General features: G+C 35.9%; 43 protein-coding genes and 1 rRNA gene (1 of these 44 running past the window's edge). 6 read left to right on the top strand and 38 right to left on the bottom strand.

Annotated features, from left to right (window positions below; all coding sequences use genetic code 11):
* From G551_RS0109940 to mnmE, 23 genes are all read right to left on the bottom strand, one after another.
* Window positions 1-228, bottom strand: the 5' portion of a protein-coding gene (locus G551_RS0109940) for a cytochrome P450 family protein (RefSeq protein ID WP_027885443.1). Its footprint begins 204 nt before the window's first position; the window shows 228 of its 432 coding nt (coding positions 1-228); it begins with the start codon at window positions 226-228; its stop codon lies beyond the left edge, outside the window.
* Between the two features lie 128 nt (window positions 229-356).
* Window positions 357-1,760, bottom strand: a complete 1,404-nt coding sequence (lpdA, locus tag G551_RS0109945; protein ID WP_027885444.1) for a dihydrolipoyl dehydrogenase — start codon at window positions 1,758-1,760, stop codon at window positions 357-359.
* A 90-nt stretch (window positions 1,761-1,850) separates the two neighbouring features.
* Complete coding sequence (locus G551_RS0109950) at window positions 1,851-2,285, bottom strand: Fur family transcriptional regulator (RefSeq protein ID WP_027885445.1); 435 nt, start codon at window positions 2,283-2,285, stop codon at window positions 1,851-1,853.
* A gap of 15 nt (window positions 2,286-2,300) precedes the next feature.
* On the bottom strand, window positions 2,301-4,730 hold the full coding sequence (locus G551_RS0109955) for a multicopper oxidase domain-containing protein (protein ID WP_027885446.1): 2,430 nt from the start codon (window positions 4,728-4,730) through the stop codon (window positions 2,301-2,303).
* Between the two features lie 97 nt (window positions 4,731-4,827).
* A complete protein-coding gene (locus G551_RS0109960) occupies window positions 4,828-5,391 on the bottom strand; it encodes a DUF305 domain-containing protein (protein WP_027885447.1) in 564 nt (187 codons plus the stop codon).
* 210 nt (window positions 5,392-5,601) lie between these two features.
* Window positions 5,602-8,130 carry a heavy metal translocating P-type ATPase gene (locus tag G551_RS0109965; protein ID WP_027885448.1) on the bottom strand — a complete coding sequence of 843 codons (2,529 nt, stop codon included), beginning with the start codon at window positions 8,128-8,130 and terminating at the stop codon, window positions 5,602-5,604.
* Window positions 8,131-8,134: 4 nt separating this feature from the next.
* On the bottom strand, window positions 8,135-8,494 hold the full coding sequence (locus tag G551_RS0109970) for a SpoIIAA family protein (RefSeq protein WP_027885449.1): 360 nt from the start codon (window positions 8,492-8,494) through the stop codon (window positions 8,135-8,137).
* Window positions 8,491-8,955, bottom strand: coding sequence for a Fur family transcriptional regulator (locus G551_RS15660; RefSeq protein ID WP_051191359.1), 465 nt, complete (start codon window positions 8,953-8,955; stop codon window positions 8,491-8,493). Before G551_RS15660 ends, G551_RS0109970 begins: the two co-directional genes overlap by 4 nt.
* Window positions 8,956-8,964: 9 nt before the next feature.
* On the bottom strand, window positions 8,965-9,381 hold the full coding sequence (locus G551_RS0109980; protein WP_027885450.1) for a Fur family transcriptional regulator: 417 nt from the start codon (window positions 9,379-9,381) through the stop codon (window positions 8,965-8,967).
* Between the two features lie 15 nt (window positions 9,382-9,396).
* Complete coding sequence (locus tag G551_RS0109985) at window positions 9,397-9,735, bottom strand: P-II family nitrogen regulator (protein ID WP_027885451.1); 339 nt, start codon at window positions 9,733-9,735, stop codon at window positions 9,397-9,399.
* A 94-nt stretch (window positions 9,736-9,829) separates the two neighbouring features.
* A complete protein-coding gene (locus G551_RS0109990) occupies window positions 9,830-11,104 on the bottom strand; it encodes an efflux RND transporter periplasmic adaptor subunit (RefSeq protein WP_027885452.1) in 1,275 nt (424 codons plus the stop codon).
* Between the two features lie 22 nt (window positions 11,105-11,126).
* The gene (locus G551_RS0109995) at window positions 11,127-15,560 is read right to left on the bottom strand and encodes a CusA/CzcA family heavy metal efflux RND transporter (RefSeq protein ID WP_027885453.1); all 4,434 of its coding nucleotides are present in this window, start codon (window positions 15,558-15,560) and stop codon (window positions 11,127-11,129) included.
* 138 nt (window positions 15,561-15,698) lie between these two features.
* Window positions 15,699-16,010, bottom strand: a complete 312-nt coding sequence (locus tag G551_RS0110000) for a DUF6660 family protein (RefSeq protein WP_027885454.1) — start codon at window positions 16,008-16,010, stop codon at window positions 15,699-15,701.
* Between the two features lie 58 nt (window positions 16,011-16,068).
* Window positions 16,069-18,132: a Piwi domain-containing protein gene (locus G551_RS0110005; protein WP_027885455.1), complete on the bottom strand. Its 2,064-nt coding sequence runs from the start codon at window positions 18,130-18,132 to the stop codon at window positions 16,069-16,071.
* Window positions 18,133-18,152: 20 nt separating this feature from the next.
* Window positions 18,153-18,446, bottom strand: coding sequence for a helix-turn-helix domain-containing protein (locus G551_RS0110010; RefSeq protein ID WP_027885456.1), 294 nt, complete (start codon window positions 18,444-18,446; stop codon window positions 18,153-18,155).
* Window positions 18,447-18,609: 163 nt separating this feature from the next.
* Window positions 18,610-20,349 (bottom strand): DUF3987 domain-containing protein, encoded by a 1,740-nt coding sequence (locus tag G551_RS0110015; protein ID WP_027885457.1) that lies wholly within the window; start codon window positions 20,347-20,349, stop codon window positions 18,610-18,612.
* Window positions 20,346-21,254 (bottom strand): BT4734/BF3469 family protein, encoded by a 909-nt coding sequence (locus tag G551_RS0110020; RefSeq protein WP_027885458.1) that lies wholly within the window; start codon window positions 21,252-21,254, stop codon window positions 20,346-20,348. The genes G551_RS0110015 and G551_RS0110020 overlap by 4 nt, the downstream gene beginning before the upstream one ends.
* Window positions 21,241-21,537 (bottom strand): helix-turn-helix domain-containing protein, encoded by a 297-nt coding sequence (locus tag G551_RS0110025; protein WP_027885459.1) that lies wholly within the window; start codon window positions 21,535-21,537, stop codon window positions 21,241-21,243. The genes G551_RS0110020 and G551_RS0110025 overlap by 14 nt, the downstream gene beginning before the upstream one ends.
* The gene (locus G551_RS0110030; protein ID WP_027885460.1) at window positions 21,534-21,836 is read right to left on the bottom strand and encodes a helix-turn-helix domain-containing protein; all 303 of its coding nucleotides are present in this window, start codon (window positions 21,834-21,836) and stop codon (window positions 21,534-21,536) included. Before G551_RS0110030 ends, G551_RS0110025 begins: the two co-directional genes overlap by 4 nt.
* 210 nt (window positions 21,837-22,046) lie before the next feature.
* Window positions 22,047-23,051 carry a DUF6617 family protein gene (locus G551_RS0110035; RefSeq protein WP_027885461.1) on the bottom strand — a complete coding sequence of 335 codons (1,005 nt, stop codon included), beginning with the start codon at window positions 23,049-23,051 and terminating at the stop codon, window positions 22,047-22,049.
* The gene (locus G551_RS0110040; protein WP_027885462.1) at window positions 23,051-24,145 is read right to left on the bottom strand and encodes a site-specific integrase; all 1,095 of its coding nucleotides are present in this window, start codon (window positions 24,143-24,145) and stop codon (window positions 23,051-23,053) included. The genes G551_RS0110035 and G551_RS0110040 overlap by 1 nt, the downstream gene beginning before the upstream one ends.
* Before the next feature lie 6 nt (window positions 24,146-24,151).
* The gene (locus tag G551_RS0110045) at window positions 24,152-24,571 is read right to left on the bottom strand and encodes a helix-turn-helix domain-containing protein (protein ID WP_229797336.1); all 420 of its coding nucleotides are present in this window, start codon (window positions 24,569-24,571) and stop codon (window positions 24,152-24,154) included.
* Between the two features lie 153 nt (window positions 24,572-24,724).
* The gene (gene mnmE / locus G551_RS0110050) at window positions 24,725-26,122 is read right to left on the bottom strand and encodes a tRNA uridine-5-carboxymethylaminomethyl(34) synthesis GTPase MnmE (RefSeq protein ID WP_027885464.1); all 1,398 of its coding nucleotides are present in this window, start codon (window positions 26,120-26,122) and stop codon (window positions 24,725-24,727) included.
* A 93-nt stretch (window positions 26,123-26,215) separates the two neighbouring features.
* Between mnmE and G551_RS0110055 the strand changes: the two genes are divergently transcribed.
* Window positions 26,216-26,569 (top strand): DUF4870 domain-containing protein, encoded by a 354-nt coding sequence (locus G551_RS0110055; RefSeq protein WP_027885465.1) that lies wholly within the window; start codon window positions 26,216-26,218, stop codon window positions 26,567-26,569.
* Here the strand turns inward: G551_RS0110055 and msrA are convergent, their stop codons facing one another.
* From msrA to G551_RS0110075, 4 genes are all read right to left on the bottom strand, one after another.
* Complete coding sequence (gene msrA / locus G551_RS0110060; RefSeq protein ID WP_027885466.1) at window positions 26,570-27,235, bottom strand: peptide-methionine (S)-S-oxide reductase MsrA; 666 nt, start codon at window positions 27,233-27,235, stop codon at window positions 26,570-26,572. It lies immediately after the preceding gene.
* A gap of 1 nt (window position 27,236) precedes the next feature.
* Window positions 27,237-27,818 (bottom strand): hypothetical protein, encoded by a 582-nt coding sequence (locus G551_RS0110065; RefSeq protein ID WP_027885467.1) that lies wholly within the window; start codon window positions 27,816-27,818, stop codon window positions 27,237-27,239.
* A gap of 136 nt (window positions 27,819-27,954) precedes the next feature.
* Complete coding sequence (locus tag G551_RS0110070; RefSeq protein WP_027885468.1) at window positions 27,955-28,734, bottom strand: zinc ribbon domain-containing protein; 780 nt, start codon at window positions 28,732-28,734, stop codon at window positions 27,955-27,957.
* 2 nt (window positions 28,735-28,736) lie between these two features.
* Window positions 28,737-29,831, bottom strand: a complete 1,095-nt coding sequence (locus G551_RS0110075; protein WP_027885469.1) for a Nif3-like dinuclear metal center hexameric protein — start codon at window positions 29,829-29,831, stop codon at window positions 28,737-28,739.
* A 62-nt stretch (window positions 29,832-29,893) separates the two neighbouring features.
* Between G551_RS0110075 and lpxK the strand changes: the two genes are divergently transcribed.
* Complete coding sequence (gene lpxK, locus G551_RS0110080) at window positions 29,894-30,892, top strand: tetraacyldisaccharide 4'-kinase (RefSeq protein WP_027885470.1); 999 nt, start codon at window positions 29,894-29,896, stop codon at window positions 30,890-30,892.
* Here the strand turns inward: lpxK and G551_RS0110085 are convergent.
* The 6 genes from G551_RS0110085 to G551_RS0110110 form a co-directional block, all read right to left on the bottom strand.
* Window positions 30,876-33,155, bottom strand: coding sequence for a tetratricopeptide repeat-containing hybrid sensor histidine kinase/response regulator (locus G551_RS0110085; protein WP_027885471.1), 2,280 nt, complete (start codon window positions 33,153-33,155; stop codon window positions 30,876-30,878). The two genes, lpxK and G551_RS0110085, sit on opposite strands and share 17 nt — an antisense overlap.
* 23 nt (window positions 33,156-33,178) lie before the next feature.
* Window positions 33,179-34,183, bottom strand: a complete 1,005-nt coding sequence (gap, locus tag G551_RS0110090; protein ID WP_027885472.1) for a type I glyceraldehyde-3-phosphate dehydrogenase — start codon at window positions 34,181-34,183, stop codon at window positions 33,179-33,181.
* A gap of 2 nt (window positions 34,184-34,185) precedes the next feature.
* Window positions 34,186-35,058, bottom strand: coding sequence for a lipoyl synthase (gene lipA, locus G551_RS0110095; protein ID WP_027885473.1), 873 nt, complete (start codon window positions 35,056-35,058; stop codon window positions 34,186-34,188).
* A gap of 79 nt (window positions 35,059-35,137) precedes the next feature.
* On the bottom strand, window positions 35,138-35,692 hold the full coding sequence (locus tag G551_RS0110100; RefSeq protein WP_156876779.1) for an RNA polymerase sigma factor: 555 nt from the start codon (window positions 35,690-35,692) through the stop codon (window positions 35,138-35,140).
* A complete protein-coding gene (locus G551_RS0110105; protein WP_027885475.1) occupies window positions 35,689-36,792 on the bottom strand; it encodes a glycosyltransferase in 1,104 nt (367 codons plus the stop codon). The genes G551_RS0110100 and G551_RS0110105 overlap by 4 nt, the downstream gene beginning before the upstream one ends.
* A 9-nt stretch (window positions 36,793-36,801) precedes the next feature.
* The gene (locus tag G551_RS0110110; RefSeq protein WP_027885476.1) at window positions 36,802-37,005 is read right to left on the bottom strand and encodes a hypothetical protein; all 204 of its coding nucleotides are present in this window, start codon (window positions 37,003-37,005) and stop codon (window positions 36,802-36,804) included.
* A 148-nt stretch (window positions 37,006-37,153) separates the two neighbouring features.
* Here G551_RS0110110 and G551_RS15665 point away from each other — a divergent pair, with 148 nt between their 5' ends.
* Entirely contained in the window at window positions 37,154-37,792 is a 639-nt protein-coding gene (locus G551_RS15665; protein WP_051191361.1) for a fasciclin domain-containing protein, read from the top strand.
* Window positions 37,793-37,864: 72 nt separating this feature from the next.
* Here G551_RS15665 and murB read toward each other — a convergent pair whose 3' ends face one another.
* The 3 genes from murB to G551_RS0110130 all read right to left on the bottom strand — a co-directional run bounded on the left by murB (window position 37,865) and on the right by G551_RS0110130 (window position 40,592).
* A complete protein-coding gene (murB, locus tag G551_RS0110120) occupies window positions 37,865-38,881 on the bottom strand; it encodes a UDP-N-acetylmuramate dehydrogenase (protein WP_027885477.1) in 1,017 nt (338 codons plus the stop codon).
* On the bottom strand, window positions 38,878-40,074 hold the full coding sequence (locus tag G551_RS0110125) for a pyridoxal phosphate-dependent aminotransferase (RefSeq protein WP_027885478.1): 1,197 nt from the start codon (window positions 40,072-40,074) through the stop codon (window positions 38,878-38,880). The genes murB and G551_RS0110125 overlap by 4 nt, the downstream gene beginning before the upstream one ends.
* Window positions 40,075-40,199: 125 nt before the next feature.
* On the bottom strand, window positions 40,200-40,592 hold the full coding sequence (locus G551_RS0110130) for a DUF1573 domain-containing protein (RefSeq protein ID WP_027885479.1): 393 nt from the start codon (window positions 40,590-40,592) through the stop codon (window positions 40,200-40,202).
* Window positions 40,593-40,725: 133 nt separating this feature from the next.
* Between G551_RS0110130 and G551_RS0110135 the strand changes: the two genes are divergently transcribed.
* Window positions 40,726-43,359 carry a valine--tRNA ligase gene (locus G551_RS0110135; protein ID WP_027885480.1) on the top strand — a complete coding sequence of 878 codons (2,634 nt, stop codon included), beginning with the start codon at window positions 40,726-40,728 and terminating at the stop codon, window positions 43,357-43,359.
* Window positions 43,360-43,363: 4 nt separating this feature from the next.
* On the opposite strand, the gene G551_RS0110140 is transcribed toward G551_RS0110135, so the two are convergent.
* Window positions 43,364-44,266 (bottom strand): AraC family transcriptional regulator, encoded by a 903-nt coding sequence (locus G551_RS0110140; protein ID WP_036243665.1) that lies wholly within the window; start codon window positions 44,264-44,266, stop codon window positions 43,364-43,366.
* 185 nt (window positions 44,267-44,451) lie between these two features.
* Here G551_RS0110140 and exaC point away from each other — a divergent pair, with 185 nt between their 5' ends.
* Together exaC and G551_RS0110150 are read left to right on the top strand one after the other, a co-directional pair.
* The gene (gene exaC / locus G551_RS0110145; RefSeq protein WP_027885482.1) at window positions 44,452-45,975 is read left to right on the top strand and encodes an acetaldehyde dehydrogenase ExaC; all 1,524 of its coding nucleotides are present in this window, start codon (window positions 44,452-44,454) and stop codon (window positions 45,973-45,975) included.
* The gene (locus G551_RS0110150) at window positions 45,975-46,337 is read left to right on the top strand and encodes a DUF779 domain-containing protein (RefSeq protein ID WP_027885483.1); all 363 of its coding nucleotides are present in this window, start codon (window positions 45,975-45,977) and stop codon (window positions 46,335-46,337) included. The genes exaC and G551_RS0110150 overlap by 1 nt, the downstream gene beginning before the upstream one ends.
* Before the next feature lie 253 nt (window positions 46,338-46,590).
* Here the strand turns inward: G551_RS0110150 and rrf are convergent.
* Window positions 46,591-46,699 (bottom strand): 5S ribosomal RNA (gene rrf, locus G551_RS0110160).
* Window positions 46,700-46,882 lie beyond the last annotated feature (183 nt).

Genomic DNA, 46,882 nt, shown 5'->3' on the forward strand with positions numbered 1-46,882 from the left:
TGTTTTTTGCACTCTTTTAGGAGCAGCGTCTTTTCGCTGAAACTTTTCAGTGTCATAGAAAACCTCCGCGGCTTCTTTTCCACTCATGCAGATCGTTTCCTTTAACATCAAACGGGTTCTAAAAATATCGGACCAAAGCTTTTGACGCTTTTTCTGAATAAATTCATAGCCGTCACGAAGTAGCGTCAAACTACTATCGATGTTTTTGTCTTTCGGAATAGTTCTCATGCTCTTTACATTTTTAAAATATTTATTTTATTTTTTAGACCATAAACTTAAACTTAATACAAACTGATTTAAGTCTTATGAAATGATTAAAAACTGCCTAATCCGATTTTACAATTAAATTAAGGCCGTTAAATATGCAACGCTCTGTCTTCGGTGGCTGCCAGACAGGCCTCTTTAAAGGTTTCTGAAAAAGTTGGGTGCCCGTGGGACATCCTTGCAACATCTTCGGCAGATGCCCTGAATTCCATCGCTACCACCGCTTCGGTATAGCTGTCTGCAATGCGTGGCCCTATCATATGCACTCCCAATATCTCATCAGTTTCTTTATCTGCGATTACTTTTATGAAGCCGTCGGTGTCCATACTTATTTTCGCCCTTGCGTTGGCCTTAAAAGGAAAAGAGCCTGTTTTAATACTTCTTCCTGCTTCTTTCAATTCTTCTTCGGTTAAGCCTACCCCGGCCACTTCGGGCTGGGTATAAACAATATTAGGAATAAGCGAATAATTGATATGTGGCTTTTGATCTGCTATCCTTTCGGCTACAAAAACGCCCTCTTCACTGGCTTTATGGGCAAGCATTGCCCCTCGGATTACATCCCCAATGGCATATACACCCTTGACATTGGTTTCAAGGTTCTCATTTACCGTTACCTGTCCTTTCTCATTGGTTTCCACGCCAATGTTTTCAAGGCCTAAATTGGCGGTGTACGGTTTCCGGCCAATGGCCATAAGGCAATAGTCGCCTTCTAAATTCATTTCTTTTTTATCGGACAGGTTTTCCGCTTTCAATTCAACTTTGTTGTCCGTTGCTGTTGCATTGGTCACTTTATGTTCCAAATAAAACTCAATTCCCTGTTTTCTTAGGGAACGATGCAATTGATGTCCCAGTGCGCCATCCATAGTGGCGATGAGGCTATCAAAATATTCCACAATAGACACCTTAGAGCCCAGGCGGGCGAAAACAGAACCTATCTCAACCCCGATAACGCCTCCACCAACGACCAATAAATGGTCGGGAATTTCCTGTAGGGCAAGGGCTTGGGTGGAAGAGATTATCCTTTTTTTATCGATTTTAATATTGGGCAAGGAAGCGGGTTTGGACCCTGTGGCAATGATAATTTTATCGGTTTCTATAGTTTCCGTTTTAGCTTCGGCCTTAATCTCAATCGTGTTTTTGTCCTTGATGGTGCCGTGGCCTTCATAAACGGTAACCTTGTTCTTTTTCATCAGATAATCAACACCATTGATGATTTCCTGTACCACATCCTGAACCCTTTGGTTCATTTTCAGGATATCGACATTGGCTTCTTTAACATCAATCCCAAATTTTTCGAATTGATGCTTGAGTTTGTAATAATGCTCAGAGGCTTCCAACCAGGCTTTTGACGGGATACAGCCCACGTTAAGGCAGGTGCCGCCAAGCGTGTTGTACCTTTCAATAATGGCTACTTTTAATCCTAATTGGGCGCAACGGATCGCACTTACATACCCGCCCGGGCCAGATCCTATTATAGTTACATCAAATTTTTCCATATTCATATTTTTTTTAAGTTCGTTACGGTGGAAAAAACCTTAAGCTTGACCATTGGGGGCTGGGATTCAGGCTTAAGGCACTCCCACCTATTATTTTTTACTACAATTTTTACATATCCCTTTTAATACCAGGTTCACATCGTTCACCTCATACTGGTCTGGCAAACTCTCTTCCGATATTTTATTTGGTAAACAGATTGTTTTCTTACAATCGGTACAATGAAAGTGCATATGTAAACCTGTACTGAGTTTAACATTGGTGTTTTCATCAGAAAGCGCATATTTTGCCACTCCTGTCCCATCGTTGATCTGATGAATCAACCCTTTATCCTCAAAAGTCTTGAGATTGCGATAAAAGGTAGTCCTGTTTGCTGTTTTATTGGTTTCGCTCTTTTGAACAAAGGCCTTTTTCAAATCGGAAAAGGACACGGCACTTTGCTTCCTTTTCAGAAACTTGTATATCTTCGACCGCATTTGAGTAGGTCGAATACCGTGATTTGATAATATTTTTTCCGTTTTGGTCATCGAAATTTTACAGTATCAAAACCTTAGAGAGAGTCCTCCACCGGCACCAAAGCGGTTATCATAACTTCCCATCAGGGAAAAATTCTTGGATAAAAAATATTCAATACCTGTGCTCCAAGTAATCTCTTTTTTGAAATTATCTCCTTGAGGCAGTTCATCTACCCACCCAAAATCTGCCTGGTACTCGTACATTCCGAACAATATTGTTCGTGGAAAAATACTGATCGCACGGCTCAGGCTAATCTGCGGGCGTAGCTTACTATCCATCCTCACATCCAATGTAAATAAGTAGGGCGTAAGATATCGTACCCCTGCTATTGCCGTTGTTGTTATCTCATCGAGGCTATCCTCCATTTCGTTCTCGACATTTACACCGCCAAAAACCGTCAAATAATCATAAAGGTACCTATCATAAGCAGCTTCCACTTCCATATTTTTGTTCCATCCATATTCCCCCCGGAAACTAAACTGATTTCGGATATTAGACGATATGAGGTTCAATGTGGTCATATGCGATGCCGCATCTATCATTCCATAGGAATAATACTGATCGGTCTCATCCAGAAGCTTGGAGACCGGATATTCTTCTAGCCTTGGATCCCTAGGGGTGTCATAGCTTACAATGCGTGCCATACCACTTACTAAATGGTAAAGGATATGGCAATGGAAAAACCAATCGCCGTATTCATTGCCATAGAATTCAATGGTCAACTTTTGCATTGGCGGCACATTGACCGTGTGTTTTAGAGGGGAATATTCCCCGTTTTCATTGATGACCCTAAAGAAGTGGCCGTGAAGGTGCATCGGGTGGTGCATCATAGTCAAATTGTTGAAGGTAATCCTGGTTACCTCGTCTCCCTTGATCTTTATTTTATCTGCTTCAGATAGAGGAACACCGTTCATACTCCAGATATAGCGTTGCATATTCCCGGTAAGGTTCAATAGGATTTCGGATACGGGCACATCGGGATCATAGCTGGTCTTCTCTGGCGACTTCAGGTAGTCATAGTTGTATTGCGAAAACATAGCCATTCCCTGCATGCCATCTGCTTCGTCCATTACTTCCCGTCCGGCAGTCGGGTTCGTCTTGTTCATATCCTCCATTTGAGAGGCCTCTTTCATTTTGGTATCCATCCCGGCCATTTTGGAACGGTCCATCTGCATCGAATCCTTTTTCATATCCATTTGCATTCCGTCCATTTCATCTTTCTTCATTTCCATATCCTTACCATTGGACTTGTCCCCATTCATCATATCCATATTCATTTCCTTCATTCCTTCCATCTGCATATTATCGTCCATTTGCATGCCCCATTTCTCCTTCATCTGATATCGCTCGTCTTTGCCCGGGCGGAATTTTAAAGCGGGTGCACCCATTTTCATTTTCATTTTGGCCATTTGCTGCATCATCCCGATTTTATCCGGTCTGGATACATCGGGTGCAGCAACGATAGGGCCTTGGCCCAAGTAAGCAGTTGCGGTTCCGGAGCCATCCTGGGCCATAATTTTAAATTCCAGTTTGCCGTTCTCCGGTATGGTCACGATAAAATCGTAGGTTTCCGCAACGGCAATAAAGGTTTTGTTTCTTTTAACAGGAACAACATCTTTACCATCTGCCGAGACAAGCAAAGGGTCTGGGCCGCCAAAGGCCATCCAAAATGAAGTTGATGCAGAGCCGTCAATAATGCGCAGGCGTACTTTCTCCCCAGGTTTGAATTCGGGATATTCCACATTTTCTTCTCCATTTATTAAGAACGCCGGGTAATATATGTCCGCTATATCCGCGCTTTCCATACGCTGTCTCCAAAAATCGACCTGTGCGCCCAGTGCCCCCCTGGCAATAACCTGGTTGAGCGGTGTGGCCGTCCCTTTTCTTATATTGTACCATTCTGTGCCCCGTTTTAAAAACCGCATTACATCCCGGGGCTTTTCATTGGTCCAGTCAGACAATACCAAAACCTGCTCTTTATCATACTCCAATGTTTTGTCTTTCGGTTGTATGACGATGGAGCCAAAAACACCACTCTGTTCCTGCAACATCGTATGGGAATGGTACCAATAGGTACCATTTTGCTTTATTGCAAATTCATATTTCAAGGTTTTGCCGGGTTCTATAGGTGGGGTAGAAAGGTAGGGTACACCATCATAAAAATTGGGCAGCAACATACCGTGCCAGTGAATGGAAGACTCTACGCTCATTTCATTCTTCACATAAATTATGGCATATTCCCCTTCATTAAAATCTAATGTGGGCCCGGGGATCTGACCGTTTACGGTCATACCCATAACCGGCTTGCCAGCCTTGTTGACCTGTTCTTCCCGCAAGGTCAACGTGTATTCCCGCACAGGTAAATTGTCAACGTTTCCTTCTACGGATTTTTCGGTTTGGGCTTGTAATACCAAGGCAAGCAGCAAGGCAAAAAAAGTCAATTGAGATGTTTTCATATATAGTATTATTTTGACATTAAAAGTTAGCAACAAAAGCACAAGACACATCCCAATGTTTTTTAGCGAACTCAGAAATTAGTATTAATTGATTCAATTATTCATTCAGATTTCGTGTTTCTTCTTCAAGCAAGCCTTCAAACTCAGGCAAGGGCCTGTTTTTCTTTTCCTCTTCTGTTTCCACCGTACCATTTTCCCTGATATCGTTGATCAACCATTGCATTTCCATAATTTCCCTACGTTGCGCCTTGATAATTTCATCAGCGAGTTTCCTTACCCGTATATCCTTAATTTGAGCACGATCACTCGTTAAAATAGCTATTGAATGGTGTGGGATCATCCCTTCCATGTAGTCAACACCCGTGACAGTAACCTGACTTCTCACCAAACCAATACCACCGGCAATCAATACGATACCCGACACGATGACCGCTATGTTTGCCCCTCGTTTTTTATACATATTCAGCATAAACAGGAGCATTATAATGATCATGGAACCGGCCATGATCAGCGTCATAAAAAGCCTTGTTTCACTAAACCAGAAGTGATCAATAATTTGATAAGAATTAGTGTACATTAAAAAGAACATTGCCACCATGGCGGTTGCAATCATTGCGAAAAATTTAGCATAGTTGTTGCCGTTTTTTTGATTGTTTTTCATTTTTTTGGTTTTATAAATTAATTGTTATATTCTTAAATAGTTTAAAATCAAAATCCTATAAAAGTCCTACTCATCCAAACGACCTGAATATTTATGGATACTAAGGCCTGTAAGAATGATATAATACGATTTTTCATAATGACCAGTTTTTTATGTCTATAAAAGCTGTTATTTCATTTACTCAAAGTTAATAAAACTGTTATAACTTTTTCATGCCTTTTTATAAGCCAAAAGGCGTAGCGCATTGGCCACGACCACCAAGGTAGACCCCTCGTGAAACGCAACGGCAACCCCTATGTTTGCCCAGCTCAAAATGGTGGCCGGTATCAGAAGTGCCACAACCCCAAGGCTTACCCAAAGGTTCTGCTTGATAATGGCCTTTGCCTTTCTGCTCAGGCCAATGGCAAAGGGCAGGGTTTCTAACTTATCTGCCATTAGGGCAACATCCGCCGTTTCCAGGGCCACATCGCTTCCGGCCGCTCCCATTGCTATGCCCACGGTACTGTTTGCCATTGCGGGCGCATCGTTTACGCCATCGCCCACCATTGCGACTTTGGATTCCTGTTCTTTCAATTTTTTGATGGCATCTACCTTTTCTTCCGGTAACAGGCTGCCCCAGGCATCGGTCAACCCAATTTCTTTCGCCACGGCATCGGCAACCTTTTGATTATCCCCGGTTAGCATTATCATCCGCTTGATACCGATTTCCTTTAATTTTTTCAGTGTTTCCCTGGCTGCTTCCCGTGGGGTGTCCATCAGGGCGATAATGCCGATATATTCTTTGTTCCTTCTTATAAGCATTGTTGTATTTCCACCCCCTTCGAGTTCACGGACTTTCGTAATTATCTCTTCGGAAGGGGTGCTCTCATCAAGCCCTTCGTACAGGTCGAGGTTACCGACATAGATTTTATCATTGCCCAATGACGCTTTGATACCTTTGCCCAGAACGGCCTCCAAATTAGAGGCATTTGGGATTTCCTCGCCTTCCAGACGCTCTTTTCCATCACGAACTACAGCTTTGGCCAGGGGGTGATCACTAAGACCTTCCACGGCTACTGCTATTTTGAGAAGTTCGTTTTCAGATATATTTCCAAGTGGCACCACTTGGGTAAGTTTTGGCTTTCCTTCCGTTAGAGTTCCGGTTTTATCGAAGGCGAGGGCAGTCAATTCTCCCAGATCCTCTAGTGGTCGGCCTCCTTTAATTAATACCCCGCCACGGGCGGCCCTGGCCACTCCACTCAATACAGCACTTGGGGTCGAGATTGCCAACGCACAGGGACTTGCAGCTACCAGTACCGCCATAGCCCGGTAAAAGCTGGCGCTAAAGGGTTCGTCTATTACAAGAAAAGCGAATAAAAGAATACCAACCAAAATAAGGACGGATGGCACAAAATATTTTTCGAATTTATCGGTGAGCAACTGGGTAGGCGATTTTTGAGTCTGAGCTTCGTTAACCAGTTTCACCAATCGGGAAAGCGTTGAATCTTTGGCTGCTTTGATCACTTTAATTTCCAAAGTATTGTTCCCATTGATCGTTCCGGCAAAAACGCGGTTTTCATCCTTGATATCATCTTGCGCCGAATAATCCTTGTCAACATCTTCTACGGGAACTTTATCTACCGGTACACTTTCCCCGGTAATCGGAGCTTGGTTGACACTGCTTTTTCCGTTGACCACAACGCCATCGGCAGATATTTTACTGTTCGGCTTGACCACGATAATATCGCCTATACCCAATTTTTCGATACCCACCTCTTCGGTTTTGCCATCTTTTTTGAGCAAAGCTGTTTTTGGTGCGAGATCGGCAAGGGCCGCTATGGACTTTCGGGCCTTGTTCATTGCATAGTGTTCCAGGGCGTGGCCAAGGCTGAACAGGAACAGCAAGAGTGCACCTTCGGCCCATTCTCCCAGAACAGCGGCACCTATGGCGGCCACCAACATTAAAAAATCGATTTCAAAACCACCTTTGGCAACGGTCTGTATGGCCTCTTTTGCCGTAAAGTAACCCCCAAAAAAGTAAGCACCTATGTATAAAGTAAGACTGACCCAATCTGGGATGGATGCAACATAGGAAAGTCCGAAACCTATCCCGAGAAGGGCGCCGCAGATAATAGAAAAAATAAGCTCCGTATTTTTACCGAAAATCCCACCGTGGGCGTGCCCTTCTCCTTCCTCGTGGGTCTCGCCCTCTTTGTGCTCGTGCCCCTCTGTGGAAGTTTGTTCTTTAGTATCTTCCTTCTTTGAACGCTCCTGTTTTTTGGATGCTTTGGTGTAATCATTTTCGTTTGAAGAACTCCGCTGAATCTGAAGGTATTCTTTTTCAATTTGTTTACTTATTTCATCAAAATTCGTTTGCTTTTTATCAAATTCAAGTCGTACCATTCCAGAGCCTGAAACGGAAACTTCCAAAACTCCATTGATTGCCAAAAGGCTTTTCTCGATGGAACGAGCGTGCCTTGTATGTCTAATCCCCTCAACCTCTAAAAGAAGATGACCATATTTTTCTGTAATTTCTGCCCCGGTTCTTTCTGCCAATGATTGAATGCTGTCAATAGAAATTATATCCGGATCATAATGAAAGCACAGTTGCGGCACCGTATCTTCCTGATCATCTACTATATGTACTTTTTCAAGACCCTCTTTGGCCTCTAATTCAGCAATGAGCCTTTGCACACAAGTGTCTTTTTCATTTGGCACCTGAGGTAGCAATACCGGAATTTTTAGTTGTAGCTTTTTCATATCCCTATTGGTTTAATATCCATCTTTTAGCTTCTTCCTTTTCGGTAAAGTCGAAATATTTAACTTCCGAGCTTGTAAAAAAATCAGTGGCTTTAGCAGCCCATTCCTGCCATTCTTTTTCACCCACAAAGGCCATCTTTCCATAATCTGAAATATGGGCGGTATCAACTTTTAAATCTTCCCATAAGCCTTTGAGATCGTAGCCCTTAAAGTTAACTAGTTCAAAAAAGAAATTCACCTTATTTCCATTTTTGACAATATTATGTATCAAAGGATGGATTTTCTCTATATCCTCTTTAGTAATCTTACCGCTTATTGAAGCGGATATCAAATTGCTTTTTTCGACATTTTTGATTCGTATCATTGTTTTAAGTTTTTATGAGCAGATTGGTCTATGTTATATTTTAGCTTCTTTGCTTTTTGGCATTTTACACATGCCCCCTTCAAAACTAAATTTACTTCGGTTATTTCGTATTTGTCAGGTAAATTTTCCTGTGGAACTTTATTGGGCAAACAGAAGGTTTTGCTGCAATTCATACAGTGAAGGTGTAAGTGTAGATCCAGCGAATTCTTATCAGAATATGCATATTTTGCGGTAGCCGTACCGTCATCAATTTGATGTATAATCCCTTTCTTTTGAAATAATTTTATACTCCGATAAATTGTTGTTCTATCTCGTGTATGTTTACTTTTTTTAACGAAAGCCGTTTCTATTTCCCTTAATGTTACAGCATAAAACTTTCTTTTGAGATATTTATAAATAAATAATCTCATTTTGGTAGGTCTAATCCCGTTGTTTCTAAGTGTTTCTTCGGCTTTGGTCATCTCATAAAATTAAACGCCACTACATTTCTCACATATTCCCTTTACTACCAGATTGATATCCTCTGCCACATAGCCTTCGGGCAGGTTTATCTGAGGGATTTTGTGCTCTGTAAGGCACACGGTTTCCCCGCAACTATTGCAATGAAAATGTAAGTGAAGGTCGTTTCCCACCTCACATTCACAATTGTCTTCGCACAGGGCATATTTAATGATGCCGGTGCCATCCTCAATTTGATGCACGATTCCTTTTTCTTCAAATGTCTTCATAGTACGGAAAAGCGTACTCCTTTCCGAGCTTTCGAAATCCTTTCCAAGGTCGCCTAAGCTAACGGCCACATTCAGTTGTGCCAGCCGTCTATAGGTCATCAAGCGCATTGCCGTAGGGCGGATGCCTTTGCTTTCCAACTTTTTTACTATTTTTTCCATTTGCTATAAAAGTATTTAGGGGTCGTAACGCTTTATGGATTCCCCGGTTTTTATCTGGAAGGCATCTTCAATATCGGAAAGATAAATTATTCCGTCACCGGGTTCAGTTGTTTTTGCATTCTCAAGGATAATATCTATTGCTGATTGTGCTTCTTCGTTTTGACATACCAGTTCTAACTTTACAACCGGACTGTCTGTTACACGGAAATCTAAAGAAGGTGATGCACCTTTTGCTTTAAAAGCCCCCGTTCCTTCTCCCTGGGAAAGGGTCATACTCTTAAAACCACTATTACTAAGTGCTTCGATTACTTTTTGAACTCGTTTCGGTTTTATAAATGCTTTTATTTCTTTCATTGCTGTTACTGTATTTCGTTATTAAAGATAGACTCTCTGGATTTTAAATTAAGACAAACATTTTACAGAGAGCCCATCTATCTAAATTTTTAATTTAATGACTATGGGAAGTTTGGCTTTTTTGCATTTCGGAAATCAAATAATAAGATCCGTTGTAAGCCACCTGGGTACCTTCCGGCAGGGGTTCCAAAAGTTTAATTACCACCCAACCACCTTCAGTCTTCCCTGTCCTGATTTCTATAGGCTTGAATTCCCATTCGGTTTCACCATCTTCCTGGTGTTTTTGCGCGGTAAAAATGTAAGGATTTCCTTCTTCTTCAATTATTGCTTCTTCCGGTAAGGCAGGAACAGCTTCTTCACCGGTCCTGATTTTTCCGTTTATATACATCCCCGGAATTAGAAAATCTTCTTTATTATCGATTTCTGCATGCACATGTACCGCCTTGGGATTTTGCTCAAATTGTTTACCAACTGAATATATCGTTCCCGTTAAATTACTACCAGGAACCGATTCCAGCGTAAAAGAAATTTTTTGACCTTCTTTTACTTTATAGATATCTTTTTCGAAAACCATTAGATCGGCGTGAACATGCTCATTGTCAACCACCATAAACATTCCGGTCTGTGGTTCTACATATTGTCCTATTTGCACCAAAACTTTTTCTATATAACCTCCAATAGGGCTTACTACTGGGATATATTCGTAAAGGTTACCACTTCTAACCTGGGAAGCATTTAGGTTTAACTGACGCAATTGGGATTCATAACTTTTCACTTCACCTTTTACAGACTGATAGTTTGATTGGGTTTGTTGAAATGTTTTTCCTGAACCCACTTCCGCTTCATACAGTCGTTTCTGTCTATCAAATTCTTTCTCCAAAAATTGCATTCTACTATACGCATTAATATAATCAGACTGCATCCTGGTCAAATTTGGGTGGGAAAGATAGGCTAGTACCTGACCTTTATTTACCTTATCCCCCTCAATAACTTTTATAGAAGTTATATTACCGCCTAAAATTGCCGTAACGGTAGCTTCATATTGAGGCGGCACTTCCAGTTGTCCATTGGCTTTCACTACGCCAGAAAGAGCTTTGGTAGGCAGGGAATCCACTTTAATCCCTAAACTATTGAATTTCATCTCTGAAAGATGTACCGCGCGCATCCCACCTTCTTCTTCACCGTGATTTTCCCCTCCTTCTTCACTGTGGCCTTCTTCTGCGTCGTCATTGTGGCCGTCATCGCCTTCGGCATGAGCAGCTTCTGTTTCTTGGGAAGTGTCTTCTCCCGCATCAGGATTTTCTTTACATCCAAAGAACAGGCTGAGCGTTAAGGCAAGCATTAGAATATTTATTGATCTTGTATTCATATCGATTTTCTTATTTTAATTTTTAATTTGAATTCTTAAGGTAATATTCCAGTTGGTAACGGCTGTCGAGATAATCGTTAAAAGCACTCCAGGCATTTACCTCGATTCTAATGGCATCTCTTATATTTTGGAGAAATGTCACATAATCGATAGCGCCTTCCTTAAAGGCCAGCACTGATCCATCTTGTTGCTCTTTGGCCAGCGGAAGTGCTTCATCCCTATAATAATTCCATGAGTTTCTCCATTTGATGTAGTCTTCACGCATATTTTTATAGGCGGTTTCCAGTTCGATTTTATCCTGATAAAAGTTTTGCTCTGCAATCTGTCTATTTACTTGTGCTTCCTGTGTACGGCCTAATTCCGGCCCAAAAAACAGCGGAATTTGAATTCCTATTTGATATTGGAAGAAACCCGATTGCCCGGCTATTTCCTGCCTACCGTACTGACCCTGAAATTTGGGCAAAAATTCAGATTTTCGTTCTCTGGTAACCGCTTTGGCAACATCTATCCTTTGTTCCGAAACCTGTAGCAACGGATGATTTTCAAGCGACTCTACCAGAAAGTTTAAAGGTTTGTCTAAAGTTTCAACAGGCAAATCTGGTACATCATAAATCGTATCACTAACAAACCATAGGTTTAAACGCTGTATTGATTTCAGGTAATTTCGGTATGACTGTTCCAGCTGTATTTTAACCTCGTTCGCCTGGTTGGAGGTAGCAAGATATTCCAGTTTAGAGGTAGCTTCTGTCTCATACCGGATTCTTGCAGCCCTTTCAATATCTTCAAAAATTGAATCCATTTTTCTATATACCTGATACGCCTTTTTAGTTGTATAAACAGATGTCCAGGCCCTGCTTACTTCACGTTCAATTTCAATAGTAGATAGCTCTAAGGCATTTTCAGCAAGGGCAACCCTTTCTTTCTGCAATTTTAACCGGGGGGCAATTCCAAAAATATCAATGCCTTGCTGTTGGACGCCAATTTGAGTATAGACCCCATCAGAGCCATTTCCTACTTCTTCTTTTCCTGTAAAGATTTGGGTATTTCCAAAATCATAGGCGGTTTTACGCAATACTTCCTCACTTTCAATTTCAAGTTGAGCAGCTTTTAATTGCGGAAAGTTTTGGATTGCCATTTCTTTAGCCTCTTGCAAACTAATAGTTTGTAAAGAATCCTGTTGTGAATATTCAGATGACATTGCATCAGATTGTGCATTTACAGAAAAGGTTCCGCCTAAAACAAAGCCAATTATCAAAATCGTAGCTAAAGATCGTGAATTGGAAGAACCAAGCTTGTTCTGTTCCTTTTTCTCCCGTCTCTTCTCTACAAATGTATAAAGGACAGGAAGAACCACCAGCGTAAGCAAGGTAGCCGTAAGCATACCACCTATAACAACTGTAGCAAGTGGTTGTTGAACTTCTGCACCGGCAGATGTGGAAAATGCCATTGGTAAAAAACCGAAAATATCTGTTGTTGCTGTTAACATAATAGGTCGTATTCGTTCTTTGGTTCCTGTAAAAATTCTATCTCTTAGACTGGTTACTCCTTCTTCTTTTAAAGAATTGAATCTATTTATTAGTACCAGTCCGTTTAAAACTGCAACACCAAACAGAACAATGAAGCCTACACCTGCGGAAATGCTAAATGGCATACCTCTTAACCAAAGGGCAAAAACACCTCCGATAGCAGCCAATGGTATCGCCATATAGATCATGATAGATTGGGAAAAAGATTTTAAGGCAAAATATAGAAGCACGAAAATCAGGAATAAGGCTATCGGTACCACAATCACTAATCGGTCTTTGGCACTCTGAAGGTTTTCGAACTCCCCTCCATAAGTAATATAATAACCTGGTGGCAATTCTAATTCCTCATCTAATTTTTGCTGAATGTCGTTCACCACAGACTCTACATCCCTTCCCCGGGCGTTTACACCCACATAGGTTCTTCTGTAGGTATCATCTCTTGAAATTTGCATAGGCCCCGGAACATACTCAATATCTGCTATTTCTTTTATAGGCACCTGAGTTCCGTCTGGAAGATCGATATACATACCACGCAAATCATCAATATTCTTTCTATGATCTTCATCAAATCTTACTACCAGATCAAATCGTTTTTCACCTTCAAAGATGACCCCAGCAGTTCCTCCAGCAAAAGCAGTACTTATATAATCATTGACTTTCTGAATATCCAGACCATATTGGGCAATTTTATCACGGTTAAATTTAACGGTCATTTGCGGAAGGCCTGATGTTCGCTCCGCGTTTACATCACCAGCTCCAGGTACAGTTTGGATAATATTGGCCATTTCCTGCACTTTTTCCGATAACACCCCCAGGTCCTCTCCATATAGTTTAACCGCAATATCTTCTCTAACCCCTTCTAATAATTCGTTGAACCTTAATTCTACAGGTTGCGTAAACACAAGGTTTACCCCAGTAAGTTCTTTATTGAGTTTTTCCTTGATTTGCGCTATAAGTCCTTCTTTAGTTTCAGCGGTTGTCCAATTATCCTTATCTTTTTCAAGAATCAGGTACATATCTGCTATATCCATCGGCATGGGATCTGTTGGGATGTCGGCCACTCCAATTCTTGCTGTTGCCGTTTTAATTTCAGGAAAATTTTCTAAAAGGATATTCTCTATTTTTTTTGAAACATCAATAGACTCTGTTAATGAACTTCCTGGTCTTATTAAAGCCTGCATCGCGATATCCCCTTCATCTAATTGAGGCACAAATTCTCCTCCCATTCTCGAAAAAAGAAAACCGGCTAACACAAGCAGTACCACTGCAGATCCTATAACAATTAATTTCAGTTTTAAGGCTCCTTTTAATAAGGGCATATATACTCTTTGTATTCCGCCAATTATCTTATCACTGATTTTTTCCAGCCAACGTTCAAATTTTCCAAACCAGTTCTTTTTATTCTGAATTGGTTTCATGAATAAGGCCGACATCATAGGTACGTAGGTAAGACACAAGAAGATAGCACCTATCATGGCAAAACCGAAAGTGTAAGCCATCGGCTTAAACATTTTGCCTTCTACCCCGGTAAGAAAAAGAATGGGTGTAAATACGATAAGAATGATAATTTGTCCAAAAAATGCAGAGCCCATCATCGTACTTCCAGCATCATAGGCTACTTTATCCATTACGCCTTGATTGAATTTTAGCTTTCCAGACCTAATCCGTTTTTGGATCTCATACACCGTTCCTTCTATAATAATCACGGCACCATCTATAATAATCCCAAAGTCTATAGCTCCCAAGCTCATTAAGTTTGCCCATACATTAAATTGCTTCATTAATATAAAGGCAAAAAGCAAGGACAACGGTATGGTCGTGGCCGTTATGATGCCACCTCTTAAACTACCCAACAATAAAACAAGGGCAAATATCACGATTAGGGCGCCTTCCAGTAAATTGGTTTTAACGGTATCGGTCGTTCTGGCAATTAGCTCACTACGATCAATGATAGGGGCGATAGTGAGACCTTCTGGCAGGGATTTTTCAATTTCTGCCATACGATTCTTAACATTTTGAATAACCGCATTAGGGTTTGAACCTTTTAGCATCATTATTATTCCTCCCACGGCTTCCTTACCGTCTTGCGTAAAAGCACCATAACGTACCTGATTCCCAAAATGGACGCGTGTTGCAACATCTCCAATAGTTACGGGAATGTTGCCCTCGTTAATAATCGAAATATCTTTAATGTCTTCCAAAGAGCGAATAAGACCTTCACCTCTTATGAAATTTGACATTTTATTTTTTTCTATGTAAGCACCGCCTGTATTCACATTGTTCCGAGCGAGAGCCTCATACACTTGTGAAATACTAATACCCAAACTATTCAACTTATCTGGGTTGACAGTGACCTCGTACTGTTTAATACTGCCTCCATAAGAGTTGACCTCTACCACGCCTTCCAGTAATGTGAGTTGTCGTTTGATAACCCAATCTTGCACGGTGCGCAGTTCCATAGGCGAATACTTGTTTTCAAAACCCTCCTCTGGCTTTATAGTGTATTCATAGATTTGACCTAAACCAGTAGAGATGGGACCCATAGATGGACTTCCAAATTTTTCAGGGATAGATTCGCCCAGTTCGTTTAGTTTTTCCTGTACCAGCTGTCGAGGAAGATAGGTTCCCATATCGTCTTCAAAAACGATAGTAACTACGGAAAGGCCAAAGCGTGAGATAGATCTTATTTCTGTAACGCCTGGTAAATTACCCATAGATAGTTCTACGGGATAGGTTACAAATTGTTCAATATCTTCTGTGGCAAGATTTGGCGACTGGGTGATCACCTGAACCTGATTGTTAGTAATATCTGGCACCGATCCCAGGTTGACGGTCATCATGGACCAAATACCCGTCCCTATCAGCGCTAAGGTAAGTAGTCCAATAATAAATTTATTATTAATGGAAAATGCGATTATCTTATTAATCATATAAATAAAAATTTAATTCAGTTAAAATTCTTGATAATAATTTTGTGCCTAACAAAATCTATCAATAGGACCAAGGATCTAGTATGAGAACCAGGATTTGGTCAAAAAAGGATATAATTATCCTTTAAAAAAACTGAATTATGCCTGTGGTGGCTGTAAAATGGAAGTGGTAAAATCTTTTTTTATACCGTTTAAGTAGAGAAAATCTTGAGAAGAATTGTATTTAAACTCAAATTTTATTTCTGCGAATTTGAAATAAGTTGCGTTTATATGGCAACATTGGCAAATACAAAATGGGGAACATAAATCTGCATCTTGATGTTGGTGGTTATCACCTAAATCTTGAGAAATTTCTGTTTTAACTTCATTGTCAAAAGTACCTGTATCTTCACAAGGCACTAAATTTAGTGTGAAGATATAGATTGACAATATGAATGCTAAAAATTTCATTAAGGCAAATATAAGAATTTTTTAATGCAATGGTTGTGCAAAGAAAAAAGGCTTCGGATTATAAAAACCATAAGGTTTCTTGACCAAAAGGTGGTATTTCCTTGCTTTCAAAACGAGGTGCTATTTCTGCAACCATTTCAGGATATTTAATTGTTATTGGTACGTTTTGTTGACGTAAGGATTTCCAATATAGCCTACTAAATTGATACACTTGCTCTATTAGCTTTCTAATCATTTTACTATCATTTAAAGCCTCTGGTGTAGGACTTGATATTTTAAGTTTTATTGGAAATGAATAACTTGAATGACTTGGGTATTTTACAGTATTGTTATACCTCAAATTATTAAAGAGTAAATATTTATATTCTCCTTTAGGGCCAATATTTATATATGTGCCACTCATTGGAATTAACTCACCATTCCAATTTTGGTCAAAAGCAATAATATCTTGTGATTTTGTTTTATTAATATTAAGAACAAAAAGAGGACAAGGCAATTGAAGTTTATCCATCATTTCTAAAACAGGTTGTATTTCTTCATCCTTCATATCCTTATAAAAGTGAATCACTATTTTTTCAGGTATTTGGTTTGTTGGTACGTATTGATAGATAGCATCACTTAATGCACCCCCTAACTGTTTAACATCAGATTTACTGAAATAATGAAATTCATTAAATCTTCCATTATTTTTAAAACTAAATGCACTCGCTACATATCGAATGTTTTCTTCGGTATTTTTAAATGCACCCACACCTATAACTAATTCATTTTTAGGTTTGACATTTAGTTGCCAAGGTGTACCATCTAATTTTGCTAATAAGGCTAATGATATATTGGTTAAATCGTAAATAAATTTCTGTTGGTTTCTTCTAAATCTATCAAACTCTATTACTTGAGATATTATTCTTTTATATAATAGCTGTTCTTTAACCTTGTAATACACTAACTTTTTTTCAAGATTAGGTTCGTGCTTGTTAAAAGGGCTTAAATAAATAGCAACATAATTAATATTAGGGTCAGATTTAAAATCTTTTATACCCTTTGCAATTTGAGGTAATGGATTTTCTAAATCATCAAATACTATATTGACATCATTATCGAAATGTGCTAAAACACCTGCATAAATGTTTAAACCTTTATACCAACTTGTACCATCTTCCAATAATTTTTGCAATGCTTCTACTTCTTTAGCATAACTTGTATGATATATAAAGAAGAAATGCACATTATCTAACTGACAAGGATTTAAAGGCTTTAAATTCTTAAAATCAATTTTGGGATTTCTACCAACACCATTTTGAAACACTAAATCATTGCTTTCATCAGCAACTTCACCAATTCGATTTATTTCTACAGGTAAGTAATCGTCATTATTAACAGGGATAACTTTTTTAAATTCTTCACTTAAAATGAAATGTTGAATAAACTTATCGATTTTGTGTTTATAACTTATATATTTATTGGAATCATCTTTTGGTTCTGGTTGAATATTAAAAGCTGTTCGTAAATCGTTATTCAAAATGGCATAAGCCATTGTATTATCATCAATAAATTCCTTTTCCTTATGATATTTTAATAACCTCATTTTATATACAACTTTATTTAGATTTGTTGTTGAGGTATGTTTTATAATTTCAGAAATAGGCTTTTTAAACACTTTGGCCATACCATCATAAGAAATAACTAACTCGCCATACTCACTAACTTCCTTAAATTGTACTTTGACTGTAAACTTATAATACTTTGCAAAACTTTTATTTTGATATGATCTATTACCTATCCAAATTTGATTATCATTCACAAAGTTTTGACCAACAAGTTTTTTTATGCTTTTAAAGAATTTTTTGATACGCCAATTATAGTAGTGTTTAATTAAATCGGCTGGTTGTTCTTTAAGATTGAGTTTTAAAGGCAAATAACCTTCCTTTTCATAAATAAATGATGTGTAGATAAAATCAGGATTTTCTTCTTTTATACCAGGAAACAAATCTTCTATATTGGTTGGAAACTTTGTTTTATACAACTTTTGTGCGTTACCTATTTTCTCTTTACTTAAATAAAAAGTTATTGGTTTTTCTGGTAAATCAAATGTTATGATATTAAAATAAAGTTCCTGACTCATAAGACTTGGTTTTATCAATTCTACTTCTTGCTCAATCTATTAATTTTTTGCTCTACAATTTTGAGGATTTCCGTAATGTTTTTTTCTTCTTTTAACATATAGACAATTTTATCCGCTAACCAATATTGAAGTAATTCGCTTTTGTTTTGCTTTAATGCTTTAGCTAATGCTTCTGCTTGTTCTTTACGAGCTAAACGAGTACCACGTTCAATTTTACTTAAAAGTGCCGTATCAATATTCATTTGAGACGCAACTTCTCTTAACAATAATTGCTTTTCTTCTCGTATTTCTCTGATGTATTCTCCAAACGTCATTTTGGGGATATTTTGACTTGTCAATATTTGTCTAATGTAAGAAAAAGAAAATAAGAACTAACAAAAAGATATTAACAATTATAAACAGGAAATGAGGAAGTTAAGGATATGAGGATATAAAGTATTTTTATAAATCCTCGTTTCCTTAAAATCCTCAAAATCCTTATTGTGCTTTTGTGGGATTTGTATAATTGTTATGTGCTTCCCTATGTATTAGACCAGCATCAACAAATTTAGTAATATAGCCTTCTGCTGTTTTATGAGGAATCTTGTTTTTGTCGGCTATATTTAGGTAATCTTGTCTTGAAAATTGATAAGGTAGTGCTTCTAAAAAACGTTCTTTACGATTGGCTCTTTTTACTTCTTTTTGTTCGATAGGTAAATCGTTAAACACCTTACTACTGTGCTTTACTAATACGCTTATCATTTCTAACGTATTATCAAAATCTATATCCTCACAATATCTTACTTGGTTTACATCACCATCTTCCATAATGCGAAATACAGAAAACAACATTATAATTCTAAATGCTATTAACCCCAAACGTCTAACAGTTGCTATATAGTCATCGGGTTGAAGATTGAGGTATTTGGTTTGAAGCTTCTCAAAAAACACATTAAACTTTTGTTGTTGCTCGGTTGTTAGCCTTACTTCAATATCAGGATTGTTTTTTAGGGTTTTGTATAACCCAAAAAATTCTTTTCCTAATTGGTCGTAATATTCATCTAAACCATTGGTTGTATCGGTTTGAAAAACGTTCTTCCAAGTAGGTTTGATATTCATATAATAAAACATAAAACGACTAAACAACCCATTTTCAGCACTTGGAACCAATGCTTGAATTTGTTTTGGTGTACCAGATAACACCGTTGACAAACAAGGTTTTTCAATATCTACATATTCTCTATCGGTTCTACGATAATAACTAATGGTTTCGTGGTGGAAAGCTTTACGAAAACCATCGGAATAATTACCATAATCACTTTTAAAGGCTTGTGCTAATGTATCACCTTCGGTTTCAAAAATTAACCCTCTACCTTCATTGTCAGATATTAATTGATAAACACCTGTTACACTATTGTTAGCCGGAATAAACAACATTCTTTCAGGTGGTTTACTCGGTTTTTCCATAGTTTCACTTTTGCCCTTATTCATATTATAAGTAGCCATTTCAACCTGATGCTGTTGTTTTAGGGTTTTGGATTGTTCGCGTTTTTGTTTGTGAACAGGATTTACCAAATTTTTAATTTGGTTTAATCTTCCTTTTCCTGCTGAAGCCGGTGCTGTAACAAATAAATACAAGTTGCTAAACACTTTACGTTGGTCGTACACGCCAAACAATTTTGGAAAACAAGCACTAAACGCTGTTAACGCTCCCAACAACAAAATATCTCGTTCTTCATTACTGCTTGATGGTTGTACTATTTGTTGCAAAAATGTTGGAATGTTATTGTAAACCGTTGTTGGAATTGTTGGCAACGGCAGTTTTTCTTCCTCTGTCTGTTGCAACACTTCAACAACTTGTTGTTGCTGTTTTGGTTTAATACCAACTTGATGCAAATGGTGGTATAAGGTTGCTATACTTATACCGTGTCCTTTTGCTTGTAAACACTTGTTATACTGTTCGTCACATTCTTTATGGTCGTAACCAGAATAATTTCTGCTAATTCTATGATAGTAATCACGTCCAGCTTCTCCGTATTCCTCTGAAATAGCAAAACCAATATCACGCCACTTTTCATAAGTATCTGTAATATCGATACCTGATTGTTCTAAAGCGTTAATATATGTTTCAATATCATTTACAACAAATGTTGTTGGGTTGTTGTTGATTGGTTTTTTAGGTACTTCTTTTTGCTCTGGAACAGCTAACCAATCTTTCGGGTTGAATATCTTTGTCATATCTTTTGATGTCTTTTATGTAGGTATGCCAATGGATCGTGGGATAAAAAACACGCTCTGGAAATATCTTTACCTGATTGGTCAACCTCTATGTTATATGTTTGTTTTATGTAATTGGCCACCGCAATAAAATATTCGTTGTGTGACACTTTAGATACATCGATTCTAATTATCCATTTTAAGCCTTCTCCTGAAGGTGATGTAAACAACAACTCGGTTTCGAAATATTCATCGTTTAATAATTGTTGCTTTAGTTCTTCAAGATTCTCTAAATGGTCAAAATCGATTGTTAATAATGATGAATGCTCAATTAAGCTATCATCGTTTCGTTTAGAGAACACACCTGAAAATGTAACATAATCAAAATGATTTGCTTTAAATTTTCGTGCTTCTTTTGGGTCTTTAATCGCTCTAAATTGCTCTGTGATACTTTTATACTTATCGCTTGTAATACGCTCAAATATTTGATATAACCTTACTTTTTCGGTTGGAAAAACATTTCTAATTGGTGCTTTATAAAAACTGCTGTAAGCATACCAAGTATCATCGGGTTCATCTAACCAGGATAATTCATCTTCTTTTTTTACTTCAAAATTTAGATTCATTACCTCATTAATTTTAAGTAGCAATTCTTCTTCTTCGATAAGTTTAAAATGATAGGATGCAAAATCGAACACGTCGCCTTTAAAATCGGTTAATTCTGTATCGTAATGCACCGCTTTATTGTCTAAAACATTAATTTGTAATGTTGATTTACCTCCGTTAAAAGGATTGCGGGTTATCCCGCAGTCCCTTCCTTTTACGGAAAGGACTGTTGTTTTAGGATAATACTGCCTTAATACATACGCATAGATATTTAAACCGTAATGCATTTTCTTCAAGATATTTTCTCTACTTATTACCATCGCATTTAAAATTTGGGTTGTAATAATTGCTCTGTAATAATTCCTCTATATCTGATACCTTGTAATAAAATTTACCTTGTATCTTGCTATATGGAAGCGTACCATTTGAACGGAACGTTTGTAGTGTGCGTTGGCTAATATGTAGCGTTTGCATTACGTCCTGATTGTCAATCCACGTATCTTTTAAGCGTTCTGCTCTCGTAGCTCTTATTAATTCGATACGTGCTTTTAAATCCTTAATCTCTTGTGAGAGTGCCAAGAGTAAATCGATTATTTCAGTCATAACTTTACCTTTCCTTTTTTGATTAGGTAATCAGCAGCTTGCTGTTCGATTTCATCTTGGGAATCCATACGGTTACGTAGTAACCATTGGTCTAACTCCTGACGTTGGAAATAGATTTTTTTTCCATTCGGTTTATAATGTGGAATGGCTCCCGTACTTGTAAGTTTATACAAGTGCGATTGTGATAGTTCTAAATACTTGCAAGTTTCATTGAAGTTCAATACTTGCTTTTGCAACGTTTGTTGTTCTATTAACAACTTTTCGATGCTTTCTAAACGTTCTATAATTTTAACGTCCATCTTTTTATAATTTTAATTTAAAAATGGACTTCTGCGCAAAAGTCATCCTTGATTGTCAAGGACATAGCAAATATGGAAAAAGGTGTTTGGTATAATAGAAAAGAGAAAAAATGGTATTATTAAACCATTGTAAAACAATAAGTTATATTGTTTTTGGTATTATCTATTTGGTATTTAGTAGAGAAAATACCACTTTATAAAAATGAAGATTTATTTGATTTGGTCAAGCCAAAAATTAGCATCAACTAATTTTTGATAGGCTCTTTTTTCAGTACCTAAAAATCTACGGTATTCTTTATTAGCATCACTACCTGGACCATAACGATAAGCAAAGAATTTATAAATATGTTTAGGCACTATTTTCTTGGGTGGTTTATTATCAAAAAACAACCTTTCAGTAAAGTATTTAGTTTCTGTGAGCTTTACCATAAAAGCTGCAAGTAAGATTTTATTACCTCTATCCTTTATGAAGTTATATTCATCATCTATAATGCCTTTTTCATTTAACAGCTCCTCTAATTTTGCAAATTCTCTTTGTTTAATCTTATTAATAAGTTCGTTATAGGATAAGACATCATTGTTTTCCTCTCTAAAATCACCTTGTATAGCGTTGAAAATTGAACTTTGTTTTACTTTTTTCCTGACCGTTTTTATTTCTGCACCGGAATAGGATTTTACAATTAACTCTTGAGGTGGTTCTTCATTAAAAAATACTTCGTGTAGTTCTTCGATAGTATAAATTTCTGTATCACTTAAATCTGAAAATCGGTCTTGAAGTTCCATAAAAAGCATCATCGCAGTAGCTTTTAAAAATGAAATGATATAGGCTTCATCTGATTTGTCATTATTAATAGGCTTTAAATACAAACTTTCATCAAGATCATTTTCAGAAATGTAATTGCTAATCTGGGTTAAATAATTTGTAATTCGGTTAAATTCTTTGTCATAGAGAAAAGACAAATGACCAGGTGTTGAATTTGCTTCAAGGGTGTCATTAATAGCATTAAACTTTTTGATATAATCATTTTCAATTAGTTTAAAGTAATATTTACGCTTGTTTGAATATGCTTTTTTAAAGTCGATTTCATAATTAGGCGTTGTATTGAGGTATTGCTTTTTAAAGCCTTTTAAAAGCTCTTTAAATTGGTTTTCGGTTCTTTTATCATCAGTAACCTTTTCCACATACAGTAAGTCGATAAATAGGTCTTTAGCCATTATAAATCCAATTTAATTTTATTAGCAGCTTCTTTCTTTTTATCATCAATAACTTTTGCATAAATCTGCGTAGTTCTCAATTCCTTATGACCTAATAACTTGGAAACAGTATAAATATCTGTTCCTAAAGTTAATTGTAAAGTTGCATAGGTATGTCGAGCACAATGGAACGTGATATTTTTTGTTATTCCTGCATTAAGCATCCATTGTTGTAACTTTAAATTTGACCAAGCACTATAATGTAAACCTTGAAAAACTTTTTCTTCGGGTTTACCTTTATCTCCTAATAATTCTGCTGCTTGGTCTGAAATAGGTAAAGTTTCAACCCCTTTTGTTTTCTTTTGTCTGAAACGAATATAATATCCCATTTCTTTAGAATGTTGAATTTCTGACCAAATCAGTTTTTCAATATCTGACCAACGTAACCCAGTAAGCGCAGAAAATATAAAAGCACTTTTTAAAAGTGGTAACTCGCATTCTGTATTGACTACTTTTTGTAATTCATCAAGAGTTAAAAATTCTCGTTGAGGTTCACCTTGTTTAAAATACTCAACACCATTTGCTGGGTTTATTCTTAAAATACCATCCTTAACAGCTTGTTTTAATGCAGCGTTGAATTTTCCGTAATAGGAATATTTAGAGTTTTGAGATAATTTTTTACCTGCTCTTGCCATTGCATCCTTATCTAAATACTCTTTAAAGCGTTCTACGAAATCCTTATCAATATCTTGAAAACTTACGTCTGTTGGACAAAAAGTTTTTAGATGTTTTAGCATACTGTTCCAATTACCATAGTTACCAGAGCTTGTATTCTTTTTCTCTGCTAATGCTGTTACATAAGTAATAAAACTCCCTTTTAATTTCTCAATATCTTGGAAACCATAAATACCGTTTTGAATTTCAATCTGTCTTTGAGCGCAAATAGTTTCCGCTAATTGTTTGGTTTTCTTGTTAACCTCTCTTTCGGTTTTAGTTTTAGGGTTAGGTGTAAGGTATAGACGCAAATACTCGGTTTTACGTTTACCTTTATGATAGTAATCTAAATACAAACTTATTTTGTCATTCTTCTTGCGTTGTCTTAATGTTACTTTCATAGGATGCTAATTAAAAAGGTTTTCTATTTGCCATCTGGCTACAATACGTTTTCTTCCGAAAGGGACAGCTTTTAAACGTCCTTGTTGAATCATTCTTTGAATGGTCCATCTACTAACACCAATTAATAGAGAAGCCTCTGTAACGCTTAAAAAATCTTTATTGTTTACAGCATTAGGATTCTGAACCTCAACAACTTCATTCTTTTGCTTCATATCAGCATTAAGAGTTGCTTGGATTTTTTCTTTACGCTTTCTGGCCTTATAGGCTTTTTTAGCGCAAGGGTTACCACAATATTGAGTTACTGTTGTTCGTGCTGTAAACGCATTACCGCAATGTTTACAAGTTTTTGGGATGTATAAATTACTGCTCATAAATGGTGCTTTATGTAGCGTTATGGTGCAACGTGGGGCAATATGGTGCATCATTTCGCCATTATTTTTGCCAACAGATTCGGGCAACAAATCCGTATAATGGGCAACATATATGAAACAAATATAGTTAAAAAAGGGCAATTAGGCAACAAAAAAGAATATGTAAACCACTGAAAAACAAGTAAGAACTAATAAAAAGAAGCTTAATTACTTCCCGATACAGAAATTTGCAAAGATGTTCCCTAAGAGATCGTCGGTGGTAATCTGACCGGTAATTTCACCAAAATGATATAAAGCTTGACGAATATCGATGGCTAATAAATCGCCGGTTAAGCCCATATTCAAACCTTCTTGCACTTTATTAATTTCTTCTTGAGCTTTTAATAAAGCGTCATAATGACGAGAATTAGTTACGATTGCATCATTACTTTTTAGCGCGCCGGTATTTACAAAACTTAAAATTTTCTCTTGCAACTCTTCTACTCCGCTATTTTCTTTTGCTGAAATTAAATTTAGCTCAGTGATTTGTTGTTTGAAATTTTGTTGCTCTTCCGTAGAAAGGACATCGGTTTTGTTGGCAACAATTATTAAAGGTTTCCCCGGGAAGCGATTTTTAATTTTTTCAACCTCCGTTTTTACTTGCGTTAACGTAAGATTTTCATTTTTGATCTTATTGGCATCAAAAAGATACATTACTAATTGCGCTTGCTCCATTTTTTGGAAGGTTTTCTTAATTCCTAAACCTTCAATCTCGTCAGTGGTTTCTCGAATTCCAGCGGTATCGATAAATCGAAAACCTACGCCACCAATAGAAATTTCATCTTCAATGGTATCACGAGTGGTTCCTGCAATATCGCTTACAATAGCTCTTTCTTCATTTAAAAGTGCATTGAGTAAAGTAGATTTCCCCACGTTTGGTTCTCCTACAATAGCAACCGGAATTCCGTTTTTAAGCACATTACCAACGGCAAAAGAATCGATGAGTTTATTTAAAACTTTCTGAATTCTAAACACCAGATCTTGAAATTGTTGACGATCGGCAAATTCTACGTCTTCTTCAGCAAAATCGAGCTCCAACTCGATTAACGAAGCAAAATTGAGCAATTCTTCTCGTAATTTTTGAATTTCTGAAGCAAAACCGCCACGCATTTGTTGCATCGCTAATTGATGGCTCGCTGCATTATCACTAGAAATAAGATCTGCCACCGCCTCTGCCTGACTTAGATCCATTTTTCCGTTTAAAAATGCACGTAACGTAAATTCTCCCGGTTGCGCAGATCGGCAACCCTTCCGAAGTAAAACATTAATAATTTCTTGCTGAATAAACGGACTCCCGTGGCAAGAAATTTCAACCGTATTTTCTCCCGTATACGATCGTGTACCTTTAAAAACAGATACCAGACTTTCGTCGATAATACGTTCACCATCTACAATATTTCCCAACTGTAAGGTATGAGAAGCTTGGTCTTCTAAACTCACCTTATTTTTTGCTTTAAAAATAGGACTTGTCATGCTAATAGCATCGGGACCGGAAACTCTAATAATAGCAATAGCACCACTTCCCGGCGCTGTAGCTAAAGCAACAATCGTATCGTTTAAAATCATAGCGCAAAGGTAATAAAGTTCTTAGGCATTAAATAATTTAAACCGAATTGTAACAAATTTATAAAGGCTGCGTCCTATAAATAAACGAAAATAATGGAAGTAATAACAGAAAAAAGAGAAGATAGACAAATGCTAATGGTAATGCATTTGAGTCAGCTATTAAATTTTATAACTGGTTTTGGAGGTATTATTGTACCACTTATTTTATGGCAGGTTAAAAAGGATGAGATTAGAGATATTGATCATCATGCAAAGCAAATAATTAACTTCCAGATAAGTTATTATATCTATTTTGCTGTTGCAGCATTACTGTGTATTATTTTTGTAGGAGTACTTATCTTACCCATTTTAGGTTTAATAGCATTAATATTCCCAATTCTAAATGGTGTAAAAGCAAATAACGGCGAGCCGATCAACTACCCGCTCACCATTCAGTTTTTAAAATAATTATTGATATTTTTCTTTTAATAATTCTGAAGGAAAATTTCTTCGGAATTTATTAAACCTTGGAATAGAAACATTCTGGACATATGGATTTTCAGGATGTTTCTTTTTATAATCTTGATGATAATCTTCTGCAACCCAAAATTTTTGAAATGGCATAACTTCTGCTGCAATCGGCTTATCGTAAGACTTACTTAAGGCTGCAATTTTATCTTCAATGATTCTTTTTTGTGCAACATTTTGATAAAAAATGATCGAACGGTATTCTCTACCGATATCGGGTCCTTGACCGTTTTGTTGCGTCAGGTTTTGAGAAGCAAAATAAACATCGACTAGAGTTTTAAAATCTACCACTTCGGAATCGTAGATAATCTCTACTGCTTCTGCATGGTCGGTTTTACCGTAATTCTGATAAGTTGGATTTTTACCTGTCCCACCGGAGTAACCAGAAATAGATTCTTTTACTCCTTTTACACTTTCGTAAACAGCTTCAACACACCAAAAACAACCACTAGCAAAATAGGCTTTTTTTAAACCTTCTTGAGTTGCATTCACTTCAACCGGTTCCGCATTTGCCAATTCTTTTTGTGCTTTTGTTTTTTCATTTTTTACATTACCACAACTTACCAAGACGGCAAATGCGATAAAATATAAGTATTTCAATTTCATCTTATTTTCGTCTATAATTTCCTTCTAGATTTTTCTTTCCTAAAACTGCATAATCCATTGCGATCTCGCCGTTTTGCATAAAACCTTTCCAATCGAGTTCAAAAGAATTAGGCGCTGTAAAATGCAATGTTGCCAAAGCTTGATCGGTATCAAAATCTGACCACGGAATATCTTTTTGTCCTTCCATCTTTCCTTGACCACTTACGTAATACATCACTAGATTGGATGCATCGGTTTGCTTAAATTTTACCTGAATATGAATATTTTCTTTTTGATCTAAACATAATTTACTGACTTGATTCATTTGAATGGAAAGACAATTACAGTCGCAACTTATACTCTCTTTGCCATCATCGCTTCGCTGAAATTCTCCTGAAAAATCTTTAGCGGAGATCTTTTTTGTTGTTGAATTTTCTACTGAAGAATCTGATGAATTAGAAGTAGTTTCCTTTGCAGCGTCTCGTTGCACTTCAGTAGTTTCTGTTGGTGAAGAATTTTCTTCTTCGGAAGTTTTAGATTTACGCTCATCTTGACAAGCAAAACATAGCGGTAAACACAGTAATATAGTCAATAACTTTTTCATCATCTAAAATTTTAAGTAGCCTAAGTTAAAATTTAGACGAGCGATTCTCTCTCAAGTAAATGTTAAATAAAAAAACCTTCTCGAGGTGAGAAGGTTTTTTCTGAAATTCAATAAATGTATTGTAATGACAAAAAGCTTACATTTTAGCAAAAAGCTTTTCCATTTTTTGTCTTTGTTCTTCAGCTAGTTCTTGATCTACTAAAATTCGACCACTATGCTCATCGGTAATAATTTTCTTTCTACCAGCAATTTCCATTTGTACCTGTGGCGGAATGGTAAAGAAAGAACCTCCAGATGCACCTCTTTCAATCGGCACAACTGCAAGACCGTTTTTCACATTTTCACGAATACGTGTGTAAGCTTTCACCAATCTTTCTTCGATGTCTTTCTTGTAATCGTCAGACTTTGCAATAAGCGCTTGTTCTTCTTTTTCAGTTTCGCTTAAGATCTCGTTAAGCTCCCCTTTTTTATGATCTAAATGCGCTTGACGCTCGCTAATACGCTCGTTACTTTGCTCGATCACTTGTTTTTTCTGCTCGATTTGAGCATAAAATTCTTTAATGTGCTTTTCTGCTAACTCTATTTCTAATTCTTGGAATTCAATTTCTTTAGAGATCGCATTAAACTCACGGTTGTTACGAACATTTTTTTGTTGCTCGTTATATTTTTTAATTAAAGCTTTAGATTCTTCAATCTGATTTTTTTTGTCTTTAATATTATGATCTAACTTTTCTAGATCTGCATTTAATTTTTCTAAACGCTTATTAAGACCGGCTACCTCATCTTCTAAGTCTTCTACTTCTAAAGGTAATTCACCTCGTACATTTCTAATCTCGTCGATACGAGAGTCGATTAATTGTAAATCGAACAATGCTCTTAGCTTTTCTTCAACGGTAACCTCTTTTTTCTTTGCCATAATCAACTATATTGAATTGGATTGGTACTTTTTTGTGATAAAACGACCGCAAAATTACGGAATTTTTTTGTAAGATAAGAATGTAAAAGATTTTTTGTGTACTGTTCACTTTCATAATGACCAATATCTGCTAAAATGATTTGATTTTCAGCTTGATAAAAATCATGGTACTTCAAATCTGCAGTAATATAAATGTCGGCATTCACGGCTTTGGCATTACCAATTGCAAAAGCTCCACTACCTCCCAAAACTGCTACTTTCTTGATGCTTTTATCGATTAATTTTGAATGTCGAATAATCTTTAATTGAAAGATTTCTTTCAACTGTGATAAAAATTCTTCAGCCGATTGAGCTTCAGGTAATTCTCCTATCATCCCAATACCAATTTGCTGGTTTTTGTTCTCTAGTGTCGTAAGCTCATAAGCAACTTCTTCATAAGGATGCGCTTCAAAAAGTGCTTTTAAAACTTTTGATTCAGCGTGTTTTGCATACGTAAGATGAAGCTGAATTTCTTTTTCGGTATGTAATTTACCAATTTCACCTAAGGTTGGATTGGCGTTATCGTTTGCTTTAAAAGTTCCTTCGCCTTCAATATTAAAACTACAATCATCGTAATTACCAATGCTCCCTGCTCCTGTTTTAAACAAAGCAGTTCTTACTTGATCGACATGTGTTTGCGGCACGTGAACAACCAACTTTTTAATTGTATGCGGTTGCGGCACTAAAATTTGCCGATTTACCAGACCAATTTCTTCACAAATTTGATGATTAACGCCTTTAAAAGAATTATCTAAAGCGGTATGAATGGCATAGATCGCAATGTCATTTTTAATTGCTTTTAGCACTACTCTTTCTACGTAAGATTTTCCGGTAATTTTCTTTAATCCTTTAAATATAATGGGATGAAAACTAACAATAAGATTACAGTTTTGCTCAATAGCTTCATCTAAGGTTTCTTCTAACGTATCTAGGGTGACTAAAATACCACTAACTTCTGCTGTTTTATCGCCTACTAATAAACCTACATTATCAAAATCTTCGGCGTAGGCGGTTGGCGCATATTCTTCTAATGCTGAAATTACATCGTTTACAATCATTTCTTTTTGGGAATGCTTGATTAATTAGGAAGGTTAAAGATAAAAATTATACCTTCGTTTCTATGAAAATCCTTAGAAAATTACTGTTTCCGTTTTCTATTTTATACGGACTAATTGTCTTACTTCGGAATAAATTATACGATTGGCAACTAAAGAAATCGGTTAGCTTTCAAATTCCTGTGATTTGTGTAGGGAACTTAAGTGTTGGCGGAACCGGAAAATCGCCAATGATCGAATATTTATTGCGATTACTTAAGGATGAAAAACAATTAGCGACGCTAAGCCGCGGTTATAAACGGGAAAGTAAAGGATTTTATCTATTGAATGGTCTTGAAAACGGAAGTTACGTGGGCGACGAACCTTTACAGTTTAAAACTAAGTTTCCTGAAGTACAAGTTGCCGTCGATGAACAACGCGTTCGCGGGATCGAAAATTTATTAAAACTTCAGCAAAAACCTGAAGTGGTGTTGCTTGATGATGCCTATCAGCATCGAAAAGTAAAACCTAGTCATAGCATTTTACTAACTACGTACGACAATCTCTATGCTAAGGATTTAATTTTACCTGCCGGAAATTTACGCGAACCTAAAAGCGGAGCAAAACGTGCCGATCTCATCGTTGTCACTAAATGTAAGCCGACTATTTCTGCGGAAGAAATGCTAAAAATTAAACAGCAATTAAAACCGCTACCTTCACAAAAGGTGTTCTTTTCTGCTATTAAGTATTCTGAAGTGATTTACAACCTTCAGCAACACTCAAAGCCACTTCAAGATTTTAAAAATTTCACGTTAGTTACAGGAATAGCTAAACCTCAACCTTTTGTAGAGCATTTAAAGCAACTTGGTCTAGAATTTAAGCATCTTGATTTTCCGGATCATTATAATTTTAAAAATGACGATCTTCAAAAAATTAATAAAGCTGAATTGATCTTGACTACCGAAAAAGATTTTATGCGGTTAAAAAATCAACTTCCTGCAGAAAAACTATTTTACCTTCCTATTGAAGTTAAAATTTTAAATGAAGTTGAAATTTTTGAAAAAACGATTAAACGTTGGATTTAGCATCCTCATTACGAAGTAATGCCTTATAAATTTTCTCGTAAAACAGTTCAGTTTTATAAGGTTTTGGGATAACATCGTCGAAACCGTACTTAAAGAAATCTTTCAATTCTTCAGAAATACTTACTGCTGTTAACGCGATGATCGGAGTTTCACTCTCTGTTTTTCGAATTTCTTTAGTCGCTTCAATTCCATCCATTACCGGCATATGAATATCCATTAAAATTACATCATACTCATTTTTGGCGACTAGATCGACAGCTTCTTTACCGTTATTAGCGATCTCACAACTTAAATTTTTCTTCTCTAATATCTTACAAGTAATTTTCTGATTGAGCTTATTATCTTCAACCACCAATATTTTTTTATGATCGAAAACCTCTTGTTGCGTTTTTACTTCTGTTAGCTCTTCAAAATCATCAGAGTCTGGATTTATAGAAGTTTCAGCAGGAATTAAATCATCTTGCAAAGTTTTATTAAACGTAATAGAAAAATAGAATTTTGCGCCTTTACCAGGTTCACTTTCTAATTTGATCTCACTATTTAAAAAGGTGAGAAGATTTTTAACAATAGGTAATCCTAGGCCTGTTCCGCCAAAATTAGAATTGATCTTATCGCTACCTTGATTAAATTTTTCGAAGATTTGTTTGTGTTTGCTCTTTTCGATACCAACACCATTATCTTCAACTTCAAAATTAATCCCTACTTTTTCATCGGTTTCTTTGTGGTGTTTAGCTCGAACCCAAACATCGCCACCTTCAGAAAACTTAATAGCGTTCGCTACTAAATTAATGATTACCTGAGAGATTTTTACCATATCACCATTAAGCAATTTTGGTATTTTATCGTCGACTTCTAAGTGTAAAGCTACTCCGCTGTCTTTAGCCGATTTTTCTAAGGTTTTGAGAGTGTTTTTAAGCTGAGATTTTAAATAAAAATCAAATTCGACCTTACTAATTTTGTTTGATTCTAATTTATTAATGTCTAAAATATTATTGATAAGCGAAAGCAAGTGCTCACCAGAATGCTTTAAAGATTTTAAATGTTCTTTTTGTTGTTGTGTCGGGTTTTCCTTAAGCAACAAATAGGTTAAACCGGTTACGGCATAAATTGGCGTTCTCAATTCGTGCGTGATGGTCGATAAGAATTGCTCTCTATATTTGGTAGCTGCTAATGCTTTCTCGCGAGACTCAATTAAATCGGTATTTTTTTGCTGAAGCAATTGGTTTGCGCGTGCTCTAAGGTTATTGTTTTTGTATAAGGAAACGGTAAACAATGATAAAATACCAATAAAAAGCGCACTTAAAACAATGGTTAACTGATTGAATTTAAGTGATTTTTGCTGTTCTGAATTGGTTAAAGATAATTCTGAAATCGTATCGACAGCCGATTGTATACTGTTAGAATCGGTTATTTTTTCTTGAGTAAACTCTGCACTTTGAAATGAAATAATTTCATTTTTAATTTCATTTGCTTCAAACAGGTAATTAATTTGATCTTGCAGATTTCCTTTTAACTGATAGATCTCTGCTAAAATTTCTGCAGATTTCAGTTTGTATAAGGTATAGTTATTGTTCTTGGCGTGATTATAGGCATTAATCGCATAATCTTCTGCCTGATCAAAATCGTTAGTTTCCTTAAAAATTTTAGCTTTAAGATAATATACTTCGTTTAACAGATAACTTTCAGGAAAATTACTGACTACTTTTTCTAATTCACTTAACAAGATATCGGCTTCGGCATAATTAGCTTTTTTGATCGCCAATTTTGCTTTCACGAGGTTTTTTAAATAACTATGAATAGAGGTTTCGTCTTTCTCCTGAGTTAAACGCGTATTTATGACCGCTTCAGCTTGGTCAACTTCATTTAATTCTAATAGAATATTTGCATACAAATAATCCTGAAATGGAGTTACGGAAGCGATCGCTTCTTCAGATAAGTTTTCATCAAAAATTTCATCTAAAATCTTTTTGGCTTCCTGATAGCGATTTGCTTTGTAGAATATATCTGCGGTATAATATTTAGAGATGATCCAAAGCTCATCATTCTGATTTTCTTCAGCAACACTAGCTACAAAAATCAGGCGTTTTACTAAGCTGGGATAATTAAAATATTCGTAAGCATGACGAAGGCTATCGATAATTCCTTCAAACTTTTCTGTTTCTATACCCGATATTTTTTCAATATCGATTTGTGCTTTCAATGTATAATGAAAACTACAAGACAAGCAGAATACAAGTAAAAGTTTCTTAAAAAGAATATTCATTTAGTTTATATAGCTTATGTAGCTTATGGGGAAAGCAACAGAATTAAATCTATTAACCTATTACTATAACCTCTTTCGTTATCGTACCACCCAATCAATTTAACGAGATGACCATCGATTACCGAAGTCATTTCGCTATCAAATATACAAGAAAAACGATTACCTAATATATCTACGGAAACAATTGGATCTTCGGTGTAGCTAATAATATTTTTATAACTTTGTATTGAAGCCTTTTTAAAGAGCTGATTCACTTCTTCGATACTTGTTTTTTTCGCTACATTAAGCGTCATGTCTGTTAGTGAACCGTTGGGTACCGGCACTCGAATGCCACAACCACCAATTACTTTTTCTAAATCTGGAAAAATTTTGGTTAATGCTTTTGCTGCTCCGGTTGTAGTCGGTACTATTGATTGTGCTGCGGCTCTCGACCTTCTTAAATCTCGATGCGGCTGATCGTGCAGACTTTGATCTGATGTATAAGAGTGAACCGTAGTTATATACGCCTGTTGAACGTCTAAAGCTTCGTGAACCACTTGCAACATTGGCGCCGCATTATTTGTAGTACAAGAGGCGTTAGATATAATGGTTTCGCTGCCGTCTAAAATGTGTTCATTAACGCCGAGAACCACCATTTTAATATCATCATCTATCGGCGGAACTGAAAGTATAACCTTTTTGGCACCACCTTTTATATGGTTTTGAAGTTCACTTTTAGTTTTAAATTTTCCTGAACTTTCTACGACAAGATCTACTTGAAAACCTTCCCAAGAAATTTGCTTAATATCTTTTTGCTGTGTAAGCGGAAATTTTTGATCTTCTACGACAATCGCTCCGTTTTCAAAAGAAACTTCTTTTGGCAAAACCCCATGAATACTATCGTATTTTAACAAATGTGCTAAGGTTTTACCATCGGCGACATCGTTAATTGCAACCACCTCGATTTGAGAATGATCAAGTAACAATCTAAATAAACTACGTCCAATCCTACCAAAGCCATTAATGGCTACTCTAATTTTTTGAGGCATGATTAGTGAATGTGTTTTTGAGCTTTATAAGAAGAACGAACCAATGCGCTACTTTCTACATGTCTAAAGCCTAAATCTAAACCTATCTCTTCGTATTTTTTAAATTGATCTGGAGTAATAAATTGTTGTACCGGTAAATGTTTTTTACTCGGCTGTAGATATTGCCCAATCGTTACCACATCTACATCTGCAGCTCTAAGATCGTGTAGTGTTTGAATCACTTCTTCTTCTTTTTCACCTAAACCAAGCATAATTCCAGATTTTGTTCTGTTAATGCCTTGTTTTTTTAAGTATTCTAAAACTGCTAAACTTCTATCGTATTTGGCTTGTATACGAACTTCACGGGTAAGACGTTTTACCGTTTCCATATTATGAGAAACCACTTCTGGAGCGACCTCAACAATACGATCGATATTCCTTTCAACTCCTTGAAAATCGGGAATTAAAGTTTCTAAAGTCGTATTAGGATTCATACGGCGAATGGCTTTTACCGTTTCTGCCCAGATAATAGAACCCATATCTTTTAAATCGTCACGATCTACACTGGTAACTACCGCGTGCTTAATATCCATCAATTTAATTGAACGAGCTACTTTTTCCGGCTCATCCCAGTCAACGGTTTCCGGTCTTCCGGTCTTCACCCCGCAAAACCCACAAGAACGGGTACAAACGTTACCTAAAATCATAAAAGTTGCGGTACCTTCACTCCAACATTCGCCCATATTTGGGCAACTTCCTGAAGTACAAATGGTATGCAAATCGTATTTATCTACCAGCTTTCTAAGATTCGTATATTTTTTACCGGTAGGTAATTTTACACGTAACCATTTTGGTTTTTTCTTTGTAGTTTCTGGTGTAAGGGTTTCTACTGCCATAATAAAATTTATAGAAGTTCAAAGATACAAAATAATGTAGAGCTAATTGCACGCTCTACGATAGATTCTATGTATCGCTTTACGAAGATTTTTTATTTGTGATGCTTTCTGCCAATAGCTTTTTAGCTCTTAAAATTTTGACTTTTACGTTATTTACAGGTTCTTGTATATGTTCAGAAATTTCTTTGTAGCTCATTTCTTGAAAATACCTTAACTGAATAACCTCTTGGTAATGCGGCTTTAATTTTTTTATATGATCTAATAAACTTGAAAGGTTCTGCTCGGTGATCAAACGGTCTTCTGCAGTAGGCGTTTCATCTACAAAAGTCTTCTCTGCTTTACCATCTACTTGCGTAGTTTCAATATTTTTCTTTCTAATTAGATCGATATGAATATTCTTTGAAATGGTAATTAACCATGTCTTAAAATTATATTCTACATCAAAAGTTTCTAGCTTTCCAAAGGCTTTAGAAAATGTTTGCACGGTAATTTCTTCAGCTTCATATTCATCATTTGTTCTTTTAAGCTGAAAACTATACACTTGTTGCCAAAAATGATCTAACAAATACTTGTAGGCAATTTGGTTTCCTTTTTTTGCTTTTTGTATTTGTTCTTCTAATTGCTCAGAGATCATTTCCAGTGTGTGGGTTTCGAGATTGAATTATAGATAAAGATACTAATTTGTGAGAGAACAAGCGTTAGATCTTGCAATGGTAATAACCAAAGTAAATTTTTCTCTTTAAAAATTTTAGTGGCTTTAGCATAAGTGAGGTATAAAAATAATGTCCTTAACAAGAAGAGACCTAACACATACTTCCAATCAAAAATAAAGATCAATAAGAAAAATAAACACCAAAACGATAACTGACTTACATAAAAGAGTCCTAATTTAAGTTGATGCTTTTTCTTATAAAATTTTGCCGTAGATACGTGTCGTCTTTTTTGTGCAAACCAAGATTTCCAATTCGATTTAGCTTTACTAAATGTAAAACTATCGGGCGTATAGACAATAGAAGTATTTTTTTTAGTCGCAATTTGATTAATAAAGAGATCGTCGTCGCCAGAAAGAATACTCATATGAGAAACAAAACCTTTATTCTCATAAAATTCATCTGAAGTATAAGCTAAGTTTCGCCCAACCCCCATATAAGCTCTTCCGCGTTTGGCTGAAGAAAAATATTGCAAAGCAGTTAACAATGTTTCAAAACGAATAAGTTTATTGAGGAAAGATTTTTCAGTTTGGTAAGCACCATAACCTAAAACGATGCTTTTTTCTGGCTGGAAACCATTCGCCATTTCTGCTAACCAATTTTCTGAAGCGGGATAACAATCGGCATCGGTAAATACCAATTTTTCATAGTTGGCTTTTTTTATACCTAAAGTTAAGGCATACTTTTTATTTCCCCAGAAACGCTCATTGCTTTGTACATTTACGACTACAATTCGAGAATCTCGAAGCTGAAAATTTTCCATCACCTCTAGCGTATCGTCGTAAGAAGCATCGTTAATCAAGATCAGTTCAAATTCAGAATACTTTTGAGCTAAAATTTTTGGTAAATTCTCTCGTAGATTTTCCCCTTCATTTTTAGCACAAATAATTACAGAAATAGGCGTAGTTACTTTGGCTTGTAAATGAGAATTAGGCTTAGCGAATAAAAAGCTATAAAAAGAAAAGTAATAACATACATTAATTGCCGTAACTGCAACAAAGCAGTAAAATACGATGAGCAACATTTAATGGAGTTATGCTTTAGATTTACTATCGCAATCTCCTACTTCATCGGGCATTTTTCCGCAGAAACTACAAGGTTCACCTTCTTTGTTTAAATAAGGATTTTGGCTTGCACAAGTTCCTGCAAATTTACCGTCTTTCTTTGCCCAAATCTTAATGGCAATTCCTGCAAATGCAATCGCTAATAACGCTATGGTAATAAAAACTAGTTTCATACTGCAAAAATAAAACTTTCTTGCTTCACAGTAAAATTAAAATAGACCTTAATAAATCATTTACACTATTTAACTAAACTTTAAGCAGTAATTTATTAAAAAAGAAGAGTTTAAAATTACCTTCGTAAGACAAACCAAAAAATAAATTATGAAAAAATCTTTTGTCATTTTAGGTTTAGTATCTATGAGTTTTTTTGCTTGTAAAGAAGAAAACAAAGATGCAAACACAAATAATGAAACCCCAACAGAGATGAATGAGTCTTCATCTTCGGAAGAAAATAATTCGACATCAGAAACTATGAATGCAGATGAAGCTGAAGCAAATTCAACATCTGAGATGGATTTAGCCGATGTTGCAATGAATGCAGAGAATCTTTCAACCTTTGTTAAAGCAATCGAACAAGCAGGAATGACGGTAAAAATAAAAGGTGAAGGTCCTTTTACTATTTTAGCTCCAACAGATGAAGCTTTTAAACAATTACCGGAAGGCACTACAGAAAATTTAATGAAGCCTGAAAACGCAAAGAAATTAGAAGCTGCCTTAAGTTATCACATTATTCCGGGATTTGTAGACTCTAAAAAATTGAAAGATTTAATTAACGAAAGTGAAAATAAATCTTACGAATTAACTACTGCCAACGATGGTAAAATCACAGCAAGCATCAATAAAAACGATAAAGTTGTTTTTACAGATGGTAAAGGTAACAAAGCAATGCTCGCCAACGTAGATCAAAAAGGTAAAAACGGAGTAATTCATTCAATTACTACTGTTTTAATGAGAAAATAATTTTTAGAAGTAAAAGTTATTGAGTTAGATTAAGTTAAGTTAGGGAAAAAGCAGCCGAAATGGCTGCTTTTTTTATTGAATAATATTCACTTCCATTTCTAATTCGATACCAAATTTTTCTTGAATAGTTTGCTGAATATGTTTTGCTAAAGCAAAAATTTCTTCTCCGCTCGCATCGCCATAATTTACCAATACCAATGCTTGATTTTTATGTACTCCGGCATCTCCATCTCGGTAACCTTTAAAACCAGCTTGATCTATTAACCAACCGGCAGGCACTTTCACTTCTTCATTAGATATTTGATAAGAAGGAACTTCTGGAAATTTTTCTTTTAATGCTGAAAATGCTGAAGCAGAAATAATCGGATTCTTAAAGAAGCTTCCGCTATTTCCAATCTCTTTGGGGTTGGGTAGCTTTTGCTCACGAATAGCGATCACCACATCAGAAATATCTTTAATCGTAGGAATTTTTATTCCTTTTGCTTCTAATTCGTTTAATATAGCTCCGTAACCGGTTTTTAATTGATGATCTTTCTTAGTAAGCTGAAAGGTTACTGAAGTAATAATGTATTGCCCTTTTACCTCGTTTTTAAAAATAGAATTACGGTAACCAAACTGGCAATCTTCTTTGGTAAAAGTTCGTTTTTCCAGAGTTTGCACGTGAATCGCTTCACATTCTGCAAATACATCTTTTAATTCTACTCCGTAAGCACCAATATTCTGAATGGGTGAAGTTCCTACATTACCGGGAATTAACGATAGATTTTCAACACCTCCATAATTGTTTTCAATACAAAACAAAACAAACTCGTGCCAATTCTCACCGGCATTCACTTTTAAGAAAACTTCCTCTTCGGTTTCGTTAACAACTTGCTTTCCTTTTAAATTGATATGCAAAACAGTCGCATCAACATCTTTGGTGAGCAAGCAATTGCTGCCGCCCCCTAAAATAAAAAGTTCTGAAGCATAAACTTGCTTCAGAACTTCTTGTAATTCTTCTTCGTTAGAAACTTCAACAAAAGTTTTTGCTTTTGCGTCGATCCCAAACGTGTTATAGTTTTTTAATGAAAAATTTCTTTCTTGTCTCATTTTTCATTTTTATAAGCTTTTAAAGCTTCTTTTAAAATTTCAACAGCGGTTAAAAGATTTTCTTTTTTCAATACATACGCAATCCTCACTTGATTAAGTCCAGAGTTTGGTGTTGAATAAAATCCTGAAGCCGGAGCGATCATCACCGTTTCTCCTTTATAATCGAAACTCTCTAATAACCACTTTGCAAAATCTTCAGCATCATCGACCGGTAATTCTGCAATACAATAAAAAGCTCCGTTTGGAGTAGCTACTTTTACACCTTCAATTTCTTCTAAAGCTTCAATTAATGTATCTCGACGATCTACATATTCTTCAATAACATCATCAAAATAAGACTGTGGCGTATCTAAAGCAGCTTCACTGGCAATTTGTGCAAATGTTGGCGGGCTTAATCTTGCTTGTGCAAACTTCATCGCCGCATCCATAAATTCTTTATTTTTAGAAACCACGCATCCAATTCTCGCTCCGCACATACTGTAACGTTTAGAAACTGAATCGATCATAATCGCGTTCTCTTCAATTCCTTCTTGGTTTAATACGGAATAATGCTTTTTTCCTTCGTAAGCAAATTCACGGTAAACCTCGTCTGCTACTAAAAACAGATCGTGCTTTTTAGCTAAAGCCGCTAATTGCTGCATCTCTTCTTTAGTATATAAATATCCGGTAGGATTTCCCGGGTTACAAATAATAATTGCTTTGGTTTTATCGGTAATTCTCTTTTCAAATTCGCTTACCGGTGGTAATGCAAAACCATCATCGAAAGAAGCAGTCACAGGAACTACTGTAACGCCAGATGAAGTAGCAAAACCATTATAATTAGCATAAAAAGGCTCTGGTATAATTACTTCGTCGCCCATATCTGCAATGCTTCCCATCGTGAAAAGTAAAGCTTCAGAACCTCCTGTAGTAATAATAATATCTTCAGCATTTACCGGAATACCTTGCTTTTCGTAGTAAGCTGCTAATTTAGTTCTATAGGAAGCAAAACCTGCTGAATGGCTATAAGAAACGATCTCTAGATCATTATTTTTTACGGCTTCTAAAGCAACTTCCGGAGTTTTAATATCGGGTTGACCAATATTTAAATAGTATATTTTTTTTCCTTGCTCGGTTGCAGCTTCTGCATAAGGAACTAATTTTCTAATCGGTGATTGGGGCATTGCCAGCCCTTTTGAAGATATTGCAGGCATAATTTAATTTTTGACGCAAATTTGCAAAATTATTCGATAAAAATATACTTTTTCATAAAAGATATCTGCATAAAAAAAGCCGCTACAAATTGTAACGGCTAATGTTTTCTATAAAAAGTAAAAGTTTATTTTTCTAAAACGCTTTTAGTGTCCTGCGCTAAAACTTTTCCTTTAATTTTTACCGCATGTGGCGATCCTTCAGCATTAGAATAAACGGTAATTGTTTTTCTAATATAACCTACTTTTTTAGTGTTATACTTCACTTTTAAAATTCCGGTTTCACCAGGAGCGATTGGCTCTTCAGGTTTTTCTGGTACGGTACAACCGCAAGTTGCTGTTGCTTTTTCAATTACTAAAGGTTCATTACCGGTGTTGGTTAATTCAAACGTTCTTACACCGTCGCCACCATATTCTACTTCACCGTAATCTACGGTTTCTTCTTTAAATTCAATTTTAGCCTGAGCTTGAACAGCAATACCTACAAAAAGTAAAACTGCAAATGCAATTAAGTTTTTCATCATTTCTAAATTTAGCCACTAATGTAAACGATAAATACACATTATACAAATAGCAGATTAATAAATTATAATCTTTTAAAATAGTCTTTATATAACTACTTTTGCCTTTCAATTTCAAAAATTAGACCAATTCATGGCCATTGCTGCAAAATATAACGCGAAAGAGATCGAAGATAAGTGGTACGACTACTGGATGAAGAATAATTATTTTCATTCTGAAGTTAATGAAAAAGAGCCATATACCATTGTAATTCCGCCGCCAAACGTGACCGGTGTTTTACATATGGGACATATGCTTAACAACACGATTCAAGATGTATTAATTAGAAGAGCTCGTTTACAAGGTTACAACGCTTGTTGGGTGCCGGGTACCGATCACGCTTCTATTGCTACCGAAGCTAAAGTTGTGGCGAAATTAAAAGCCGAAGGAATTGATAAAAATACCATCTCTCGAGAAGAGTTTATGAAACACGCTTGGGAGTGGACAGACAATTACGGTGGTGTAATTTTAAATCAGTTAAAGAAACTGGGGGCTTCTTGTGATTGGGAACGAACCAAATTTACTTTAGACGAAAAATTATATTCTTCAGTAATTAAATCGTTCGTAGATCTATATAACAAAGGTTTAATTTACCGCGGTTACCGAATGGTAAACTGGGATCCGGAAGCAAAAACTACGCTTTCTGATGAAGAAGTAATCTACGAAGAAAAACAAGGAAATTTATATTACATCAATTATAAAATTGAAGGTTGCGACGATACCTTAACTATTGCCACTACTCGACCTGAAACTATTTTTGGAGATAGCGCTATTTGTATAAACCCAAATGATGAGCGTTTTACGCATTTAAAAGGTAAAAAAGCCATTGTACCGATCGTAAATCGTGTGATCCCAATTATTGAAGATGAATATGTAGATCTTGAGTTTGGTACTGGTTGCTTAAAAGTAACTCCGGCGCATGACGAGAACGATAAAAATTTAGGTGAAAAGCATCACCTAGAAGTGATCGATATTTTTAACGATGATGCTTCTTTAAATGAATATGGTATTCATTACCAAGGGAAAGATCGTTTTCAAGTGCGTAAAGAATTTTCTAAAGAATTAGAAGAAAAAGGCTTTTTAGTAAAAACAGAACAACACACCAATAAAGTAGGAACTTCAGAAAGAACAAAAGCAGTCATTGAGCCTAAAATGTCTGATCAATGGTTCTTAAAGATGGAAGATTTAGCTAAACCGGCTATTAAAGCGGTTTTAGAAACAGAAGAAGTTAAACTTTTCCCAGATAAATTTAAAAATACGTACAGTCATTGGATGAATAACATTCGTGACTGGAATATTTCTCGCCAACTTTGGTGGGGACATCGTATTCCTGCCTATTACTTCGGAAACGGCAAAGAAGATTTTGTAGTCGCAGAAACTCTTGAAGAAGCTTTACAATTAGCCATCGAAAAATCTGGAAATAAAAATCTTACTACTGAAGATTTAAAACAAGATAATGATGCGTTAGATACGTGGTTCTCTTCTTGGCTATGGCCAATGAGCGTTTTCGACGGAATTAATAATCCTGACAACAAAGAATTTAAGTATTACTATCCGACAAACGATTTAGTTACCGGACCCGATATTTTATTTTTCTGGGTTGCCAGAATGATTATTGCAGGTTACGAATATACCGGCAAAAAACCATTCAATAATGTGTATTTAACCGGATTGGTGCGTGATAAGCAACGTCGTAAAATGTCAAAATCTTTAGGAAATTCACCCGACGCTTTAAAACTTATCGAAGATTTTAGTGCAGACGGAGTTCGTGTTGGACTTTTATTAAGTAACGCTGCCGGAAACGATCTCATGTTCGACGAGGCACTTTGCCAACAAGGTAAAGGTTTTGGTAACAAAATCTGGAATGCATTTCGTCTCGTAAAAGGTTGGGATGTAGATAAAAATAAAGAACAACCGCAATCGGCAAAAATTGCGATCGATTGGTATAAAAATACCTTCCAGAAAACATTGGTAGAAATTGAAGATCATTTTTCTAAATACAGAATTTCTGATGCTTTAATGGCCACTTATAAGTTAATTTGGGACGACTATTGTTCTTGGTTATTAGAAATGGTTAAACCTCCTTATGGTGAAGCGATCGATGCCAAAACTTTAGATGAAGTGATCTCGTTGTTAGAAGATAATTTAAAAATATTGCATCCATTTATGCCATTCTTAACCGAAGAAATTTGGCAAAATATTACTGAAAGAAGCAGTGAAGATGCGCTAATTATTTCAACTTGGCCAGCACAAACTGAATTCGATCAAGAATTTATCGCCGATTTTGAAATGGTGAAAGATATTATTTCGGGTATTCGAACAATTAGAAAAGACAAGAATATTTCATTTAAAGATACGATAGAACTTAGCGTAATTAATAATGAAAAGCTGAAAGAAGATTATGATTCTGTTATTGCTAAACTCGGAAATATTTCAGCAATCAATTACGTAACAGAACAACAAGAAAATGCAATTTCTTATCGAGTAAAATCGAATGAATATTTTATTCCGATGGAAGGCGCAGTAGATGTTGAAGCTGAAATTGAAAAGCTAAAAGAAGAATTAAAATACAATCAAGGTTTCTTAAAATCTGTCGAGAAAAAACTTTCTAACGAGCGTTTTGTAAATAATGCTCCAGAAAAAGTTGTCGCGATGGAAAAACAAAAGAAAGCCGATGCCGAAGCAAAAATTGAAGCGATCGAACAAAGTTTAGCAAGTCTTCAATAATTGCTTAGTTATAAAATTTCGCTTGGTATTTCCCAGGCGAAATTTTTTTTATTTTCTTAAAAACTCTATTAAAATAAGATCGACTCTCAAAACCACATTCCATAAACACGTCTTTGATCTTACGGTCACTTTCTTTTAAAAGTTCTGTGGCTAATTTGATGCGTTCTTCATTAATAAATTCAACCGGAGAAATTCCCATTTCATTTTTAAACACGCGATAAAAATTAGATTCGCTCATATAAGCTTTATTGCTTAATTCTTCAATACATATATTTTGATGAATATTCTTCCGAATAAATTCAATCACATAACGCAAACGGCTACTCTGCTGAAATTGAGCTGAATTTTCTAAATAGGCTTTCTTAGAATTGGTTTGCAGCACACGAATCACCAACTCTTGCAACATATTATCTACAAATAGATCTTTAGAAGGATGATTTTCAGTAAACAAATACAACAGTCGCTGTATAATCTGAAAAATTTCTCGATCGTTACTAAAATGAAAATTATAATCCATCAAACTCCAATCTCGCTCATCAAACTTCGGGAGTTTCTCATTCATTAAATGAAGCGTTTGCTTAATTTTATCTTCAGAAATAGCCATCGCTAAACAACGCGTAGGATTTTTTTCTTTTGCTTCAGGAAAATCAATTCGCATAATCTCTTCTGCCGGTAAAACTAAAGATTCTCCCGGTAAAAAATCAAAAGATTGGCTATCGCGTAAATGCATGATCTTTTTTCCTTCCAACATACTTGCCAATACCGGTTGATCGAATTTTAACAATACCTGTTCTGCTCTTTTATGCGTTTCAAAAACATGCATCGCAGCACTATTCATCGTGTAAGTAGTTTGGTTTTCTACCATATCCTGCAAAGATCTTTCTTCAAAAAAACGTTTAGATAACATAATATAATTATTAAAATGATAACTACACAACTACTATATTAAGTAATACCTATAAATATAATACATATTTTATCACTTTAATAATAATTAATAGAATTGTTCATCATATTAGTAGAATTGTTCAAAAATTCGAGAGAAGTTCAATATAACTTTGAGAATCAACAACCTAATTAAAATTTAAAGTTATGAGTAATACAGCCACAACCACTCAATCAGAAATTAAAAAGCCTGAGTTCAAAAGTCAATATGAAAATTTTATTGGCGGAAAATGGACCGCTCCTACCAAAGGAGAATATTTTGAAAACATTTCTCCGGTAGACGGAAAAAGCTTTACAAAAATACCTCGTTCAACTGAAGAAGATATAGAAAAAGCCTTAGATGCTGCTTGGGCTGCCGCACCAGAATGGAATAATTCTGCAGCCGCACATCGAAGCAATTTACTATTAAAAATTGCCGATGTTATGGAGAATAATCTAGAAGCTTTGGCAAGAGCAGAAACTTGGGATAATGGTAAAGCTGTAAGAGAAACAATGGCTGCAGATATGCCTTTAGCGATCGACCACTTTAGATATTTTGCCGGAGTAATTAGAGCAGAAGAAGGTTCTGTGGCAGAATTAGATGCGAATACGGTTTCGTTAAATGTACCAGAACCTTTAGGCGTTGTAGGTCAAATTATCCCCTGGAACTTTCCAATCCTAATGGCAGCTTGGAAGTTAGCTCCGGCGCTTGCCGCTGGAAATTGTGTGGTTCTTAAACCTGCGGAACAAACTCCTGTTGGTATTTTAGTACTTATGGAAATGATCGAAGGTATTTTACCTGATGGAGTTTTAAATATCGTCAACGGTTTTGGTGTTGAAGCGGGTAAACCATTAGCCTCAAATCCAAGAATCGATAAAATTGCATTTACTGGAGAAACGACTACCGGACAATTAATTATGCAATATGCATCAAAAAATATTATTCCGGTGACATTAGAATTAGGAGGAAAGTCACCAAACGTATTCTTTGAAAGTATTATGGATGCCGATGACGAGTATTTTGATAAGTGTATTGAAGGAGCAGTAATGTTTGCTTTAAATCAGGGTGAAGTTTGTACGTGTCCGAGTCGAATTTTAGTTCAAGAAAGCATCTACGAAAAATTTATGGAACGCGTAGTTGAACGCACAAACGCAATAAAATTAGGCCATCCTTTAGATCCTAACACCATGATGGGAGCTCAAGCTTCTAATGATCAATATGAAAAAATATTAAATTACATTGAAATTGGTAAAGAAGAAGGCTGTGAAGTTCTTGCAGGTGGTGAAGCTGCCTATAACGAAGGTTTAGATGGTGGTTATTATATTAAACCAACCATTTTGAAAGGGAATAACAAAATGAGAGTATTCCAAGAAGAAATATTTGGACCGGTAGTTTGTGTTACAACTTTTAAAGATGAAAAAGAAGCCATCGAGATCGCTAACGATACCTTATATGGTCTTGGCGCCGGTGTTTGGACAAGAGATACACATCAGGCTTATCAAATCTCCAGAGCAATTAAAGCTGGTCGTGTTTGGGTAAATTGCTATCATAATTATCCTGCACATGCTCCGTTCGGAGGTTATAAGAAATCTGGTATTGGTCGTGAAAATCACAAAATGATGTTAGATCATTACAGACAGACTAAGAATATGCTTATTTCATACGATAAGAAAAAACTAGGATTCTTTTAATGGAAACTCCTCGAGTTAAAGTCACAGATAAAGCAAGAGAAGTCATCGAACAACTTCAGCAAAAACATGGAGAACTTATGTTTCACCAAAGCGGAGGATGTTGCGATGGCTCTTCTCCTATGTGTTTTCCTAAAGGAGAATTAATGTTAGATAATTCAGATATTTTATTAGGAGAAATCGCCAACTGTAAATTTTATATATCAAAAGACCAGTATGAATATTGGAAACATACACAACTCACCGTAGATATTACTCAAGGTAGAGGTTCAAGCTTTTCATTAGAAATTCCATTAGGTATTCGGTTTATTATAAAATCAAAATTATATAACGAAGACCAAAAATTTAATTTAAAACCTATTTAAAAAAGAAAACTCGATCAAATTTGGTCGAGTTTTTTATTTTAAAATTGAAATACATCATGGTATTTCTATGGCGTTTCCCTATGGGTAGGTTAGTGCGATGGCTACACGCCTTTTGTTTTATTAATATAAAAGAGGATAATCAATTAGTTTGTTTTGAGCGTAGTCGAAAAGCGCTATCCCTAACGTGGGGGTAATTCCTTGATTTTTGGTCATAAAAAAAAGCCCTTTATCATAAGATAAAGGGCTTTTATAAAGAAGGCGGCGACATACTCTCCCACAGTTAGCAGTACCATCTGCGCTAACGAGCTTAACTTCTCTGTTCGGAATGGGAAGAGGTGAGCCTCGTTGCTATAACCACCTTAAATCGTCGGTTTGATCTAAATCAAACACTAATAAGTTAACATATTAAAACAAAAATAAAGTTTACAAAAGAGCTAGAATAAATATCAATTGAGGTATTTTTCGTGCCCTGAACTTAATCAGGGCACTTGCATAAGCTATACGGGTTATTAGTACTACTCGGCTATGACATTACTGCCTTTACA

The organism is Mesonia mobilis DSM 19841, assembly GCF_000423405.1.
Taxonomy (GTDB): Bacteria; Bacteroidota; Bacteroidia; order Flavobacteriales; family Flavobacteriaceae; genus Mesonia; species Mesonia mobilis.

Bases quoted from the DNA above. Each gene is read 5' to 3' on its own strand.
- lpdA (WP_027885444.1), bottom strand. From the start codon at position 1,760: ATGGAAAAATTTGATGTAACTATAATAGGATCTGGCCCGGGCGGGTAT.
- G551_RS0109950 (WP_027885445.1), bottom strand. From the start codon at position 2,285: ATGACCAAAACGGAAAAAATATTATCAAATCACGGTATTCGACCTACT.
- G551_RS0109955 (WP_027885446.1), bottom strand. From the start codon at position 4,730: ATGAAAACATCTCAATTGACTTTTTTTGCCTTGCTGCTTGCCTTGGTA.
- G551_RS0109960 (WP_027885447.1), bottom strand. From the start codon at position 5,391: ATGAAAAACAATCAAAAAAACGGCAACAACTATGCTAAATTTTTCGCA.
- G551_RS0109965 (WP_027885448.1), bottom strand. From the start codon at position 8,130: ATGAAAAAGCTACAACTAAAAATTCCGGTATTGCTACCTCAGGTGCCA.
- G551_RS0109970 (WP_027885449.1), bottom strand. From the start codon at position 8,494: ATGATACGAATCAAAAATGTCGAAAAAAGCAATTTGATATCCGCTTCA.
- G551_RS15660 (WP_051191359.1), bottom strand. From the start codon at position 8,955: ATGACCAAAGCCGAAGAAACACTTAGAAACAACGGGATTAGACCTACC.
- G551_RS0109980 (WP_027885450.1), bottom strand. From the start codon at position 9,381: ATGGAAAAAATAGTAAAAAAGTTGGAAAGCAAAGGCATCCGCCCTACG.
- G551_RS0109985 (WP_027885451.1), bottom strand. From the start codon at position 9,735: ATGAAAGAAATAAAAGCATTTATAAAACCGAAACGAGTTCAAAAAGTA.
- G551_RS0109990 (WP_027885452.1), bottom strand. From the start codon at position 11,104: ATGAATACAAGATCAATAAATATTCTAATGCTTGCCTTAACGCTCAGC.
- G551_RS0109995 (WP_027885453.1), bottom strand. From the start codon at position 15,560: ATGATTAATAAGATAATCGCATTTTCCATTAATAATAAATTTATTATT.
- G551_RS0110000 (WP_027885454.1), bottom strand. From the start codon at position 16,010: ATGAAATTTTTAGCATTCATATTGTCAATCTATATCTTCACACTAAAT.
- G551_RS0110005 (WP_027885455.1), bottom strand. From the start codon at position 18,132: ATGAGTCAGGAACTTTATTTTAATATCATAACATTTGATTTACCAGAA.
- G551_RS0110010 (WP_027885456.1), bottom strand. From the start codon at position 18,446: ATGACGTTTGGAGAATACATCAGAGAAATACGAGAAGAAAAGCAATTA.
- G551_RS0110015 (WP_027885457.1), bottom strand. From the start codon at position 20,349: ATGACAAAGATATTCAACCCGAAAGATTGGTTAGCTGTTCCAGAGCAA.
- G551_RS0110020 (WP_027885458.1), bottom strand. From the start codon at position 21,254: ATGGTAATAAGTAGAGAAAATATCTTGAAGAAAATGCATTACGGTTTA.
- G551_RS0110025 (WP_027885459.1), bottom strand. From the start codon at position 21,537: ATGACTGAAATAATCGATTTACTCTTGGCACTCTCACAAGAGATTAAG.
- G551_RS0110030 (WP_027885460.1), bottom strand. From the start codon at position 21,836: ATGGACGTTAAAATTATAGAACGTTTAGAAAGCATCGAAAAGTTGTTA.
- G551_RS0110035 (WP_027885461.1), bottom strand. From the start codon at position 23,051: ATGGCTAAAGACCTATTTATCGACTTACTGTATGTGGAAAAGGTTACT.
- G551_RS0110040 (WP_027885462.1), bottom strand. From the start codon at position 24,145: ATGAAAGTAACATTAAGACAACGCAAGAAGAATGACAAAATAAGTTTG.
- G551_RS0110045 (WP_229797336.1), bottom strand. From the start codon at position 24,571: ATGATGCACCATATTGCCCCACGTTGCACCATAACGCTACATAAAGCA.
- mnmE (WP_027885464.1), bottom strand. From the start codon at position 26,122: ATGATTTTAAACGATACGATTGTTGCTTTAGCTACAGCGCCGGGAAGT.
- G551_RS0110055 (WP_027885465.1), top strand. From the start codon at position 26,216: ATGGAAGTAATAACAGAAAAAAGAGAAGATAGACAAATGCTAATGGTA.
- msrA (WP_027885466.1), bottom strand. From the start codon at position 27,235: ATGAAATTGAAATACTTATATTTTATCGCATTTGCCGTCTTGGTAAGT.
- G551_RS0110065 (WP_027885467.1), bottom strand. From the start codon at position 27,818: ATGAAAAAGTTATTGACTATATTACTGTGTTTACCGCTATGTTTTGCT.
- G551_RS0110070 (WP_027885468.1), bottom strand. From the start codon at position 28,734: ATGGCAAAGAAAAAAGAGGTTACCGTTGAAGAAAAGCTAAGAGCATTG.
- G551_RS0110075 (WP_027885469.1), bottom strand. From the start codon at position 29,831: ATGATTGTAAACGATGTAATTTCAGCATTAGAAGAATATGCGCCAACC.
- lpxK (WP_027885470.1), top strand. From the start codon at position 29,894: ATGAAAATCCTTAGAAAATTACTGTTTCCGTTTTCTATTTTATACGGA.
- G551_RS0110085 (WP_027885471.1), bottom strand. From the start codon at position 33,155: ATGAATATTCTTTTTAAGAAACTTTTACTTGTATTCTGCTTGTCTTGT.
- gap (WP_027885472.1), bottom strand. From the start codon at position 34,183: ATGCCTCAAAAAATTAGAGTAGCCATTAATGGCTTTGGTAGGATTGGA.
- lipA (WP_027885473.1), bottom strand. From the start codon at position 35,058: ATGGCAGTAGAAACCCTTACACCAGAAACTACAAAGAAAAAACCAAAA.
- G551_RS0110100 (WP_156876779.1), bottom strand. From the start codon at position 35,692: ATGATCTCTGAGCAATTAGAAGAACAAATACAAAAAGCAAAAAAAGGA.
- G551_RS0110105 (WP_027885475.1), bottom strand. From the start codon at position 36,792: ATGTTGCTCATCGTATTTTACTGCTTTGTTGCAGTTACGGCAATTAAT.
- G551_RS0110110 (WP_027885476.1), bottom strand. From the start codon at position 37,005: ATGAAACTAGTTTTTATTACCATAGCGTTATTAGCGATTGCATTTGCA.
- G551_RS15665 (WP_051191361.1), top strand. From the start codon at position 37,154: ATGAAAAAATCTTTTGTCATTTTAGGTTTAGTATCTATGAGTTTTTTT.
- murB (WP_027885477.1), bottom strand. From the start codon at position 38,881: ATGAGACAAGAAAGAAATTTTTCATTAAAAAACTATAACACGTTTGGG.
- G551_RS0110125 (WP_027885478.1), bottom strand. From the start codon at position 40,074: ATGCCTGCAATATCTTCAAAAGGGCTGGCAATGCCCCAATCACCGATT.
- G551_RS0110130 (WP_027885479.1), bottom strand. From the start codon at position 40,592: ATGAAAAACTTAATTGCATTTGCAGTTTTACTTTTTGTAGGTATTGCT.
- G551_RS0110135 (WP_027885480.1), top strand. From the start codon at position 40,726: ATGGCCATTGCTGCAAAATATAACGCGAAAGAGATCGAAGATAAGTGG.
- G551_RS0110140 (WP_036243665.1), bottom strand. From the start codon at position 44,266: ATGTTATCTAAACGTTTTTTTGAAGAAAGATCTTTGCAGGATATGGTA.
- exaC (WP_027885482.1), top strand. From the start codon at position 44,452: ATGAGTAATACAGCCACAACCACTCAATCAGAAATTAAAAAGCCTGAG.
- G551_RS0110150 (WP_027885483.1), top strand. From the start codon at position 45,975: ATGGAAACTCCTCGAGTTAAAGTCACAGATAAAGCAAGAGAAGTCATC.